Genomic DNA, 56790 nt, shown 5'->3' on the forward strand with positions numbered 1-56790 from the left:
CAACTGTTTTAACATCTAATCCGAAGAAAATGGCAATAACCGTCATTACGATGATCGCAACTAATGCTGACGGAACTGCACGTGTCAAACGCGGCAACGTATAAATGATAACTAACGTTGCAGCGACCATTACATACATCATCATTCCCGCATTTTCAAAGTGCGGTAGTTGAGCTAAAAAGATTAATATAGCTAATGCATTTACAAAGCCGACGATAACAGATTGTGGTAAAAACGTAATAAAACGACCTAGTTTAAAGAATCCCATTAAAAGTTGAATTATTCCGGTTAATATCGTTGCGGCAAATAAATACTCCACGCCATAATCTTTTACTAACGTTACCATTAATAATGCCATTGCCCCAGTAGCTGCCGAAATCATGGCAGGTCGTCCACCTGCAAAGGCAATGACAACAGCCATAGAAAACGATGCATATAAACCAACCATTGGATCAACCCCTGCAATAATCGCAAAGGCAATCGCCTCAGGAATAAGGGCTAAAGCAACTGTTATCCCCGCTAAAATATCGGGGCGTATATTTGAAAACCACTCTTCTTTTTTAAAAATGTTCATAGTCCACCTCTTTCTAAAATGATGTTCCCGGTCAGCATAACGGTATCCATCATATCAAAATAAATAAGAATCGCAAACTGAATGAAAACGTGTACATCTCTTTTTTTCTTAAAAAAACTTTCTCTATCTCACTTTTTCTATATCCATTCACATTTTGTTCAAAAAGAAAAAGTTCTTGTTTTATTAATAGTTTGATAACGTGACATTTCATCACTACGCCACGATTTTTCTTTCACTTTTTTAAGTTTTTCCATCACTTTCTTAGATTTTTTCATCACTTTTTCGAGTTTTTTCCACTTTAAGTCGCCTATCTAGTTATATTTTCACAAAAAAAAGGACCTCCCAATCGGAAGGCTCAACTATGATAATCATTTACTTGTTAAAGTACGACCATTCTTCGTTTCAATTGGATGATCCTCATACGTAATCCAATCACTCCAGCTTCCAACATACAATTTCATGTTTGAAAAACCAGCTTCCTTTAATGCGACAAAATTTGGACATGCTGTCACACCTGAACCACAATAGACAATAATCCGCTCTTTATTCGTAAGGGAAGAAAATTGTTGTGCTAACGCTCCTTTTGATCTAAACGTCCCGTTCTCCATATTTTCTTTCCAAAAGTGTGAGATCGCTCCTGGAATATGACCAGCTTTTGAATCAATCGGTTCTGACTCACCGATATATCGACTCCATTCACGTGAATCAATAATCGCTGTGCGACTATTTTGCATCGCTTCTCGAACATCATCGACCGTTGCTAATAGTTCGTGTTGTTCTTTTTTCACATACGTTGTTCGTTCATATGTTTTAACTTCATTTGTCGTCGGATATCCCGCTCTTTTCCATGCCTCATAGCCACCATTTAAAATAAAGACTTGTTCATGTCCAATATATTTCATCATCCACCAAAAACGAGAAGCAAATGCGCACGCATTGTCATCATATGCGACAACGATTGTTTCATTATCGATACCGAGCTTCTCAATTAATTGAACAAACTGATCGATATCCGGAAGAGGGTGTCTACCGCCATGCTCCTTTACTTCTCCCGATAAGTCGTTTTCTAAATCTACGTATTGAGCATGAGTAAGATGGTCTTTTTCAAACCGTTCTTTTCCAGCTTTTTTGTTCGCTAAATCAAATCGACAATCAATCATTCGAACGTTCTGTTTCTCCTCAATTAAACGATATAATTCTTTAGCACTCATTAAGTTACTCATAAATTTCCCCCATTTTAAAATGTTTAGTTCCCCTTTTCATCAAACAATACGAGATATTCACCATATCCTTCTTTTTCAAGGTCAGCTTTTCGGATAAAGCGTAAAGCAGCTGAATTAATACAATAGCGAATCCGTGAAGGACCAGGCCCATCGTGGAAGACATGGCCTAAATGAGAATTAGCCGTTTTCGAGCGAACTTCTGTACGAATCATTCCGTGAGACGTATCCAGTTCTTCAATCAGCTCACTTTCATGAATCGGTTTCGTAAAGCTTGGCCAGCCGCAACCTGCATCGTATTGATCATTCGAACAAAACAGCGGCTTTCCAGAGACGATATCCACATAAATCCCTTCTTCCGTATTGTTCCAATATTCATTTTTAAATGGCGGTTCTGTTCCATTTAATTGGGTTACTTCATATTGGATTGGCGTTAAACGTTTTTTCAGTTCGTCTTTTGAATGAGCTGACCAATGCTTTTGAATAAAAGCATCCCGCCCTGAACCTTGACGATACCTTTTATAGCGATACGGATTCTTTTTATAGTAGTCTTGGTGATCGTCTTCGGCACGATAAAAGGTTTTTGCTTGTAAGATTTTTGTGACAATGGGCTTTTGAAAGCGACCACTTTTTTCCAACTTTTCTTTCGAAGCTAGCGCTAGCTGTTTCTGTTTTTCATTATGATAAAAGATAGCCGTTTCGTAAGAGCTGCCTCTGTCATAAAACTGTCCACCTTCATCTGTTGGGTCTATTTGCTGCCAAAAGATGTCGAGTAGTTTTTCATAAGGAAAAATGCTTTCATCATATGTAATTTGGACGGCTTCCATATGACCGGTTTCGTTTGAACAAACTTCTTCATAGGTAGGGTTTTCTTTATTCCCTCCCGTATACCCTGATATGACAGATTTAATCCCTGGTAATGTGTCAAACGGCTGGACCATACACCAAAAGCAACCACCTGCGAATGTGGCAAGTTGAATCGTGGAGTCGTGTTTCAACAAATATCCCTCCTCTTCTATCCATTATTATAGAGCGATTTGAAAATAAAAGAAATGGAAAGCCTCCGAATTTCATTCTACATAAATGTTTCAATGCTTCCACATACTAACGAAAAAAGGAGGTAACTACATGTCCACACCTTACCTTTGTCCAAATTGCAAATCAAATCGCACCCGATTTAATATTATTGAACAAATTCCGAAAGCCGTTAAATTAGATCCGAAGAGCGGAGACGTTGTTGAACAATACGAACAAAACGCACTGGATCCATTTCACCTCCCCTATAAAGGACCACATTATAAAATTCAATGTGGAGCATGCGGTTTAATTGAGGATGAAATCTCATTTATTAAACACGCTCAATTAGGTAATGCTTAAAAAGGTTGAAAAGTGATTTTCAACCTTTTTAAGTTAACATAATGATATTACCGTTTATTTATTCACTATGTTGCGTCGTATTAAAAAACATCTTTGGATCATGGGATGTTTTTTCATTTTTCTTTTCACCATTCTCTTCTTCCGAGTTGCCCATTTGGTCATCCGACTCATAGCTGTATTTGTATTTATGACGTTTCTTCTTCATGTTCATCATCCCTCCTATTTATTAGCTTGTTCTTCGTAAAAATCTTTATTCTTAACACAGGTCATCCTTCATAAAATGTATCAAAATAATGATCAAAAGGAGGGAAACATGTCCTTTTTACGTATCTTGCACGCATCGCCTGATTCTCGCGCCTTTAATGTGTATATTAATGGTCAATTAGCAATATCCGGACTAACCTTTTTAAAAATGTCTTCTTATATTAAGATTCCAAAAGGACATGTACGTGTTGATTTCGTTAAAGTAGAGCAACGGAAAACAATTTGTTATACGAAATACTTTTTCGCAAATCGTTCTAAATCAAATACGATTGCCTGTTACGGCACTCATTCAAACCTTGACTTTATGCTTATAGGTCATGTACATACCTTAAATGAAGATCTAACCGAATGTAAATTCGTTCATTTATCACCTGATGCCCCACCATTTGATTTTCAGCTTGAATCAGTCGGAACCATTTTTTCGAATGTTCCTTATAAAAAACTAACTCCTTACAAAACGGTTCAAAGCCAAAAGTATGATGTCCATCTTACGATTGCTAAAACGAAAGATAAAGTGTGGTCTCAAAACAACTTGCTTCTCCGTGAAAATACGTCTTATACGTTTTTTGCTCTCGGGTTTGCAAATGGCACCCCCTCCCTTCACGTTTTAATTGCACAAGATTGAAATTGTAAAATCATTGTAAGAAATAGTAAAAATGTAAAGTTACGATAAAGTTTCTGTAAATTCAATTTTTTAAGACGTAAAATCTATTATAATGGCCTTGTACCAGCTGGTTAACATTTCAAAAATTGGGAGGTTCAATATGAGTAAAAAATCGCTTTTCATAAAAGTTGGCGCATCCTTGCTTGCTCTGTTTTTACTTACAGCTTGTAATAATGAAACAGATCCCGAACCCCAAGAAGATGTAAACACAGAAGAAAATAGTGAAGATACAACGGAAGAAGAATCTACTGAAGAATCTGAGTAATAAAAGATGAAAAGCCACTTAAACAAGTGGCTTTTCAAGTTATTCATTCTTTTCTTTTCGCTGATCTTTAAGATGGAGTAAATAGACTGTTAAGCTTAAAAAGAGCGCTGAATAGGCGACATTTAAATAAATTTTATCTAAATCCCACGCCAAGTCTCCACCTACATACACTTTATAGGCAATACTAGCGAAATACATCGCAGCGATAAATGTAACTGCACTAATACCGATAAAAATCTTATTCATTTAAAATCCCCCTTCATAAAAAGAAGTCCAAGGAGTCTACAATTGTCAGAACATACGTGTATTCATTTTCCCTCATTTTTTCTCTCTCGTCAAGGTTGTTCACGAAAAGGTCATAACCTCTTACCTTCCTTTATTAAAATCCGCTATAATGGTTACGGATGAAAGGAGATTCATGATTATGCTACCAAAAGAATTTACAAACAAAATGAACATGCTGCTAAAAGAAGAAGCGAACGAATTTTTCAAGTCATACGAACAACCGAAATCAAGCGCTTTGCGTTTGAATGTTCTTAAACTTTCAACTAAACAATTTGAAGACAATTCCCCTTTTCACACTTCAAAAATTCCTTTTTGCGATACAGGGTATTATTTTCATGCAGATAAAGATGAACCCGGTAAGCATCCGTATCATTTTACTGGAGCTTATTACATTCAAGAACCGAGCGCGATGTTGCCAGCAGAACTATTAAACCCAAATCCAACTGATCGCGTCCTCGATTTATGTGCAGCTCCCGGTGGAAAATCGACTCAATTAGCGGTGAAAATGAACAACAGTGGCGTGCTCGTTAGTAATGAAATACATCCAAAACGGGCGAAAATACTGGCTGAAAACATTGAGCGACTAGGCATTCGAAATACGGTTGTAACGAATGAAGCACCTGAACGGCTTGCTTCACATTTTCAACAGTATTTCGATAAAATTTTAGTCGATGCTCCTTGTTCTGGAGAAGGTATGTTTCGTAAAGATCCGGAAGCAACCAAATTTTGGAGCACTGAACATGTTGAAAAATGTGCGATTACCCAAAAAGAAATTTTACGAAATGCTTACAATATGTTAAAACCAGGTGGCGTGCTCGTTTATTCAACTTGTACTTTTTCACCGGAAGAAAATGAACAAGTAATGGAATGGTTTATTACAGAATTTCCTGATATGAAACTTCAAGCCATTCCGAAAGAATACGGCATGGCAGATGGCCGAATAAATTGGACCCTCCATAACACCGAAGCTGTTCAAAATAGCGTCCGATTATGGCCGCACTTATTAAAAGGCGAAGGTCATTTCGTTGCTAAGCTCATAAAGGCAAATGATGAAAGTGAACACAGTATTGTTAAACTTGAAAAAAACATCGTTAAAGAGCGTGATTTAAATGAATTCCGTTCTTTTGAAAAGCATTATTTAAAAAAGAAAATAACAGGAGATTTTATGATTCATAAAGACCACTTATTTTTATTGCCAGACAATTGTCCTCATTTCGGAAACTTAAAGGTGATACGTAAAGGCCTTCATATCGGTTATTATAAAAAGAAGCGGTTTGAGCCAAGTCACCACCTTGCCCATTATTTATCACAAGAGGATGTGAAACATACTTACAACATGAAATCACATGAAAAGGAGTGGAAGGCTTATTTGCGTGGAGAAACGATTCCAACAGGCGGCGACAGTGGTTGGACATTAGTATTAATCGATGGCATGCCAATCGGTTGGGGAAAAGAAACAAAAGGTACGTTAAAAAACTTTTACCCGAAAGGCTTGCGGATTTATTTCAAGTAAGAGGGCAGACTCCTATTGAATCTGCCCTTTTCCTTTACTCATACTCATATGGAATATATAGTTCCGCTGAAATTGTATCTTTCTCTAGATTAATATTTCCCGCTTTCACTTTGTAATCATTTTGCAATGATATATCGGTTAACTTGACGAATACTTGGGCTTTTTTTGCATCAATCGTTACTTCTTTCGGTAACTCATAATGTCTTTCAATATATTTTAGTACATAGGAAATCGGTAAAGCGAGCTTCCCAACTGACATTTCGTGTACAGTCAGGACGACATCTCCCTCATTTGTCACTCTAGGGATAAATGAGATCGTTAATTGTAGGTCGCGGCCAAAAGCTGGTAATGTGCCATAAAGCTTTACGTTTTCTTCAATCGAAATTTCGTAAGATAACGGTTGATTGTTCGCTTCTTTTATTAAATATTGATTGACAAGCTTTGTCACGGTCTCTTTATTTGTCTGTACATGAATGGTGGCGTACTCTTCTTCATTCACTTCTACTTTGTCAGGAACATCTTTCTTGACTGGAGAAAAAACGAGAAGAACTAAAAGAAGAATGATCGCAATATTTATCGTCAATAACGTAAAAAAACGAATCTTCCATTTTCTCATCCTACATCTTCCTATCTTGTAATATTGCTTCATAAACTTGTTCGGCTATATACGTATATCCTTGTCCGTTCGGATGGATTTGATCAGATAATAAACGACCCTGTTCGTCATGTTCAAATAGTTGTTGAACAGAAATAAAGGAGGCATTGTTATCTCGTAAAACGGTTTCTCTAGCTGCTTCATTCCACTGTTCGATAATAAAGTCAATTTCCGGAATATCAGGGAGAGTTAAATAAAAAGGGTTATAAAGCCCAATATAATATATATGCGCTTCACCGTTATAGGAACGTAGAACCGTCATGATTTCTTCTAAATGATTCGCGAACACTTGTTGTTCATTTTCAAACGGTTCATAAGAGAGAGCAAATATATTATTTCGGACAATTTTCATTAAATCATTCGCACCAATCGTTAAAAAAATCATATCTGCTTTTTTAATCTCTTCTTGCATCGTTTCTTTCTTTAATTTTTTTAATAAATTCGTTGTTTTATCCCCTTTTTTTCCAAAGTTTTCAATGTGAACTTCTTCTACCGACGTTTTATTTAGAAGCATCTCTTTTACACGTCCGAGATAGCCACTGCTTTCTTCTTCATCCCCTACTCCTTCAGTTAATGAATCACCGATTCCAACAATATGAAGCGATTGCTTTTGAAACGTTACGGGGATTGCCTCTTTTTCTTGTAAATTTGACTCTTTAAGTGCAGACTGTTGAACCTCTATAGAAGAGCAACCGATCAACATGATCAAAAATAAAGGATAAAATAACCACTTTTTCATATTTTTCACCTTCATGTCTTTATGGTGGTGATCGTTTATTCTATTATGTTGCAATAAAATTATTGTATGTTTACGAATATTCGTCAACCTTCTTTTTCTATTTTCCTCCCCGAGAAAATCGGTAAACATCTTCTTTCCTATTTTAATCGAAATTTCTCTATTTTGTTCCTATTATTTCTTTTCATAAAAAAAACGTTGCGCGAATGCAACGTTTTTATCCCACTTTTAACGAGCAGTAAGCCCTCACTGAATGAAGTTTCATTTTATTGAATTGTTTTTATATCTTGAATAATTTCGTCATATGGGGTGTTTTCAATGCCGCTATAATATTTTAAAACCATCCCTTCTTGATCGACTAAAAAGAAGGTTGTTCCATGGATAACTTGGTCATTATTTTTCGGTTTTTGGACGATCGTTTTAAAACTAGACATCGCAAAATCTTCAATTTCTTTTTGACTATAACCTGTTAAAAAATGCCAATTATCAAACGATAGGTCGTAATTACTTGCGAAATCTTTTAGCTTTTCTGGCGTATCGACTTCAGGATCGACACTAAATGAAACAAACTCCACATCAACTCCTGCTTCTTCCGCTTTTTTCTGAAGCTGAGTCATATGAGCGGTCATAGGCGGACAGACGGTTTCACAATTTGTAAAAATAAAGTCTGCGACCCACACCTTCCCTTTTAAATCCTCTAGGGAAAATGCGTTGCCGTCCTGATTCGTAAAGGTGAATGGTTCGACTTCATAATTTAAGGCACCTTCAATTTTAGACCCTCCACATGCAGTTAATAGAAAGATCGCACAAATAGATAAGATTATACCGATTTTTTTCATTCTCTACACCTTTCTTCTTCTGATTCAGTAAAAAGTTTAGCAAAAAATAACGGTTTATGAAAAGGTTTTTATTATTTGTCAATAAATATTCATTTAATGAGACGTATAAATAGATTCACATATATGGTAAAGTATGTTTGTGATAAAAAAATGAAGTATAGGTGATGAAATTGAAAAAACTTGTTATAACAGTCGTTTTCCTCGCTTTTAGTGTTTTAATGGGGTGTGGGCATAGTGAAAATTCGATTGGGCATGACCATACGACCATGCCTAATGGTGATGTTCGTGAAACAACAGCTTCAGTCAATGAATATCCATCGTTCTTATCGGAGCAAACAGAACAAATTCAAACGATTTATCAAGCAGCCGCTTTGCACGAAGATTTACTGCGATCGATGCCTTGTTATTGCGGCTGTGCTGAAACGGCTGGACATCGAGATAATTTTGAGTGCTTTGTCCATAAGATAAAGGAAAATGGTGAGGTTGTTTGGGATGATCACGGGACAAGATGTAAGGTTTGCTTAGAAATAGCCGCGAATTCTATTCTACAATACGAAAAAGGTGCAAGTAAAAAAGAAATACGCGAACAAATTGATGAGCGTTATCAAGAAGGCTACGCAGATCCAACCCCAACACCTATGCCACAAGCTTAATTTTCTTTATGTGTAGTCGAGATGCCATATAAAAGCAGTCCCTTTTGAAAAGAGACTGCTTTTATTACGCATTGTTCCGTAATATAGTATGTTTGTATATTGCTTCATAATCACGCCATTTTAATACACGTTTTAAGTACTCTTTGAATGAATAGATGCGCTTCGGCTCTTCTTCTTTCGTTATGGAAAGCAAAAAATTTTGCAACCGAATATTTAACATGAAACGGTAAGAGCTATTTTCCTCCAATACTGGAATTTCAATAATTTTAACCTTCTGTCCACTTTTCGTTTTGAACTCTAGGCTTTTGACTAACAAATTATCAATCCTCTTTTTTCACCCGTTTCTTATATTATAACCGATGCCACAAGTAAAGTATGTAGAATTTTGTCACAACAAACTATTTATTTTCGTCAATTATATGACAATTGAATGGTAATCGTTTTTATCTGTTGTTCCACTCTCTTCACGAACGTATTTTCTACTAGTGAGGCCGGACTCAAAACTGCGATTTAAATCGCTTTAATACATTGCTCTGAATTATTTTTCGGTGAGTTGACGATCGGTGAAACTTCATATGCTTTCATTTCACAAGCAGGATACGCTTGGATTAGTGGTAATATGTCTGACCAGTTTGTTATCGCTGGATTTAACCAATTCTCACCTATTCCTTTATTTAAGATGGCTGGCATTCGATTATGAATAGGAGCTACGAGTTCATTGGCTGCTGTTGTTACAATCGTACATGTGACGAGCACCTCCCCATTCTTTTCGTATTTGTCCCATAGTCCCGCAAAAGCAAACGGCTCTTCGCTTTTTAATAAAAATCGAACAGGCTTTTTCGTTTCCTTCTCCTTTTTCCATTCAAAGAAGCTGTCTGCTAAAATTAGACATCGTCTTCTATTCAAATGTTTAAAGCTAGGCTTTTCTTGCAACGACTCTCCGCGTGCATTAATAAGTTGAAAAGAAGGCTCTTTTGCCCAAAACGGGATGAGTCCCCATTTAATATAGCCTGCACGATTTTTTCCTTTATGATTGACGACGGCTAACACTTGTTGTGATGGAGCGATATTATAGCTTTTCTTAAAATTTTCCTCATCAAATTCATCAATGTCAAAATATTGGGCGATTTCTAGTGCATCAACCGTTAAGGTGAATCTGCCACACAAATTAACGAGCCCCTTTCTAAATGAGTAAATGAAACAAGTTGCTATCTTTATTTACTTCAGTAAACGGAAATCCTTTCTTTTTCATTCGTTCAATGAGACCTTCATAATCTTGACGATCTTTTAGCTCAACACCTACGAGAGCTGGCCCACTATCTTTATTATTTTTTTTCGTATATTCAAAGCGAGAAATATCGTCTGTTGGACCTAACACTTCATCTAAAAATTCTCGAAGTGCACCTGCTCTTTGTGGGAAATTCACAATAAAATAATGCTGTAATCCTTCATAAACGAGTGAGCGCTCCTTTATTTCTTGCATGCGGCCAATATCATTATTTCCGCCACTTAAAATACAGACAACGGTCTTTCCTTTAATTTGATCTTTATAAAAGTCTAATGCTGCGATTGGCAATGCTCCAGCTGGTTCAGCTACGATCGCATTTTCATTGTACAAATTTAAAATCGTTGTGCAAATTTTCCCTTCAGGTACGAGTACGACATCATCAATTAATTGCTGAGTAATCGAAAAGGTGAGCTCTCCGACACGTTGAACCGCTGCTCCATCGACGAACTTTTCAATCTCTTGTAATGTAATGACTTCATTCGCTTCTAGCGATTTTGCCATGGAAGGCGCCCCTTTAGGTTCAACACCGATCAGTAACGTATTAGGGGAAACACTTTTAAAATAAGTTCCCACTCCAGATATGAGTCCACCGCCGCCAACACTTGCAAACAAATAATCAATCGGTTCTTCGCAATCGTTTAAAATTTCAATCGCTGCTGTACCTTGCCCGCTAATAATTTCTTTGTCATCAAATGGATGAACAAACGTTCTCTTTTCTTCTTTCGAGCACTCCATCGCCTTATTGTAAGCATCATCAAACGTATCCCCATATAAAATGACTTCGACCAGATCTTTTCCATGTCTTTTCACTTGAGATACTTTTTGGTTTGGTGTTGTTGTTGGCATAAAAACTTTTCCATGAATGTTTAACGCTTTACATGAATAGGCAAATCCTTGTGCATGGTTTCCAGCACTTGCACATACGACCCCGTTTTTCGTTTCTTCTTTGGACAATTGTTTCATTTTATTGTAAGCGCCGCGAATTTTAAAAGAACGAACAATTTGTAAATCTTCGCGTTTTATATAAACATTACACTCATATTTATCAGATAAAGGCTGATTTCTTTCAAGTGGAGTGTGTAGGACGACATCTTTCACGGCTTGATGAGCTTTTAAAATATCTTCTACTTGGACATTTACATCTTCTTTTGTAACTTGACTCATTGTACATCCCTACCTTAATCGTTTCTTTTAATTTGTAAATTATAACATGAATTATCTAAAAATAAAGAGTATACAGATATTTTTTAAGAAAAAATTAAAATTTTAACGAATTTTCACTTCATGATGATAGGAATGGCCTTACCTAGGTTAGTGTGACACGATTAACTTGTTCTTCTAAGATCCTCATATTTTCCAAAACACGTTTAGAAGTTTCACATAAAGCATCTATAGCTTTTGCTTTGTGATCAGATAATTGATGAACGATATCTTGAAAAAGGAGATCCATTTCTTCGAGTATAGATATTGCTGCTAAATTATACAGATGAACATTATAATAACTTGTTTCGTTGAATAATGCGGTATGCACATACGGCTTAAATTCTTTCAACAATAAAGGATAATATGCAATTAGGTTACCTACTCCTTTTCGCACACCTTCAATTGTAGCAGCTATTTCATCAATAGGTTCTAAAGCTCCATTGATCGCTTTCTTAATTTTGTCATCAAAATCAGTAAATAGGCTCATGAGTTGCCCTGGAAAGGTTCCCTTTAATAAGATATTGGTCGTTCCCTTAACGGTTAGCGATAAGGTCTCCAGTGTGTTTTCAATGGAAAACAGCATCATCTGAAGTCCCCCGAATAATGGAAGTATCAATTCATAGGTCTTAGCAGAAAACACTCCATAGCCAACCTCTAGCATAATCTCTTTTAATCGCATTTTCTCCATCATATATGGAGATTCATTTAATGCTGTCATATCCAGTTGCTGTATATATTCTGTACCATCTAATAAAAGAGTATTGTTTTCAATAGCTTGTGCTAACCCTTCATCTCGATTTTGGAAAGCTTCTGAAACTTCATACACCCGTTTCTGAAAGTCTGATAGTTGATGCAAGATTTTCGATTTATTAATTTTAATGATTTCATAATGAGCCAATAATTCTCCGACAACAGCGTCTATAAACTGATCTCTACCGCCTTTAAACAAATCTGGAATCAACGCCTTCATTATGTAATCAAATGAATAAGTTACCTCATCAATTTTGTCTATTAACGAGTATAATAGATATCTTGCCTCTACAATAATGCTTTCAACACTTATATTTTTGTTGATTACGTGTTCGACGAGTTCTGCAGGAGGGGAATTCAAAATGATATTTAGCGATTGGCACTTGAGTTCTACTGTATTAAGTATAGATATAAGACCTTCGATTTTTAATTTTAATGTATTTCCAGCAAAAGCTGCTCCTTTTAGAAATGGGTCTCCAACAGCGTCTTCAAACAATTGTTGGAAAATGAATCGAAGTTTGTTTATTCGTTCATTTATTTTATTTCCTTCATCTTCCACAATTTCAATAGAATTTCCTAAATAGTCATCAAAAAGATTTATTCGTTTAATAACACGTTCCCCTAATGCTTTGGAAAGGAGTAGCAAGTTTTCTTTATTGATTTCAATTCTTTCCGAACCTCTTTCATAAAGTGGCTCCCCAGTCCAAATGCTTGTAACGATATGTTCATCCGCATCTATATAGATTTCCCCAAATCCTGGCTTCCCCTTTTTGCCAATTGTATAAAATTGGATTCCATCTTCATTTCGTAAATAACCTGTATGGTTTGTAACAAACTTTAAAAACTCAGGGATTCCATTATTGATTTTATATTGTTTTCCCGGGATGCGATGTCCGAGCCCCAATGCTGTTTCCGTTAAAGTTAGGACATCATATTGACTGAAATAGTTGGTGATATTTGAGTAGTTTTTCGATGTATCGACCATACCTGAAGGAAGAATTGCCGGGTTTAAGGTGACAGCCTTGACTTCAGGATTCTCAACCGCTACAGCATTAGTCAATCCTCCCCCAAGCGAATTTCCACAAATGGAAGAAACACCTCCTACAGCTTTATACTTCTCATTCATTTTATCGAAGTAATCTCGTGCAGCTTTCATTTGTTCGGGGGTCAACTTACTTAATAGCTGCACATCCGTGATAATATCCTGTATACCGTTTTCCGCTCCAGCATCTGTGCCGACAAAAATGATAGTGATTTCGTCAGTTTTAGTATTTACAACGGTTAGAGCATCTAGGCCTGTTGGATGATTATAAATTGTATCAATAACCTTATATTCTTTACCATTGACTTGCATATTATCTTCAATTTGTGGATAGAAATACGCTTGATTACCTGCAAGTTCAACCAAATCTTGATCATTATTTATATCTTCTGTTTTCTGTAGTATTTCTGTCTTTTCCATAGACTTTCACTCCTACTACTCTTTAACAATGTAATTGGGATATGTTTTTTTTAATGAATTATCTTTAACACCATTATTAGTTAGCTTATCTATATTATTATCATTAATAATTACACTATATGAACCTTTTGGAATTCCATCCATTTTTTTGATATCTTCACATATTTGTTTAAATAGCTCTTCGCTTGGAGCAGCATTTCTTTCTTTCATAAATAACTGAATCGTTATATTAAAATTTTTAGGTAAGAATTGGTTTTGGTCGAAAACCTTTAATAACTCTTCCATGCTTGTGTTTGAGTTTTTAAGGTACATATCAAAAACTGGAACAATTGCTTTATCATGAATCGATGTAGTTATGTAATAATAAGGGGTCATATAGCCTGTTCCGCCAACGTTCTCTAGAGACTTAACTGTTCTTCCAATTACATCACCTTTATTTGATAAGTCATTTAAATATTGATTTAATTTTTCAAACTCATCTTCAAAAATCATGGCATATAAACCACCTTTAATTGCATCCTCAACCTGTCCTTCTTGAGAAAACACTTTATTCAAATATACTTTTTCTTCATGAACATCTATCGGTACAACAGCAAACGTATAAAAATGCGGTTCACCGATTGATTCTACGAATACAGTAGCTCCATCAGCAGCACCTACGATATTATGTACTTTTACTTCCGTTTTATAGTTATCTAGAAAAAATTTCTTAACTGCCTTATCAATTTCATTACGATTGGCTTCAGCGATTTTATCAGTCTTCTCTCCACCTTGAAGTGTGTATTCTTCCCCTGTGTAGTCCTGTACACTAATATAGTTGGATTCTTCGGTATGTTTCTCTTCTAGTGTTTCATCTTTTTGATTTTCTTTTGAGCTGTTCATATTTACACATCCTCCCAACAGTACTGACATTCCGATGCTTAATAGAATCATTTTTTTCTTGTGTTTCATATAATTTCATTCCTCCCTCAATAATATAGGTTCAGGAGAGCAAGGCTTAAAAAAAGTAAATAACAAGGAAATATTTCTACTTATATCCATGTCATTATTATTAAATAAAGAATCTTTGTGAACATTTTCATTAATATAAGTATACGCAATAGAGAAAATGAGGAAATAGTCCAAGATTCCATTGATGTGTTTATCATTGGTTTCTAGAGAAAAATAACCATCCTCTAACTTCTTAAAAAACTCAACCTTACTTATCACAATGTTCTGCGATAAAACTTTTTTCTTTCTTTAAATAAGGGGCTGTCTAAAAAAGTCCATATTAGGATTAAAACACTCCAATATTAAGACCTAAAGAATGCTGTAAAATCAACATTCTTTAGGTCTACCTTTTTAGATTTCGGAGTGTAAATACTACTTTTCGAACAATCTCTTATTTCCGTTCATATACAAGAAAGCGATGCGGATAAATATTTTTTTCATCCATCGTTCCTTCTTTTTCAGAAAGGAGATTCCATTCACTTTTATTAAAATGAGGAAAATATGTATCCCCGTCAAATGTTTCATCTATTTCAGTAATATATAAGCGATCTGCTTTGTCAAATAAGCGATTGAAAATAACGGCACCACCGATCACGAACAGTTCTTCGTCACGATGCTCTTTTGCAAAGTGTAAAAAATTTTCGATCGAATGAAAAACTTTGCACCCTTCTGCTTCATATTCTGGATTTGTCGAGAGGACGATATTTTCCCTGCCAGGTAAAGGACGACCAATGGACTCGTATGTTTTTCTACCCATCACAATTTTATGTCCCATTGTCACTTCCTTAAAATATTTTAAATCAGCCGGCAAGTGCCATGGTAAGTCATTGTCTTTTCCGATTAAACGGTTTCGATCCATCGCTACTAAAAATGAAAGCATTCCTTTATCCTCCCTTTCTTAAACCGCAACAGGTGCTTTAATCGTTGGGTGCGGATCATAACCTTCGATTTTAATGTGTTCCATTTCAAAATCAAAGACAGATTTCACATCCGAATTTAACTTTATTGTCGGGAATGGTTTCGGTTCCCTTTCAAGCTGTGTATGAACTTGTTCTAGATGATTGACATAAATATGTGCATCCCCTAATGTGTGGACAAATTCGCCTACTTCTAACCCACATTCATGAGCAATTAAATGGGTAAGAAGAGCATAGCTTGCGATATTAAATGGAATTCCTAAAAAGATGTCACCGCTGCGCTGATAAAGCTGACAGCTTAATTTGCCATCGAGAACATAAAATTGAAACATCGTATGACATGGCGGTAGTGCCATCGATGGAACAAATTCTGGAGACCACGATGAAACAATCAATCTTCGAGAATTAGGATTAACTTTTATTTGTTCAATGACATCCTTTAATTGATCGATTGTCTCCCCTTGTGTCGTTTCCCAAGCTCTCCACTGTTTACCGTACACCGGCCCAAGCTCTCCATATTGTTGCGCAAATTCATCATCTAATAAAATCCGCTCTTTAAACTTGTCCATTTCTTCTTCGTACACTTTGTTAAATTCTGCATCTTGCTGACTTCTTATCCCGAAATTTTCCATATCAGGGCCTTCATATTCATCACTTTCGACCCAGTTTTTAAACGCCCATTCATTCCAAATGTTGTTATTATGCTCTAGCAAATACCGAATATTTGTATCACCTTTAATAAACCATAATAATTCACTAGCAATGAGGCGAAAAGGTATTCGCTTTGTCGTTAGTAATGGAAACCCTTTACTTAAATCAAACCTCATTTGATAACCAAATGCCGAGATCGTTCCTGTACCCGTTCGGTCACTTTTCTTTACACCGTTTTCTAAAACGTGTTTACATAAATCTAAATAAGCATATTCTGGATGTTTCAATCGTAACCACTCCCATTCGAAAACCTACTTTAAAATTAGAAAGCAATAAATTGCTAACGTAATTTTTATAAACAAAAAGAGATGTTCAAAACACCCCTTAACTATTCTACCACTAATTTAAAATTGGACGAAAAATATTTTTCATTGTTACCTTTCTTTCGTTGACAGTATTTTTATGAGATCTTTTTCTCCCCCCATTTTTGTCACACCTTTGGGAAATGCGGATAGTTGAAGTCGGCTATTTCGCCGATTTCAACAACTCTAACCTCTGAACAAAGTCGCGTTAGCGATTTTGTTCTTTAAGCATGTTTTCAAAAAACTCATAGGTTAGCGGAGCATTGTTTCTTAATCGCGCTTTCGTCTCTTCATTCAAATAATAAAGGGCAAAACATTCAGCGAAGTATTCCTCTGGAAAACGATGAAAATACGTTTCATTTGGAAACAAAGACTTAGCTTCAACTTTCCACACTGATTTAAAAACCGGATCATAACGAACAGACTGAAACACGTATTTATCAAGTGAATGGGCAAATTCATGTAGCTCTAACGCAACCGAGCCATGACCGCTGCCGAATTCACTATGACCTATTTTAGCAAAAACGATTTCACCACCGCCAATACCTGGAACGAAATCCCACCTCGGGTCAGCTTTTGAATATCCTCGTGGAAGTTTCCCTCTTAAAAGAAGCAATTCTGATTGTTCTGTCAATTTACCAGTGAAAAGTTTGATTTTTAAATTTTTTTGGGTGGCACGCTCTAAAACAGAAGGATGAATATGACTAATATGTTCAATCATTTTTAACGCTTCATCTTCATTAAAATCTCCATACGGTAAATAGACTAATTGGTTAATAGGAGCGGTCAAAAATGGAGAATGTTTAGTAAAGTGATATTCGTTAAGTGCTAATCCGACAGGAGATGTATTTACGTTCACGAAAATGAGGAAAAGTGCTCCTAGATTCATAAAAAATAATCCAAGCTTTTTCATGATGTCACCCCAATGATGTCCCGTTTCTTCTATTTTATCATACTCTTTATCTATTAAAATCATCATTTTATCCCACTCGTAACGGGCAGTAAGACCGCCACGCTCTGTGGGTCACAAGGGACTTTAGGTCATCCCGTAGGACTAACATTCAGGGGGGATGAAAAAACTACTGAATGAAGTTTCACTTTATATTGCCTTTCATCCCTCAGTGGCTAAACGAAAGTGAATCAAGGCACCTGGAGCTTGACAGCGAAGTCGCTAAAAACATATAAATTCTAAATTCCCCAAAAAAAGAAGTACGCTTTTCGCGTACTTAAGAGGTTGCTAATTCAGGTAATTGATCCATTTGATCACGGTGATGGTGGGCAATTCGGCTTGCAGCAGCTGCAGCGATGGCCGCAACAATATCATCTAAAAACGTGTTCACTTGTCCATTTGACTTTGAATCTAATTGCTTAATAATGCCAAATTTCTCTTTATCTAAATAACCAAAGTTTGTAAAACCAATCGATCCATATACGTTAATGATCGACAATGGAACAATTTCATCAATACCATATAATGGCTCATCTGTTTCAACTAGGTGTTGCAACGGCTCTGGAAGCAACTTTTGTTCAGCTAATTGGTCAATCGCAATGCCTGTTAAAATCGCATGGACGATTTCACGTTTACTTAACACACTTTCGATATGATAAATACATTCTTCTATTGTTAAATCATGTATGTATTTTTTTTGTAGCTGAAGCACAATTTCGGCGATGTCTGTAATCGTCACTCCTCTTTCTTCTAACATTTGCTTTGAAACTTCTACCATGTGTTGCAAGCTATATTTTTTCATCTTGTTCACTCCATTTCTTAATGCGTCATCCAGTTCGGAGGGGTGTTATGATTCCAAAAAATTGTACCAAGCTCATAATGTGCTTCAAATTGGTCGTGATACGTATGGTAATGAAAATTAAACCAATATCCTTCTTGAGGGGGATGATCAATGCGGACATGGAATCTTAATAAGTCTTGTCCACTTTTTTCATCATAAATGTGAAAAATCTTTTCACTTTTCCCTCCAGTTGGTTTTTCGGAAATGACAACTTTTTCGAATTGTTCCTGTTCTTTTTCTAAAAAAGCAGTTAACACTTCTTCCATTTTCGGAAGAATAATTGTTGAAAATTCATCTTCAATGACTGGCCCGATTCTCCCACCAAACTTCGCAAACGACTGTTCCTTCGCTTTATAAACCATTTCTTGGATGGCATCAGCTGCCCTCTGGTCTTCAAAAGATTCTGAAACAAGTGGTTTGTCACTACTTATAGAAGCCGATTGTGGTTCGACTGATTGATTTTCATCAGCCGTTAATGCGGCGGGAGGTGTAACGAGACCGAACGTTGCAATTGTAAATAATACAACGAGCGATTTCCTTACCCACTTTTTCATAGCTTTATCCTCTCTCTTTCTATTTGCTTACTATTCTATCATACAAATATGAAGGATATATGAATATTTGCTTAAAAATGGATACTTTTCTTTACAACTATTTAAAAATAGAATGAAAAAGGGTAAAATAAGGGAGGCTACTATACATAAAGGGGGTTACAAAATGTTCGAAACATTATTTGTTGTAGCAAGTTTTGTGACACTAGCCTATTTAATTGTCATGGAAGTTACTGATTAAGAAAAAACTCATGGAAACCCATGAGTTTTTTCATTTGATTATACTTTCTTCTGTTTTTTACGTGACGAATCCCGACTTGCTCCCATTTCTCGATTCGTTGTCCCTTGACCTTCCACTTGAGAGGACGATAAGCCGATTGTGGATGGATCTTTTTTACGCTTAGCCACCATTCACCACCTCCACACTTAGCTTTCCACATAGTGTCAATCTTACTCACCTAATTCAATGACACCGAAATGAAATGTAGCTGTTTTTCGATGAATTTGTTTAAAATGGAGGGTTGAAAATCTTTCGCTTCGGAAATGATCTTTTAACACAACTCGGCTCCGTGCCACACGTTTCGCTTCTTCGATTACTTCTGTTGACAATCGACCGTATGAAGCGATATCGCGCAATGGATCAATTCCATTAGCTGCTTCGATTGTTTCTTCAAACATCGGATCAAAGTATACGACGTCAAAAGATTTACTTGGCATCGACTGTAAATAAGCATAATGGTCGCCTTGAATGATTGATATTTTCCGCATCGCTTCATTGACTTCATCCACCTGTGTTTCCCATCTTTGTAGGCCTTTTTGTACGAGATACGAAATAATAGAACTTTTCTCAATCCCAATAACCTTTCCATTTCTTCCAACGACAAAGCTCGCTGTAATACTATCTGATGCTAACCCGACCGTACAATCTAATAGCGACATTCCAGCACTTAGTGCAGCCGCTTCTATAAAGGGATCTTTCTCACCTTTCATCAGTCTTTTTACCCGAAACATTGCTGAATTAGGATGAAAGAAAAACGGTTGAGAAGCATGGATCGGGTAATATTCAAGGCGGTCTTTTCCTACTACTAACACATCTTTCTTCCATTCGTGTTGAATAGCATTAATGGAACGTTTATGGCGAGGAATAAATGTTGCTTTTAAATCATGGGCAATTTGCTCTGCAAACATGACCATTTGGTCGTTTGTTCTTCCAGCTGTCGTGACGATCATCCTTAAACTCCTTCAACGTTAAAAAAGGATGTACGAATACATCCTTTTAACAATGCTTTTCAAATGCTTGTTGTAATTGGTTTATAATGCCTTCCATTGTGTTTCCTTCAATTTCGTGACGAGGGATAAAGTGCACGACTTCCTTCCCTTTCAATAAGGCCATGGAAGGTGAAGAAGGTTCGATCCCTTCGAAGTATTCTCTCATTTTCGCTGTTGCATCACGCTCTTGACCAGCGAAAACCGTAACTAAGTGATCAGGTGTTTTATCACTTATCAACAGAGCTTGTGTCACGGACGGACGAGCAAGACCGGCTGCACAGCCACATACAGAATTGACGACAACAAGCGTCGTTCCTTCTACATGTTCCATAAAGCTTTCAACATCTTCAGGTGTTAACAATTCCTTAAATCCAGCATTCGTTAATTCCGTTCTCATCGGTTGAACGAGCTGACGCATATATTCTTCATATGCCATAGACATGTAAAATCACTCCTATAACTCGGGTTACTAGTAAAAGAATACACGAATTTACTATTTGTTGCAATGAATCAATTTGCTTCTGAACTTCTGTTATCTGCTTGCAAACAGAACCATCATTCTTTCAAACATGACTGTTAGGATCACTTTGTTAAAAATTGTTCAATTACATTTTTCATGTCACGAGGGTTTGTTTGTGGTGAAAATCGCTTTATTTCTTTTCCATCTCGATCGACAAGAAATTTTGTAAAGTTCCATTTTATCGCTTTTGTTCTGAAAGCACCTGGCGCACGTTCCGTTAAAAAACGGAATAGTGGATGCGCATGCTCCCCATTTACATCACATTTAGCAAACACGTCAAACGTGACCCCGTAATTTAATTGACAAAAGCTTTCGATTTCATCATTCGAACCAGGCTCTTGATTTAAAAATTGATTACAAGGAAAAGCTAATATGTCAAATCCTTGCTTATTATATTGTTCATACAATGCTTGCAAATCTTTATATTGTGGAGTAAATCCGCATTTACTAGCCGTATTGACGATTAAGAGCACATTCCCTTTGTATTGACGTAAGCTTATTTCCTGTCCATTTGCCTTTCTTACGGAAATATCAAATAAATCCATAACATTCCTCCAATATTCTATTCATCCCGACCATAACACGACCATTCGTTCGACTCCATAAAGTGAAGCTTCATTCAGTGGGTTTTTTTCATTCCCCACTGAATGTTAGTCCTTACGGGATGACTTAAAGGCCTTTCTGACCCACAGAACATGGCGCTCTTTCTGCCCATTAAGAGTGCTTTAAAATATCCATTCATGAGTAAAGGCTGGAAAAATCCAGCCTTCACTTATGATGATTCCATTACGTTTAACGATTGTTTCGTTAACGAATAAAGGTTTGATAATTTTTCAATGTCGTCTTCTGTCAAGCCGTTATAAAGAGAAATCGTATACTTGGTTAAATAATGACGTTTCTCATGTAAAGGATGGAACGAAACTTTTACATCTACATCTGCTTCTAATTTCCAAATCGCTTGTAACTTGTCTACAGTTGTTTTGATGTGAAATAAATGAGAAGTTTCCGTCTCAAGTTCGACTGTAACTTGACATACTGGCTCGTCACTCATTTCTAAAATTTCACGACATAACTCTTTACTCGTCATGAATAACGTCATCGTTGCTTGACTATTTGTCGCCTTCTTCTTTTTAAACGTAAGCTTAAACATACGATTCATAACGGCTAAATTCACGAAATCTTCGCGATTTACGACTTCCATTTCACCGTATAGGTCCTCGTCGTAAATCGTTCCCTCTAGCACGGTTTTTAAATTGTCAAATGCTGTTGGATCAAACATCGGCTCACCTTAAAATAACCCATGTACTTGTCCGTGTTCATCCACATCCATATTTAATGCAGCAGGCTGTTTCGGTAATCCTGGCATCGTTAATATATTTCCTGTTAATGCGACGATGAAACCGGCGCCAACAGACGGCTTAAATTCTCGAATAGTTATTGTAAAGTCTTCAGGACGGCCAAGCTGTTTCGGATCATCTGTTAAAGAATATTGCGTTTTCGCCATGCAAACGAGGAGCTGATCCCAACCGTATTTTTTAAATTGTACTAACTGAGCCTTCGCTTTAGAGGTAAACTCGACATCCTTCGCACCGTATACAAACTTAGCAATTTTTAAAATTTTGTCTTCAATCGAATCATTTATTTCGTAAAGGGGCGCAAACTGGTTGTTTTCTTTTTCCATTTGTTCTAACACTTTTTTCGCCAGTTCAAGGCCACCCTCTCCACCTTTTTCCCAAACTTCCGTCATCGCAACAGGATGGTGATGCTCATCGCACCACTTTTGAATGGCTTGTAATTCCGCATCCGTATCGGTAATAAATTTATTTAAGGCAACGACATAAGGTAAACCGAATGCTTTAATTGTTTCAATATGTTTCGCAAGGTTTTGTAAACCTTTTTTCGCAGCATCAGTATTTTCCTCTTTAAGATGATCTTTTTCTACTCCGCCATGCATTTTTAACGCTCGCACAGTTGCGACAATGACAACCGCTTCAGGTTTAATTTCAGCCGTACGCGCTTTAATATTTAAAAATTTCTCAGCACCTAAATCAGCGCCAAAACCGGATTCTGTCACAACATAATCGCCTAACTTCGCCGCCATTTTCGTTGCGATAACACTGTTACACCCATGAGCAATATTTGCAAATGGACCACCGTGAATAATCGCTGGCGTATGTTCAATCGTCTGGACTAAATTCGGTTTTACGGCATCTTTTAAAAGTAAAGTAAGTGCACCTTCCACTCCTAAATCTTCGACCGTAACTGGCTCCCCATTAACATTATAAGCAACGACAATTTTGGCAAGACGTTTCTTTAAATCTTCGAAGCTTGTCGCTAAGCAAAGGACAGCCATTATTTCTGAAGCTACAGTAATGTCAAAGCCGTCCTCTCTTGGCACTCCATTTGCCGGTCCACCAAGACCGACGACAATGTTTCTGAGCGCACGGTCATTCATATCGAGTACGCGCTTCCAAACGATGCGACGCTGATCGATATTTAACGTATTTCCTTGATGAATATGGTTATCGATAAAGGCGCTTAAAGCATTATTCGCGGTCGTAATGGCATGAATGTCTCCTGTAAAGTGTAAATTTATATCTTCCATCGGTAACACTTGTGAATATCCTCCACCAGCTGCACCCCCTTTAATCCCCATCGTTGGTCCTAAAGAGGGCTCTCTTAACGCAATAACAACCTTTTTATTTAATTTATGTAAAGCTTGACCTAAACCAACTGTTACCGTTGATTTTCCTTCTCCTGCAGGTGTTGGGTTAATGGATGTCACTAAAATGACTTTTCCATCTTTTTTCGTTTCAAGACGATCAAATAGTTGATGAGAAAGTTTTGCTTTATATTTTCCGTATAGTTCAAGCTCTTCTTCCTTTACACCTAATTGTGTAGCAATTTCAGAAATTGGCTTTAACGTTGCTTCTCGGGCAATTTCAATATCTGATTTTACTTTCGTTTTCATTTTCATCGCAAAAACCCTCTTTCTTTTTGGTGTCACTTTGTTACAATCATAATAATCTTAACAAATCTTAAATTGAAATATCATCATAAACTTTCTATAATTAAAAATATTTATTGACGAAACGTGCAAAGGATCACATATTTAGATTGAAATCTTAGGAGGTACGATCATGCCTATTAATATTCCTTCCCATTTACCAGCAAAAGAAGTTTTGCAAAAAGAAAATATTTTTGTCATGGATGAAAACCGAGCGTATAAGCAAGATATTCGTCCATTAAATATTGTCATCTTAAATCTTATGCCAGAAAAGGAAAAAACCGAAACACAACTTTTACGTTTACTCGGAAACTCACCCCTACAAGTGAATATAACCTTTTTAAGGCCCAAAACACATACGCCAAAAACGACTCAAAAACAGCATCTTGACGACTTTTATACGACATTTGACTATATTTGTCATCGTAAATTCGATGGGATGATTGTAACGGGAGCTCCTGTCGAGACACTACCTTTTAAAGAGGTCAATTATTGGGTCGAATTAACAGAAATTTTTGAATGGTCAAAAGAAAACGTCACATCTACGTTGCATATTTGCTGGGGTGCTCAAGCAGGCTTATACTATCATTATGGAATCGAGAAATATATTTTACCAGAAAAATGTTTCGGCATATTCGAGCATAAAATTACAGATTCGTCTGTTAAATTATTACGCGGTTTTGATGAGGTGTATTTAGTTCCGCAATCACGACATACAGATATTGATACAAACGCTGTCTTAAAAACAACTGAACTTGAAATATTATCAACATCAGATGAAGCAGGTATTTGCTTACTCGCTTCAAAAGACGGGAAATTTATCTTTTTAACCGGTCACCCAGAATACGATGTAACGGTGTTACGGGATGAATACAAACGAGATTTAGCAAAAGGATTAAATATTCAAATCCCGAAAAACTATTTCCCAAACGATGACCCTTCTCTTAAGCCTTTACATCGTTGGCGCTCACATGCTAACCTACTATTTGTAAACTGGTTAAACTACTATGTTTACCAAGAAACACCTTATATTTGGGAATAGAATAAGACTTCATTCAGTGTTTTTTTCACTGAATGGTAGTCCTTACGAAATGGTCTAAAGGCCCTTGTGACCCACGGGAATTTTCGCACTTCGTCCATGTTCTTTATGTTCGGATCTTTACGGGCAGTTGCCCCCACACTTACCTTCTTTGCTTTACGATAGAACTTTGAGGTGGGGGACTTATTGCCCGTTAAGAGTGGGATAAATGTGAAATTTTTGGATTGTTTTGCTATGATAAAGATAGAAAAAAAGATGTTACATTTCTTAAAAATTATTAATAATCTATTTACATGATGAAAAAAATGTAATTTCCCCTTTAAAATAGCTTTATAGTATCATAATATTTATATGGTACATTAAAAGTATGTTCAAAGAAAAAATAGGTTGTCGTGTTGTTGAGGTGATTGTAACATTGAAGAGCAATCCGAAAATTTTAATTCTGACTGCTAAGTATGGAAATGGCCATATTCAAGTAGCCAAAACGCTTGAGCAGAGGTGCAAGCAGTTAGGAATGAATGTTGTTCTTTCAGACTTATACCAGGAGTCACATCCTGTCATTACTGAAGTTACGAAATATTTATATTTAAAGAGTTTTTCAGTTGGTAAGCAATTTTACCGCCTTTTTTATTACGGTGTCGACAAAATGTACGATAAACGAGTGTTGAATGTGTATTACAAAATGGGAAATAAACGTCTTCATGAAATCATAACAAATGAAAATCCAGACATTATTATCAACACATTTCCTATGATCGTTGTACCAGAATATCGACGTCGTACAGGCAAAGTGATTCCTACTTTCAATGTGCTAACGGATTTTTGCCTACATAAAATTTGGGTGCATCCCGACATCGATAAATACTATGTCGCAAGCCATGAAGTGAAAGAAAAGCTGATTGATTTAGGCACACACCCTATGGATATTATGGTTACAGGAATACCTATTCGAGAGCCGTTTGAAAAAGAAATAGACACTGCTCCTTTGTTCGATAAATTTGGACTTCATCCAAATAAAAAAACATTATTAATTATGGCAGGAGCACATGGTGTGTTAAAAAACGTAAAAGATTTATGTGAATCCTTTCTTCACCATGAAGAATTACAAACAGTCGTTGTATGTGGAAAGAATCAGGCATTACATGAGCAGCTTGCTCCTATTGCGAACGAACATCCACATAAATTAAAAGCATTAGGATATGTAGAAAATATTGATGAGCTTTTTCGAATTTCGTCGTGTATGATTACAAAACCAGGGGGAATTACCTTAAGCGAAGCCGCAGCGATAGGTGTCCCGCTCATTTTATATAAGCCTGTACCTGGGCAAGAAAAAGAAAATGCCGAGTACTTTGAGCGAAATGGTGCAGCAAAAATTGTAACGAAAATCGATCAAATTGGCGATGTTGTCAATCAACTACTTCAAAATCCTGAATTAATTGCTGAGATGAAACAAAACATTCAAAAGCTTCATCACGGAAATGCTGTAGATACGATATTAACCGATATACTGCAACAATCTGAGCAAATAAAAGAAAAAGCTCATTACGTATTAAATTCCGCTAATTTTTAATCAATAAAGGGATGATCTAATGTAGGGAAGTGGAATAACCTGCTGTTCGAATGAGGCAGGTTATTCCCTTTTCGTTTCGTTACATTTTTTGTAGCATAAATACCCACATAAATGATAGCGCTTGATTTAATTGCAACGGCAAGTTCTTCATCATTTCTTCCGTGACGCCTCTTTTCATCACTCCTTCATGATCGATGATCTTCCAACCATTTTCTTCTGATAGTGACATAAATTCCCACGGCATCATCGTATTCATAATCGCTTGTCGACCGTAAAGCCTGTCGTAACTATTTTTCCGCGGGTGCGCTGTTGGCCCTAAAATGGCGGCACATAAATAGCCCCCTTCTTTTACCACTCTTTTAAGTTCATTTAACGCGTTTAAAGGATGCTCTGTCCATTCGATGCCATTTATGACCATCACGGCATCAAATTGTCCGTCTTCAAACGGCATATGAATCATATCCCCCCGGATGAAATGGACATTCGATTCCTTATCGCTCTTTTTGGCTAAATCAATCATTTTCTCAGATATATCGGTCGCCGTAACGTTATATCCGTTCTTTGCAAGTTTTAAGGAACCATATCCGTCACCACAAGCAACATCAAGAACGGCACTTCCATTTTCAACATATTTTTGAAAAAACGGAACAATCGTTTTTCGACTGCCGCTTTCCCACATTTGTTCACTTGACGCATTCCAATCATCTGCATAATAATCCCATTTCGTTGCTGCTTTTTCATGCCAATTCGACTTGTTCATTTTTACATCCCCTTTACATTTCATTCTAACTATTATCATGAAGCAACTGTTTTTGTATGTAAATATCCCATTTGAAACAAAATAACGATTGGAGGTGAGAATGTGACGAAAAAATATAATAAAGGAAGTGTAAATCAAAATCGCCCGGACCAGCCAATGGAGGACTTCGATACATCTGGTGATAATAGTAAAGGAAATAAACGAAATAAAGATGAGAGAAGCAAAACAAATTAGTTAAAAATTTCAATCAAGTTTGACATTAACTTGACTTTCCATCTTTTTATAGTGTATATTTAAAGCATCATTTAGCACTTTATCCTTGTTAAATGGTGAAAATTTTTTGAGCACGGATCGTGCATGTATTAGGAGGAAAATGTAATATGCAACAAAATGGTAAAGTAAAATGGTTTAACAATGAAAAAGGGTTTGGATTTATTGAAGTAGAAGGCGGAGACGATGTATTCGTACACTTCACAGCCATTCAAGGTGACGGTTTCAAATCTTTAGAAGAAGGCCAAGAAGTTTCTTTCGAAATCGTGGAAGGAAATCGTGGACCTCAAGCTGCAAACGTTGTAAAACTGTAATTTAACAGGTCATGTGATTTTATATATAAAAAAGAGGCTTATGAAAGCCTCTTTTTTTGTTCGGTTAAGGATGCTTTTTGTGAAAGCATTAAATATTCAATAGCCTTTAAATTTTCCATCATATTTTTCTCAACGCGATACACTTCTTTATGATTAAATACGCCGTGATTTTTTGCCATAAAGGCGAGCTGTTTTAAATCTTTCTGCATTTCTTGAAACGTTTGTTGAATCGCCACATCAAACACAACTTGTTCTTTCATATCATTTCTCCCTTCCCCATCGTTCATCATTCTACTAAATAAGATTCAACCTTTTCCTATCTTTTCCTGCATGTAGTTTTAAATTATTCATTCATGTCTTGGAGTCTTTATTGAACGATTCGTAATGTTTAATGAACAAAGCGAATATTTTCTATTTGCATAGTTTTGACGAACTTTCTCATGCTAAGAAAAGGAGGTGTTAAAGATGGACAAGCGCGATGACTCTGGATTAATTAGCGGTTTTAATGAACGAAAACAACTCGAACTAGCCGTTCAAGCTGCCGAAAAAATGGTCGGATCTGCAACGATGAGCATGGATCCGGAAGCGATTCAAACGGCTGAACGTTCCATTTCTGATGCACGAAAAATGTTTCAACAATGTAACAATGAATACGATCAATCCTTTTTATCGGAGCAAAACGAGAAGCTTAAGCACTGTGAACATCAATTACAAAAGGCAAAAGAGCCAGATACAATCGTATAATTGACATTACGGATGCGTGCTGGACATACAGTTCTCATCCTGTTTATTTTCGATTTAATAGTAAAATCCACTGAACAATTTACTCAGTGGATTTTTCACGTTAGTTTATCGCCTATTTTTTTTATCTTTTGCCCAACTGTACATTGTTGAATGCAGAATGAATGGGCACGTGCCTTTCCATATTCTTTGCGAAAATGCTTCTTTAAAAAGCAATCGACACAATACGTATCCATTAACTCCGTTAATTGTTCCAACACTTGTTTTTTATCCTTCATTTTGAAACCCCAATTCTCGCTATAGTCTTTTCGTACTATCGATGGCTGTTCCTTCAATGGCTTGTTTTGCTAGCTGATCAGCCTCTTTATTTTGCTTTCGATCAATTGGTTTAAAAATCGGCTTAATTTTTTGTTTTTGCAACAAACGTTCTATTTTGTCTAACCAATATTCAAGTTGCGCGTCATAACATGGCCATTCTCCAGCTAATTGGTTTAAGACGACGAGAGAATCTCCAGAGAACGTAACGGACTGACCTTTTATCCCTATTTCTTCTAAAAGTAAGACGACATGGTATAGGGCAACGTATTCCACTTCATTATTTGACGTTAATCCTCCAATTAATAAGTTTCGCCTTAGGCGATATTTGTCACGTCCTTGATTGTAATAGATCACCATTCCAACCCCTGATTCCTTCGTCTCTTTTTGATAACTGCCATCAAAGTAACAATGGAATTGTGAAGGCTCTTCATCGAGTTTTTTGGCTAATTTTTTCAATTGTTTTACGGTCCATTGTTCGTTCTGTTCATCTATTGCGACAATTTCCTTGACACGCCCTGTTTTTTCGAAGTCCTCTATCAATAATAAAGCATGATCAACGGATAGCCATTCGGATTGAAGGAAGATCGTAGCCCCTTTTAAAGTGCGATATTCCCATTTTATATATACTTGCATCATTTTCAGCTCCTGTTTCTACCTTAGATTATGCTATAATACTAGTCGTTCACCTTATGATTTAACAAAGGAGTCTTTAAAATGATCAACGAATTGCTTTGGATCGGTTTCGCATTTTTCAATTTTATCATTGTTTTGTTTTTTTACAAGCTGTTTAAAAAAGAAGGGTTGTTTGTTTGGATTGGCTTTTCAACCGTTGTCGCCAACTTACAAGTTGTCAAAACGGTTGAGTTGTTCGGTTTAACAGCTACGTTAGGCAATATCATGTATGGTACAGCTTTTTTCGTCACCGACATCATTAATGAAAAATATGGGAAAGAAGAAGCGAAAAAAGCCGTTTGGCTTGGATTTTCTACACTTATATCTTTAACCATTATTATGCAAGTTGTGCTTATCTTTATCCCCCATGAGTTTGATATCGCGCACGATTCTTTGCAAACAATTTTCGGATTACTTCCTCGGATTGCGCTAGGAAGCCTTGTCGCCTATTTAGTTAGTCAATATGTTGATGTGCATTTATACGCAATGTTAAAAACTAAATTTCCAAGTGACCGCGCTCTTTGGATTCGAAATAATGGCAGTACGATGATTAGTCAACTTCTTGATACACTTGTCTTTACTTCTATCGCCTTTTTAGGTCAATATCCATTGGCCGTTTGGGTGCAAATATTTATTACAACATATGTAATCAAATTCATTGTCGCCATCATTGATACACCATTCGCTTATATCGCGAAAAAAATGCATGCAAATAAGGAGTGATCTATGTTGATCGAAGTTTATATAGATGGAGCGAGTGCCGGTGATCCAGGTTTATCTGGAGCCGGTATTTATATAAAAGGAAACGGCGTAAACTACAAGGAGCGTATTCCGCTTGGCATGATGAATAATCATGAAGCTGAATTTTATGCGCTCATCCATGCCCTTACCCTTTGTGCAAATGAGAAATTTTCCATCCTATCGATACGAACAGATTCTCAAGCAATTGAACAAGCAATCGAGAAAAGATTTGCTAAAAAAGAACCTTATCAGAGCCTTTTAGAAAATGCGTTAACATTAATGGAGCAGTTTGAATTCTGTTTTGTAAAGTGGATTCCTGCTAAGGAAAATGCCGTAGCAGATAAACTGGCTAGAGAAGCGATTCACTTAAATGATGTAGGGGGAGAAAAAAGTGAAAAGTCAAAAAACAGCTGATCTTTTATTGTTGAGTGTTGCGTTTATGTGGGGGTCAACATTTGTCATCGTTCAAAATGCTATACAAGTTTTACCACCAAACCTTTTTAATGGTGTACGATTTTTCATCGCCGCCATATTGTTAACATTGTGGGCATACCGAAAAAGAACCTTTTCGATACATAAATCTACATGGATTCACGGATTGTTTCTTGGAATGTTTTTATTTTTTGGATATGCACTTCAAACATTAGGGTTATTATATACAAGTTCTTCTAAAGCTGGATTTATTACAGGACTTAGTGTGTTAATCGTGCCGATCTTATCGGTCTTTTTATTAAAAACAAAAATGACGATCTTTTCAATGATTGGAGTTCTCATTGGACTCACCGGATTGTTTTTACTAACAGCTGGCGATTTCTCTTCCTTTACCATTGGTGATATTCTCGTTCTGTTATGCGCATTTGCTTTTGCGTTTCATATTATTTTTACAGATAAATATTCGCGCAAGCATCGTGCATTACCTTTAACAATTATTCAACTTGTCACTGTATCCCTTTTCAGCTTTTTCGCGTTTGGGCTCTTTGAAGTAAACAAATATACCGTTTCGCTTGCGATGTTTACACATTTTGATGTTGTCCTTGCTTTAATTATTACATCGTTGTTTGCAACTGCTTATGCATTTATCATTCAAACAACATTTCAACCTTATACAACAGCAACGAGGGTTGCGCTTATCTTTGCAATGGAGCCTGTCTTTGCTGCCTTAACAGCATTTATTCTAATTGGCGAACGATTAACATGGATGAGTACAATGGGATGTGTTCTTATTTTCATCGCCATGATTGTTTCAGAATTACGCGATGTTCCAAAAATAAATCCTCAATCGTCAAAAAATCACTCTGTTTAACGCGCAGAGTGATTTTATCTTAATAAGGCCATTCTTTTCGCAAATGAAAGAGCTTCCTGTCTCCCTTTAATTCCTTCTTGCTGAAATGTTTCTAATAAGGCAATAAAAAACGCACCATCGAATGATTTTTGCACTTTTAATGTTATTTCGATCGCTGCAATAAGCAGTTTATCATTTGCATTCGTGTAGCCTTTCCCGAATTGAATAAATCCTAGAAAATCTTCCCCAAATCGAAAGCCTTTGCTATACAAAAAAGATAAATAGTTGTTTAATTCACTAGACATATGTGTCACCCTGCCCTTATGTACTAATGTTGACAATATCTAGATTATTCTACGAGTAATTCATTAAAAGTTAGACAAACTAACTGCAAGGAGGTGTGATAATGACAAAAGAAAATAAGCGAAATCGCGGACAAAGAGCACCTGGTGTAAATCCTCAAGGATACGACCGTCCAGATGATACACCAAGCCCACAAAGCGAATTGGAAAACCGTGCAAAAAAATCAAATACAAAAATATAAGCAACTATTCGCCTACATAGGTTGGAATCCACATGATATGAGGTCAGCTTTTTTAGCTGACCTCATGCAAAAATTGAATGTTTTTCGTCGCAATTTTTCTTACATCGAATTTTTGTAACGTTCGTTCCAATTGCTCCGAAGTCAGCTTAAACGTTTTTTCAATCGTAATTTGCAGCGGTACATCTTTATAAATTTCCGCTAATTTTCGTGAGATTTTTAAATCATCCATGCTCTCTACCATCTTTTTATATTGTGACGGTGTTAATTGATCTACATTTTGTAATAATTGCTCGATCGATTGATACTGGCGGATTAATTTATAGGCCGTTTTTTCTCCAATTCCTTTCACACCCGGATAATTATCGCTTGAATCCCCCATCAATGCCTTCACATCTATGAGCTGCTTTGGTGTTATCTCATACTCTTTTAAAAATTGTTCTAACGTATATACAATATAGTTACCAATTCCTTTTTGCAAAATGGCAACGTGAACATTTTGGTCAACAAGCTGTAATAAATCTCGATCTCCCGTTACTACTATCATGTCGTAATCGTGTTTGTAGCGTTCAGCAATCGTTCCGATACAATCATCCGCTTCAAAATTTTCTACACCAATATTCGTTATATTTAATTCGTTCATAACTTCTTTTGCAAGATCAAACTGTGGAATTAACTCTGCAGGTGGCTCACTTCGGTTCGCTTTATACGCATTGTACATTTCGTTTCGAAATGTTTTCGCTCCCATATCCCAACAACAAATAACGTGTTGAGGCGCAAATTTGTCTATCACCGTTAAAACATGCCTTACAAGGCCGTTAACGCCATTTGTCGGAATGCCGTTTCTGTTCTCCATAAAACGTCCGTGTATAGCCGTAGCAAAGTAAGAACGAAATAACAACGCCATGCCATCAATTAATAACATTTTATGCTTCATATTCCCTTCACATCCTAACTAAGAAATCAGCACTTTACAAGCATACCATAATCAATTCATTTCTGTGAGAGGGAATTTTTAAATCAAACTTTTTCCAATCGATCAGAAAAGCATATGCGCCTTGCTCAGCCTCAGACAAAAATATATTTCGCCCAAAAAGGCGCTTTTTCCTTTAAGGCGTCACATTTTAGAATCGAGGGGCTAAGTAGCTTTCCTTGGACAGCGAAGACTCCATTAACCACTTGTCTAATCACATAAAAAAGTGACCTTAAAAACGGTCACTTTTCGTTATCTTCATTTGACATTTTTTCTACTTCCATTGCAGCGTATGATACAAATGGTTTATTAAAGTCGTTTTTCTTTTTAACATTATTATTGCGCTGTGCATTGGCATTGCCGTGCTTAGTGCGTCCCATCAAAACTCCCCTTTCTTCGCGGTACACGATTAGTGTTTACAGTTGATGGGGCTTTTCATACTGGAAGTTTTCGGTGTCGTTCTCTCTTAAAAAGATTGATTGTATTTCTTTGCGACGAATTCTTTGACCATGTCTATCGTGACACGTTTTCTCGTAGGAACAATTCCTTTTTTCGCGAGTGCATTCATTTCATCGGTTACTGCATTGATTTTTTCAACAGAAAAAGGTTCATTATTTAAGCATCGTTGAATGGCTTCTTCAATCAATGCTTCACGAGTCGCTTCAAGCTGTACAAATGTTTTAACGATTTGGTGCTGACGATTGGAATGTTTAGAAATTTCTTTATGTACTTCCGTCATGATCGATCTCCTCTCTTTCTCATTAATTCTACCACTTCTCGTTTTGGAGTCCAGCAAGAAAATGAATAATTCGGCTTTGTTTCATAACCGAGCCTTTGACAATGATATGTGACTCCTTTATCTTTCTTTTCTACGAAAAAATGAATGCACGAAGCACAAACTTGATACTTTATTTTTGCCAACAACCTCTCCCCTTTAAAAAACGGATAGCTTATTCGTTATCGAGTACCCAATTCACTACAAACTCATGATAGGAAGAGCTCGATTGTTGATGTTCATTTAACATCAACGGACACATCGATAGTTGATCGAAATGAAGACGACATGTTTTGATCATTTGCTCCAAGGTTTCCCCTGTGATCCCGCGATTCCGTTTCGCTTCAAAAATGACGGCTTCATATGTCTCCTTTATTTGATCATCTGTTATGTATAAAAGGAGTTTCGACAATTGGACAGGTGGGATTTTTTGTTCATGGATCATATATTGTATCGCCAGTAATGATCGGATCGCATGAAGGAGCATTTTAAATTTCCCTTCGCGAACTTGCTCAATATTTTTCGTAAACATTCTTTCATAATGTTTACGCAATGTGCTTAAATCATAGCTTTCTTTACAACGATCAAAAAATTTTTGTGAAAAACGCTTTTGATCCAAATAAATGATAGGGGACTGAAGCCACTCAATGAGCGAAGGATTCGACTTTTTCGCTAATTGAGCGGCTTTTTTAATATCCCAACCGTGACACTCCATTTGACCATGATTATACTGAATACTTTCTTTAATTGGATTGATGCCAATATAAGATGCAATCGGGTATTGAAAAATAAACCGGATATCGTAATCACTCGTTTTCGTTTCGTAACCGTAAGCTCTGCTTCCGAGTTCACATGCATATAGGATCGAAATGCCGTTTTGTTGTTCAAGTTGTCTTAAACATTGAATGATTGTTTCTTTCATTCAACAACCTCTTTTTCCATCGTTTTTAAAATGGTTTCCAATTGGTCCACATCTCTTGGTGCATTTAACGTTGTAATTCTTGATTGAACATACGCTTCCACATCACTTTGCACTACTTGTAAAATCTTTTGCCATTGTTTTTGAAATGCTTTTTCATAATAAGGATAAGAAAGATTCTCACCTTTTTTCACCATCGTTTCCATAATGAAAGGAAGTTGCTGTTCAAAATATAAATAAAGCTTTTGCTTTTCATTATGTTCAAAAAAAGCTTTTGCATTTTTAAAATATTTATGTCCTTTTTCCATATTGTCAGGAATGATGGAACGAAGCTGTAAGTTTAATACAGGTGTGTCGGTTTGTAGCTTCTCCATTTGTGAATACGGGATCGATGGAATAACCTCTTCTATATGAGTGATTAATTGAGAAAAAGCTCTTTCCATCAAACCATTTACATATTTTTCAATCCGTAACGATGTTGCGTTAAACTCTTGAACATATGCTGTGTTCAATGTTGTAATAAATTCATCGAAACAATTAGTTAAAATTTGTTTCGTATTTTGGTTCTTTTCTACAAATTTACTCGGTTCATACGCTTGTTTAAATAAATCTGACATGCGATAAAGTAGACGTTGTTTTACATAATGATTCAATTCTTGTAGTTCTTGTTTCATCTGAATCATGACGTCATCTTGATTTGAAGTTTTCATCATTTGTTCAACTGAATGTTTCGCCTTCTGTAATGCCTCTATTTTTTGCTGGCGCTCTGATTCACCGAGTTTCGATAAGGTGATCAATTCCTTTAATTGATTGATCGTTACTTGTAATTCATGAGAAGCACTTTGAACCATCATCTCCATTAAATCGTGTTCAATAAAATGAGCGAACGCTTGCTCGAAAGGCTCAAACTCATTTTTCACATGTGTCAGTTCTTTTTTATTTAATGTAGCGAGACTCGAGACGTTAAATAACTTCGGATTCCGGATGGAATGCTTCAATAACATTTGCTTAACATATTGTTTAACGGTATTTGCTTCTTCCTCATCTTCGGCTAAGTCGATGGCATTAATAATAAAAAACATTTTATCTAACGTAAAGGTATCTTTTACTAAACCGAGTTGATGAAGAAATTGTTGATCCCCTTTTGAAAATGGATGGTTAAAATACGTTAAAAAGATAATGGCATCTGCATCTTTTATATATTGAAACGCTAAGTCTGTATGCCTTTGATGTAATGAACTCGCACCTGGTGTATCAACGAGCGTAATTCCTTTCCGCGTTAGCTCACAGTCATAGTAAATGGTAACTTCTTGAATGACACAAGATTTTTCTTCATTGGCAACGTATTGTTCAATTTTTTCAACGAATGTGATTTTTTCTTTTGACTGTTGTGCTTGTAAAAATTGAATACCCTTTTCATAAATATCAAGCCTTTTTCCAACTGAATCCGCTATGTTTTGTTGTAACTCGTTTCTAACTTTCGTTAATTGACTTAATTCTGTTACATGTAAATGATGAGGGTTTAGCAAATCATTTAGTTCCTCCAGCAAATCTTGTTCTGATTTAAACAGAATTTGCACATCGCCATGGGAAAACTCCGAAGTGATGCCTGTTAATTTATTAATGACTGCTGTCGTTGGATTTGGTGATGAAGGAAAAATACGCTCTCCAATTAACGCATTAGCAAAGCTAGATTTTCCCGCACTAAAAGCACCAAACATGGCAATGGTAAATGATCGATTTTCAATCGTATTCGCTCTTATCTTTAATCGGTCTTTTAAATACGTTAATTCTTCCAAGCCTTCAAGTAGCTGGACTGCTTTATGCAGTTTGTTCACGATCGTAGCAGATGTTTGTACACCGCTATTCATCGATGAGATGTCTTCCTCTTGTTCAATCATCTGCTGTTCCATCTCATTTTCTGTTAATATAGCTGGGTATTCATTTTCTTTTAATAAACGAAGACGTTCTTGCATTTTCTCCTTTAACCAGCTTTGCACCGAGAATTCTTCATATATCACACCGTTTTTTAGTGCTGCTAACATATTGGATTGCCATTTTTCTATTTGCTCTTTCTCTTCGATCCACTTGCTTTTTACTACTAATTGTTCGGTTAATGATTCTTTTTTCAAAATGAAGGACATTTTCTTATCATTTTGATGGCTCTCTTTTGTTTGGATGAGCTCATTCAAAATGTCAAACGCTTGCATTTTTACATTTCTTTTTACATAGTCCGATACATCTTTTGCAAATTGTAAGACGTATTGGTCATTTAATTGGGCCCCTTGCTTCACTATACTTTGAAGCTCACCAAGCGTAATCTCATAGCTTAATGCTAAAATGCCTTCAAGTAACGAACCATTTGTTAGCTCATACGTTTCGTATATCGCCTTCGAAAAGTTTCGTAAATGCCAAATGATTTCGGTCTCAATTTGCTTGTTTAATTCTTCAAGTAATGCCTCGTATGCTTCTTTTTTTGCGGCCTCTGTTTTTTTCTTTGAAAACAATAAACCGACTTTAAATTGCGGGTCTAGTGTAGTTAGAAATTGCTTCGCTTTTTCCCTTACCGTAAATGGAGTGATGTTGGCGTTTTTTAACAAGCTGTCGAGTTCGTGCTCATAATCGCTTTCAATAGCCTTTTTCTGTTTATTAAGTGTTTCGATTTCTTCATCTATTTTTTCAAGCGATTCTTTTAAATCATCAAGCGTAGCTTCAACCTTTTGGAACTGTTCATAAGAAACTTGTTCTTTCTCTAAAAATCGTTCTACTGTATCATGGGCAATTTCTTTTATTAATTGAACAGATGATTGGACGATGTTTTGCTCAATAAGCTCTTGTCTCTTTTTCTCAAACTGTTCAATTTTTTTCATGAAACGATGTAATTCATTATTTGGGTGATTTAAAGCTTTTAATGTTGTGTAAAAAATATCGTCTCTTTCTACTCCGACTTCAACCATTGTATCTTCGATTCGTTCTTTAAATTGTGAAAAAGGTAGCTCCTCTTCGTTATGTTTATCAATTTGATTGACGATAACGAGAAGCTCTTTGTTCATCTCTTTTAACTTTTTGATAAATGAAATATTTAATTCCGATTGTACATGGTGATAGTCTGTAACGTAAACAATAATATCTCCCATATGAAGAGCAGACTCTGTACTTTTTCGGTGGTCGTCATCAGTTGAGTCAATACCAGGCGAATCCATGAAGACAAGGTTGTTGTCTAATTCAAAGGAGTCATGTTCGATATACACTTTATGTAACACATCGCCCCTTTTACAAAGTGTTTGAATAAAGGAATTCTCCGCTCCTCCCTTCCATTCATACATCGTTCCGTCATAATCTGTAGCCCTGACAACTGATGGTCCTTTTGCTAGCATGACAATGTTAGAACTTGTTGGTAACGGGCTTGATGGCAAAACCTTTCCATGGACAAGATGGTTTAACAATGTCGACTTTCCAGCAGAGAAATGACCGGTAAACGTAATATGTAAACGTTGATCTCGCGTCTTCTCCATTAACTCAAGCCATTTTGGAGCATATGATTCTCTTACTTCTACCGGTGTATGCTCGTACAAATGAAAAATCGTATCAACAAAGTGCTTTTGTTTAATTTGTTCCATGTGGCATCCCCTTTTGTTCCAATACAGAATTAATTATGTTGATTTTATCATATTATGTTCACATTCTGTTCACTATTGTTAAAAAAATGTGGATTTGAAACAAAGTTTAACCGTTTATAAAAAAGTTTGACCGTTTTGAAAAAAGATTAACTGTTTATAAAAAAGTTGCACTGTTTTACCCCTTTGGATATTACTGTCTAAAGTGTTTAGGGGTGTTTTTTATGTCTAAAAGAAGACGAACATCTAAAGTTGAAAAATGGATTAAAAAAGGTCGCGGGACAGGGATCGGTGCAGACTATAAGCCATGGTTAAAGTGTACCAGCAAAATTAAGTTCTTCCGTAGCAAAAAGAACTGTATTCTTGGTTAAATAAAACATTCCCTAACACGAGCGAAAATCGAAATCACCATCCGAGGTTATCCCTTTATGTATTTTTATGTAACATCAAGCATAATCAACACATTTGAAAAGTTATTTCAAGTAAGATACATTAGGTTATATTTCATGGTATAATTGTAAAAAATTAAAAGGAGATTATGATATGTCTTGGAAAGAATATAAATATTTGCATATATACGCCCAACATTCTCATCATCATGAATCTTTTATCGTAGGAAATAGAGGAGCATTAATTGAACTTAGAACATTAATAGATAACGCTCTGACTAACAATACATCTATGGGTAATTTCTTTCCTTCCGACGACGAAGGATACCAGTTGTATGTGGGGGTAGTAGAAGATGAAGATATGTTTATGGCATTAGAGATGCCTTACACCGAACAATTCGGAGAACGTAATCACCATAATTACTTCATAAACTTAAAACAAGATCCTAAAGCACCTTACTCGCCAGTTATACTGTTTCCAGATGAAGGCAAAAAAGAAGAGTTATAAAATAACTCTTCTTTTTATTTTTAATATAATGTGGTAGCTGCACCCGGCTTATGCTTTGCTGGGACAAGGGAACGTAATGAATAATGATGTTTCATTTTAGCGGGAGTATCTCCAATATGGTAATGCCAGTACCAGTCCTGTGAACCTGGTTTCAATGGTATAGTACCGTTGTCAATTCTAAACACCATTTGTTTCGTTGGCTTGTGCTGAATTTTAAGTAAAGATGTGACTTTACCTTTACTGTTCGTAGAGTTCCAAATCAATTTGTAATTTTTCCCTACGGATTTCAATTTATTTTTAAGATACTTAGATGCAATTTTTGTACCTTGTTTCACAATAGTTTTTAAAGCGACTCTAGCTGTTGATGCTACAATAGGGACCAGGATTGGTGCAATTCTAGGTTGAATTACGCTTTGATTAAGTTCTGCTTCATATTGAGCATACTCTTCTTCATAATTCTTTTCTAGTTCCAAAAATTCTCGACTATTGAATATCTCATTGTATACTTGATCAACCTCTTCTTCACTCATATTCTGATAGTCTTCTTCAGTATATTTAAATTGTTCGAGATAGTTATCAATCTCATCTTCCAATTCTTGTAACCCAACCGGCAACTCTTCTTCATACAGTACTTCACCTAAAATAGATGCCTCTCCATAGCCAGTATCGATTTCTGTTCCATCAAAGTTGCCTGCACCTGTTACATTAGGTAATAGAGCAGATGATAAAAGCAAGAAACATAGAAAAACTGAAACAAACTTTAACTTTTTAAACATACGCCACCATCCTATATATTACAAACCCTGTTATATATTAACATAATCGAAGTTTGAAATCTATTTTTTTGTATATTCTATTAAAATTAAAGTTGACTCCCTCTCGATAATACGGGGGAGAACTAGCAATTGAACAACCTAAAATTTTTAAAAATGGTAAACGAAGCAATTCTGTAGCTTCTTAACCTTTTCCTATTCAACATTAATTAATTGTCAAATGAAACATGTTTCCCATTCGTTTTAACAAACTAGATACACTCCTAGCTTTAAATTCATAAAGAATGATCAATTTTGGTTATAAAGTTACATCTTGTGTGTTTGAAATAAAGTCGTACCGTTTATAAAAAAGATGTGATGTTTTGAATAAAGTCGCAATAAAATATGTCGTTCTAAAGCATAAAAACCCTAATTCCATCAGTTTTGAACGCTATTTTGATCGAACCTTTTTATAAAAATTGCCGTTGAACAATAGTAGCAAGTCCTCATTTTGATCAATCTTTATTCAAAATGAAGTTTTTGCATTTGATGCCAAATAAGGAATACTGACGCCTTTTTATTTAGTTTTTATTCCAAACTAACAAAAAATGTACAAAATGAAGCAAAAAGAACGTCGATTATGATCGATTGGAAACAAAAAAAGTAGCGCCCATTTAATGGATGGGATCGCTACTTTTCTACGTGAGGATTCTACTGATCTTATTTCTATGTAAAGAGGAATGCAAACGGTGTGTACGTAAAATCATGAATTTTGACTTGCTTCAACTTTCTTTAAAACATAACCAATCATGACGCTGTACGCAATAACTGTACCGCCGATAAAAGCCATTGTCATGATTCTTCACCAACCTTTTGTTGAGAATGATTTTCATCTTTACTTAAATTTTACCATTAACGAGAATCATTTTCAATACTACTTTACATTTTTTTAGAAAAAAATCGCGAAGTTGCGTGAAAAACATTTGAATAGTTCGTCTCGACCTTTAATGCACGTTCTTCTTCACGAATTCGGATAAATAAAATGACTCCGTTTAACAGTGTAAATATGATGGCTGTCCAGATTGCTTGAAATAACAGCGGGATGAGCGCGATTTCCATAACAACGGCCACATAGTTAGGGTGTCGAATAAATTGATAAGGTCCTTTCACTTTCACTTTTGCGTTCCGTAAAACAATAATTTTCGTATTCCAAAACGGGCCGAGTGTGAAAATACTCCAGTATCGGATAAATTGTGCGAAAAGGAGAATTGGGATCAACACATACCAATACGGTGAAATACTTTTGTTAAAATATGTGACTTCAATGATGAAAGACAACAGGAATAAAATGTGGATGAGAACAATAAACGGATAATGAGCTTTGCCAAATTCCTGTGCACCTTTTTTTTTCATAACACGTTCATTAATAGACGCTATTTGTAGCTCAATGAGTCGCTGAATGACAAGTAAACTTACAACGATAGCAAAAATCATTTATTTATGCCCCCATCTTACGAGTAGTTGTTCCGAACAAAATCCTGGCCCCATTGCTGCGATTAAGCCATACTCTCCTTTTTGGCCAATATTTTCTGTTAAATACTTTTCAATGACATAAAGGACGGTAGCCGATGACATATTCCCGAACAATTTGAGTACTTCACGTGACAGAAGCAATTGTTTAGGCTGTAATTGTAAGGAACGTTCATACGCTCGCAACACTTTTTTCCCTCCTGGATGGGCGACAAAATGATCAATATGCTTTAATTGAAGGGAATGCTTTTGAAGAAATTGTTCTACATTCGGCCGTAGCCACTTTTCGATTATTGAAGGAATGTCTCTCGAAAAAATGACGTAAAAGCCCTTTTCACGAATATCCCATCCCATCACATCTTCAGAATGCGGCATTAAATTGGATTGTGTTGCAAAAATTTTCATAAACGATTGTAAATGTGAAAAATCTGCATAGGACGATTGATCGCCGACAACAAGCGCACAAGCGACACCATCTGCAAAAAGTGACGTCCCGATTAAGTTGCTTTTGGATAGATCATCGTGTTGAAATGTTAAACTGCATAACTCTACCGATAAGACGAGCACTTTTGCATCAGGATAGGCTTGACAATATTCGAAAGCTCTTGATAGACCAACTGCACCACCCGCACAACCTAAACCCCAAATTGGAACGCGTTTAGTCGTTTCTTTAAATGGAAGTTGGTTCAAAATTTTCACATCAATAGTTGGGGTGGACATTCCCGTAGATGAAATAAAAAAAATAGCATCTATTTCTGCATAGTCAACACTTCTTTTTAACAAATCCTTTCGCGATAAGCAACGATGAATCGCCTCGATACTTAATTGAACAGCATGTTTGATATAGACATTATTTTTTTCTGAAAACGAATGAGCTTCTTTATACCATTCTAGACTTTCAACAAAATGACGTTTCTTTATATCGCCATTTTGAAACACGGTTAATAGTCGCTCAATATTTGAAAAGGAGGACGAAAACATCTCTTTAGCAAATTGAACAGCTTCACTTTGACTTAATATATTTTCAGGTGGTTTCGTTCCAACAGATAAAATGATTGGCATGCTCAAAACCTCGTTTCAACTCAAATTAATGAACGTCTTTATGCAAACGACAAAGTTACTCTTATTAATCGATAGCATAATCCATTTTTAGTATATTATGTAAATATCATGAAACAAAAAAGCCTAACCGCATTGGGATAGGCTCGACGTTTTGAAGAGTTATGTTGTTGTGCACATCTTTATTGTACAAGAAAAGGGCTACTTTCTCATTAGGTAAATAACGGAAACGACTCACCAATGGCTCGTTGATGAATTGGCAAATTCATTGAAAAATAGCACCTATTGAAAAAACATTCGCAAAGGAAAAGGGCAGCTATTAAAAGCTGCCCTTCATAGTTATTAAGCTTTATTCATTTCAATTAATAAATCAGCTGTTTGAATCGCGTCTCCGCTTTTTACATAAATATCGCGAATCGTTCCGCTGTATGGGGCTTGAACAGTCGTTTCCATTTTCATCGATTCAGTAATCATAAGGTGATCACCTTTATTGACTTTCTCACCTTTTTCGACAAGCACTTTAATAACGGTTCCTGGCATGGACGCGCCGATATGCTCATCATTTTGCGGATCAACTTTTACCTTAGTCGCAACAGTTGATTTAATGCTCTCATCTTTAATTAACACTTCACGACGTTGGCCATTTAATTCAAAATATACGACGCGTGTGCCGTCAGCTTGTGGCTCTCCAATGGAGACAAGCTTTACAATTAATGTTTTTCCTTTTTCAATTTCAACTTCAATTTCTTCACCAAGTCTCATACCGTATAAGAACGTTGGGGTATCAAGCGTTGAAATGTCTCCAAATTGTTCATATGTTTTCGTGTAATCTGTAAACACTTTTGGATACAATGCATAGGCGATTGCTTCAAAGCTTGTAATCGGGCGATTCAACTTTTGGAAGAGCTCTTCTTTAATGGCTTCAAAGTTAACAGGCTCTAGTCGTTCTCCCGGTCTTTCTGTAATTGCCTCTCGTCCCTTTAAAATAATGCGTTGTAGGTCTTTCGGAAACCCTCCATGTGGTTGTCCAAGATACCCTGAGAATAATTCTACAACCGAGTCTGGGAAATCTAACGACTCACCACGCTCATAAATATCTTCTTCCGTTAAATTGTTTTGAACCATAAATAATGCCATGTCTCCGACAACTTTCGAAGAAGGTGTCACTTTTACGATATCACCAAATAATAGATTTACGCGACGGTACATGTCCTTTACTTCTTCCCAACGATCGCCAAGCCCAACCGCTTTTGCCTGTTGTTGAAGGTTACTATATTGTCCGCCTGGCATTTCATGCATATAAATTTCTGAATGCGGTGACTTCATGCCACTTTCAAAATCTTGATAATAAGCACGAACAGACTCCCAATATTGGGAAAGCTTTTCAAGTGATTGAATATTTAAGTTTGGTTGACGCTCATGTCCAGAAAGAGCATGATATAGTGAGTTCGCACTTGGCTGTGACGTTAATCCGGCCATGGAGCTTACTGCCGTATCGACAATGTCTACCCCTGCCTCGATTGCTTTTGCATACAAGAAAATACCATTTCCGCTCGTGTCGTGCGTGTGAAGGTGGATTGGTATATTTACCGTCTCTTTTAACGCTGAAATTAAATCATAGGCTGCTTGCGGTTTTAATAAACCAGCCATATCTTTAATTCCTAAAATATGTGCACCTGACGCTTCAAGCTCTTTCGCTAATTGTGTATAGTAATTTAAATCATATTTACGACGAGTCGGATCTAAAATGTCTCCTGTATAACACATCGTTGCTTCTGCAATCTTACCTGAATCACGAACAGATTCAATTGCAAGCTGCATGCCTTTTACCCAGTTTAAGCTGTCAAAAATACGGAAAACATCAATCCCCGCATGTGCCGACTTTTCAACAAATTCCTTAATGACATTATCTGGATAGTTTTTATAACCAACGGCATTCGAAGCACGTAACAGCATTTGTAGTAAAAGGTTCGGAACTTTGTTTCGAATTGTGAGTAGACGATCCCATGGGTCTTCTTTTAAGAAACGGTACGCGACATCAAACGTTGCCCCTCCCCACATTTCGAGAGAAAATAACTCCGGCAACATGCGGGCTGTTGGTTCAGCAATTTGTTTTAAGTCATTTGTACGTACTCGTGTAGCAAGTAAGGATTGGTGAGCATCTCTAAACGTTGTATCTGTTAATAACACTTGATCTTGTTCTTTAACCCACTGGGCCAGTCCCTCTGCACCACGCTCATCTAAAATTTGTTTCGTTCCAGGCTGAATGGGATCTGTCAGCTTTACTTTCGGCACGACTGGTTTTTCAAAAACAGGCTTTTTCTTTTTCTCGATCCCTGGGAATCCATTCACCGTCACATTTCCGATATACGAAAGCAATTTCGTTCCGCGGTCTTTTCTCACCGGAAATACGAAAAGCTCAGGGGAAGAATCGATAAAAGATGTGTCGTATTCACCAGAAATAAATTTTTCATGTTTCACAACATTTTCTAAAAACGGAATGTTTGTTTTAATTCCACGAATACGGAATTCGCGTAAGTTACGAATCATTTTCGCTGCTGCTTGTTCAAATGTTAACGCCCATGTCGAAACTTTAACAAGTAACGAATCATAATAAGGTGTGATGACCGCACCTTGGAAACTATTCCCTGTATCTAAACGAACGCCAAAGCCGCCACCAGATCGGTACGCCATAATTTTTCCTGTATCAGGCATAAAATTATTTAACGGATCCTCTGTCGTCACACGAGATTGAATTGCATATCCGTGTGTACGAATTTCTTCTTGCATTGGAATACCAACTTTATCACTATGAATAGCATGTCCTTCCGCTACTAAAATTTGCGTTTGAACAATGTCTACACCCGTAATCATTTCAGTAATTGTATGTTCAACTTGAACACGTGGGTTTACTTCAATGAAGTAAAATTCTTCACCGGAAACGAGAAATTCAACGGTTCCTGCGTTCACATATTTGACATTCTCCATTAATTGGACAGCGGCTTCACAAATGCGTTGACGTAACGAATCAGATAAGGACACACTTGGTGCCACTTCAACAACTTTTTGATGACGGCGTTGAACCGAGCAATCGCGTTCGTATAAATGAACGATGTTCCCTTCATGGTCTCCAATAATTTGGACTTCAATATGTTTTGGGTTTTCAATTAATTTTTCCACATAAACTTCATCACTACCAAAAGCTGCTTTCGCCTCTGATTTAGCACGCTCATACGATTCTTTTAAACCCGCTTCACTGCGGACAATACGCATGCCGCGTCCGCCTCCGCCTAAGGCAGCTTTAATAATAAACGGATACCCGTATTCTTCACCGAAACGAACGGCCTCATCTAAGCTTGAAATAGGACCATTGCTCCCAGGAATAACAGGAATGCCCGCTAATTCAGCTTGGTGTCTCGCTTTAACTTTATCACCGAACATATCTAAATGCTTCGATTTCGGTCCGATAAAAATAATTCCTTCTTCTTCACATCGTTTTGCGAAATGAATATTTTCAGAAAGGAATCCGTATCCAGGATGGATCGCGTCAACTCCATTGTTTTTCGCAATTTCGATAATACCTTCTATATCTAAATACGCATCAATCGGCTTTTTCCCTTCGCCAACGATATACGCCTCATCTGCTTTATAGCGATGATACGATCCGGAGTCTTCTTTTGAGTAAATGGCCACTGTGCGAATGTTTAATTCGTTACAGGCACGAAACACACGAATGGCAATTTCTCCACGGTTTGCGACTAACACTTTTTCAATTTTTTTCTGCGACATATAAATCCCCCTTACGCTTCATAACTTCATTTAGTGAAAGAAATGATATAACATATTTTATTAAAAGTATAACACTAACGCAATTAATGTGACATACTTTTTTTAAATTGTATAACCTTTATTTGACGAAAGAGAAGGGTGAACATTGGCTTTTTTCTCTTTTTTCTCACGAAAATTAATAAACATAGACACATTTACTAAAATGCCCATCGATAATAAAAGTAATAACAACGAAGAGCCTCCGTAGCTAATAAAAGGCAGTGTAACCCCTGTAATCGGAATCAATCCGGTTAAACCTCCGAGATTAATGAACGTTTGAATGGCAATCATGCTCGATATTCCGATGGCGATAAGGGTTCCAAAGGCATCTTCACATTTCCTTGCGATAGCGAACCCTTTAAATACAATGAACGCTAATAAAATTAGAACGAAGGAAACACCCAATATCCCTAATTCTTCTGCGATGACAGCCATTATAAAATCGGTATGCGCCTCTGGTAAATAGCCATACTTTTGAACACTTTCCCCTAATCCTAAACCACTCAAACCGCCAGAACCAATAGCAATATACGAATTCACCAATTGGTATCCGGATTTTTGTTCATTTGCAAAAGGCTCAGTAAACCCATCAAAACGGGATAAACGAGCTGAGTTAAAAATGGAATCAGCCTTCCAAATAATAAGCGGGCTTAATAACACGACAATAAAGACGGCAAGTATAATGAGTTTAAGCATGTTTTTCATACTCATTCCGGAACAAATAATCATTGTACTCGCAATCATAGCAATGATAAAAGCTGTTCCGACATCCGGTTGGAGAATAACAAGTACGCAAATTAAAACAGTAAAAACGACTGGTGGCAAAGTACCTTTTCCAAATTCATTTATATAAGATTGTTTTTTTTCGTATACTGCCGCTAAGTATAGGATGACGCTTAGTTTTACAAATTCCCCAGGCTGCATAGCTCGTCCAAATAATTTAAACCAGCTTTGCGCTCCCCCTGCAACATGTCCAAATACAAATAGTAGTGCTAATACGCCTAACGATCCGAAAAATAATATTCGTAAAAACTTACCGTTTAAATAAGCACGATAAGGAAAAAACATTGTAAACAAAAATGCGATCGTACCGATTAAAATAGCGTATAGCTGTCTTTTAAAGAAAAAATCGGTCGGTTTATTATAATAAGCAGCAGCGTTAATCATACTTGAACTATAAATCATTATTAATCCAAATCCGCACAATAAAAAGATGGCAAGAATGAGCGAATAATCGTAGGATTTCATCACTTTTTTTATCATCTATCATCTTCCTTATCTCTATGTAGTTCGTGATGACTTTATTGTACTATTATTTCGCATTTAAATGGGTATCACCTTTTAGATTCTAATGAAAATCGTTCAGATGTCACCATAATTCGATCATTTATAGGTACGTTTAATAGTAGATTTCTTATCATTATAATCGGATTTTAGTATTCATACAATGCTATTTATAAAAATGTAAAGAATTTTAAGAAAATATGTATGGCAAGAAAAGCGCAGGGCGCTTGATCGGCACGACAAAAAGGCGCTTTTTGCCTTGATGGCGTCACGTTTTTACCCCGAGGGGAAAATCGGCTTTCGCTGGACAACGAAAACTTCATCAACCCTTGTGATTTTTTTAACATGATTGAAGTTCTTATTTTACAAAAAAACTCAAACCACCCGATATGGTTTGAGTTCTTCCTTATTTTTTCATAAATGCCTCATGCAATGCTGACAGTTCTTGTTCAAGCGTATCCAATAACGATTTACCTTCCGCTCCGTCTATTAGACCTAATCGTACAGCAAAATCAATTTCCCTCGATAACCCGAACATTTGTGTATCTAAAACCTCTTCATAAAGAGGACATTGCGGCATCGTTAAGTTGTCCATTTGGACTTTAATAAGTTTCATTATTTTATCAGCATCTGCTTTAAGAAGTGCTAACGCTTTTTCACGGTGGTCAATCGCAGTCTCAGACGCCAAATTAATCCCTCCGATCTGGTGCGCGATGATCTATTCTATTAATTAATATTAATGGGAATAGTAGAAAAATGCAAGAAATCCTTCACAATTGATGAAGCTCTTTTTCGAATCATTATTTTTTCGTTTCTTTATCATCATCATGTATATGTCCTATTTTATTAAAAAATGCTTAATGAATAAGTAGAAGAGATCAATTCCAGCAAATAAATACCTGCAATACTGTTACCGCGCCCATCTAATGAAGGACCGAAAACACCTATCCCGTATCGATTTGGGACAACCCCTAGTATGGCTCCTGAAACCCCACTTTTCGCCGGGATTCCGACTTTAATCGCAAATTCACCAGAAGCATTATACATCCCGCATGTCACCATGAAAGTTTTACAAAGTCTTGCAATATCTTTCGGAATGACTTGTTGACCTGTTTCAGGATGAACACCATTTAAAGCAAATACACTCCCGATTTTAGCTAAATCTACACAATTCATTTCAATCGCGCATTGTTTCGTATAAACGTCCATTAATGCTTCAACATCGTCCTCAATGATCCGATGCTCCTTTAAAAAATAGCACATCGATCTGTTTAACCAAGATGTCTCAAACTCAGATTGTGCCACCTTTTCACAATATGTAACATGGTCATTATTCGTTAATAATTGAATAAAGGTGATTAATCGCTCTAATTTTTCTTTGCTATCTTTTCCTTTAATCATATTCGTGACGGCTAATGCCCCAGCATTAATCATCGGGTTAAGTGGTTTTGACGGTTTAACGGTTTCAAGCTTTGCAATTGAATGAAACGGATCTCCTGTCGGCTCCATCCCCACTCGATTAAACACATATTCTTCCCCATGATCCATTAGGACAAGAGCTAATGATAAAACTTTTGAAACACTTTGTAATGTGAAGGTTGTTTGCACGTCTCCCGCTTTTACACATTCGCCTTCGATTGAAAAAATAGCAACAGATAAATCATCTTGATTGGCATCCGCTAGCGCTGGTATGTAATTCGCCACCTTTCCAAAGCTTGTTTTCTTTTTGGCTTCTATTACGTATTGAAGAAGCTCTTGATTCGTCTTACACAGCATATCGTTACCCCCTATTATTGGTTCTTTTCATGAATCATCGAATATTTTTTCCGTTTCATCTATTCCAAATATGAATTAGTATAGCTTAATAGATGTGACAAAATTCAGGAAAGCACTTATACTTGTAGACAGTACCATTTACAATGTTAATTTTTGTTTGGAGGGTAAGAACATGAAAGGGATTATTCCAGTAAAAGGGAAGGTCAAATATACGATTACACTAGACCCTGGCGTTTGGATTTTTGATGATCGGAGAATCGATTTAGATACATATTTTGACCTACATGAACAATCAGAAGATGAGGAATTAGCGTATATTGAAAATACGGCTAAACATTGGGAACGTGAAATACGTGAAGGAGCTGTATTTCCCCCTACGTTAAAAACAGAACGAAAATTTGAGAAGGAAAAAATACTCACTGGTTCATTTGGGATGAATTTAGCACCCTTTCTACAAAATGCAAGCCCAACAGAAGACGCATCAAAAGTCATTTTTCAAACAACGAGTGGAAATGTAGAAGTTCCAATGGAAAAAGCAAAACAAGCGATCCTTGCATTTAGCCTTAATGGTAAGCCATTAAAAGAAGACGGGCCTGTTCACGTTTATTATCAAGATGGATCAAACCGAAAAGATCCGATTAAAAACGTAGAAGCCATCGTCGTTGAATAGTGTTAATACAAAAAAAGCTGTCTATACGAACATTTTTGATCGTTAGACAGCTTTTTTGACATTATAATAAATCTGCCGCAAGTTGTGCTAGTCCAGAACGCTCTCCTTTAATGAGCTTCACATGCCCTGCAATGGCCTGTTCTTTAAATTTTTCGACTACATATGTTAAGCCGTTATTGTATTCATCTAAATAAGGATGGTCAATTTGGGCAGGATCTCCCATTAAGACAATTTTACTTCGTTCCCCTACCCTTGTTAAAATTGTTTTCACTTCATGTTTCGTTAAATTTTGCGCTTCATCAATTATAATGAACTGATCTGGTATACTTCTGCCGCGAATATATGTTAATGCTTCCACTTCGATGGAGCCCATTCCGGCTAAAATGGCATCTAATTCTCCCGGTTTTTTTGTATTAAATAAAAACTCTAAATTATCAAATATCGGTTGCATCCACGGCCTTAATTTTTCTTGCTTTTCTCCTGGCAAAAAGCCGATATCTTTCCCGACAGGTACGATTGGTCGGGCAACAAGGAGCTTTTTATACTCTCCTAAATCTTCTGTTTGCATGAGACCGGCCGCTAATGCTAACAATGTTTTTCCTGTACCAGCTTTTCCAATTAACGTGATGAGTGATAAGTCTCTTCGCATTAATAATTCAAAGGCCATCGTTTGTTGGACATTTCTTGGCTTAATTCCCCAAATGTGGTCGTAGTCAAATACGAGACGCTTTACGCACTTTCCTGTTTTATCGACAATGCCAATGGCCGATGCTGAACCGCCTAAAGCATCTTTCATCACGATAAACTGATTTGGATAAAATGGATGATTCGTAATTTCCGATAACACGAGCTCATTCTTTTCATAAAAGCGGCTTAAATTCTCACCGCTTATGTAAAGGTCTAAAAAGCCAGTGTAAATGTGATCCACTTCAACGACCCGATCGCTCAAAAAGTCTTCCGACACTAATCCAATAGCGTCTGCTTTTACGCGAACGAGCGCGTCTTTACTAACGATAATAACGGTTTTTCCGTTTTCTTTCGCTTCTTCCTCTAGGGATAAGTTTTTCGCTACTGCTAATATTCGATTATCATTCGTTTTTTCAACAAAAATGTCTTGTAGTTGATGGAATGATCGATGATTCAATTCAATTCGAAGCGTGCCACCATTTGGTAATGGGATTTTTTCATGAAGCCGACCTAGTTCACGCATTCGATCAATGATTTTTGATACTTGACGTGCATTGCGCCCAATTTCATCCATATACCGTTTTTTTGAATCGACTTCTTCTAAAACAACGGCTGGAATCACAACTTCATTATTTTGAAAGGAATAGATAGCATTGGGATCTTGTAACAATACATTTGTATCTAACACGTAGACCTTACCCAATCTTTCGCCTCCTGCTCCGAATAAATTTGGCAGTGCATCCAAATGCTTTAAAGCTTGGAAAAGTCCATTATTGCTAAAATATATGTATTTGTGCATAAAGATAGAAGGTTTATTGAACAATATTTATAAAACCGCTTCTAAGGAAGGAGTGTCATTATGCGATTTTTAATCATAGCTACGATCATTTGTATCACCTCCCTTCACGGATGCTCTGCAAACGAGAATGCTCGTGGTGATGTTCCAGATGAATATAAAACAAAGGTCATTACAGTAAAAGACTCTGTTCAAGAAAAGGTGGATCGGAAAACGGGACAACAAATTGCTCGACATTTAGTTGATTTAGCAAAACGGAATAAAGAAGTTGAAAGTGCAACAGCCGTTGTATTAGGTCAATATGCTGTAGTCGGCATTGATGTCGCAGGAACGCTCGATCGTTCAAAAGTCGAATCGGTTAAATATTCCGTAGCTGAAACGTTAAAAAAAGATCCTTACGGTGCGAATGCTGTTGTGATTGCCGATCCGGATACGAATGAACGAATTAAGAGCATGGCTGCCAGTATTCAAGATGGCAGACCGATCGGCGGCATTTTAGATGAATTAGCGGCCATTGTCGGACGAGTCATGCCAGATATACCGAGCGATATAATCGACAATCAAGAAAAACAGCCAACAAATCAAAATAATGATCAATTACAAAATGATCAAGAACAACAACTGGAAAAGGAACAGCAGGATCAATCAAACGATCAAATGAAAGAGTAGAACATAAAAAGCTTAGTCCGCATATGTGCGTACTAAGCTTTTTTCATCGCTTCTAATACTTGTTTGTCAAGGCGAGCAGCCGCTTTTTCATCGTATGTTTTTTCATACGAAGGCGCAACAGAAATTTTCGAGCCATAGAACATGACATCTCGAACTTCAGAAATCGATAACTCAAGTAAAGCAAGCTTTAACGGAACGTCGTCGAGCTTTTCAACTTTTACATGCGCGTGACCGACAATGGAGTATGTAGATTCATTTGCCCATAATGTAATAACTGTTGCCGGGTGTTTTTGAATATTCTCAACAATACGTGAACGATTGTCCACAGCAAAATAAACACGCTCACGATCTGGCGCATAAACCCAAGAAATAGCCGAAACATTCGGTGCCCCTGTTTCATGATCAATCGTTGCAACCGTTACATATCGTTCTTGTTGTAGACTTTCAAATAAAGGTTCAATTAACGTTGTTTCCACTTTATTTGCCATGATTCCACCTCCTACAACTTCCTTACTTCCATCATACATGTATTATATGAATTTTTTCAATAAAAAAATTATTTAGTGTATAAGAAAGAAACATGGTATACTTCGATTGAAAGCCCTTTAAGAAAGGTTTGAATGAAGATGAGAGTAAAATGTGTGCTTTGTGATAAAATAAATACCATTCATGATGAAACATTACTAGCGAAAAGATTGCGAAATCGTCCGATCCATACATATATGTGTGAAAAATGTCATGAACGAATTGCAACAAGAACAAATAAACGAATTGAATCGGGAAACTTTAAGTTGTATCGTGATAAAAAAACGGAAGAACATTGGTCGTGAATTAAAACAGGTAACTCAAAGCCCTTCAGCAAAGACTGAAGGGCTTTATCATTTTTCCTAATATTTTTCTGGTTCTGATTCGATTTGTGTAATGAGCATTTCCGCAAGTTCTGTTGGAAAGCGGTATGATTGCTTTTCATGTCCTTTCATGAAATTTACAACATACATATCATCATCTTTTTTGATTACGTCAATATTTGAAACAGAATGGTCTTCTAAAAGAATGGACGTAAAAAGTTGATACGTTTCTTCTGCAGCTTTGTCATGAGGTCGTCTTTCCAATACAAGCTTAATCGTCAACCAATTGAATATCGTATCTTGTAACGATCTCATGATTTCGCCTCAGCTTCCTCCTTTTTAGCACGGTATAATCGAACTTTGTAAATAATTAGAATTAATGCCGCTACAACAAGCCCTTCGGCAACAGGGAGAAAAATTCCTAAAAAGGAAAGTACAGTACATCCTAATGCTAAAAAGATATAAATAACCGCAGATTTTAATAGAGGCAGTTTTTTAGCAAATCCTAGTTTATACACGACGATAGATAAAACGAATATCGTCAAATAAAGCATCCACATTCCGAATTCAGGCTGTTCATCGACTCGATAAAGACTTGCAAAAAAGGATAACCTTTGTTGAACGTCCGGCATTTCTTCACCCCCAGTTCATCTTTTACGCTTTTTCTGCTAACTTTTTCTTTTTCGCCATTTTTTCGCGCTCATTTTTGTCTAATATTTTCTTTCGTAAACGAATCGATTGCGGCGTTACTTCACAATACTCATCTTCGTTTAAGTATTCTAACGCTTCTTCTAATGACATAATACGTGGCTTTTTCATCCCGACTGTTTGTTCTTTCGTTGCTGAGCGAATGTTCGTTTGTTGTTTTACTTTACAAATATTCACGACAAGGTCGTTTTCACGTGTATGCTCACCAACGATCATTCCAGCGTACACTTCCGTTCCCGGTTCTACAAAAATTGTACCACGGTCTTCTACCCCTTGAATACCATAAGAAGAAGCTTTACCATTTTCCATTGAAATTAAAACACCTTGACGTCTGCCACCTACTTGACCTTTTTGCATCGGTTGGTAGCTATCAAATGTATGGTTTAAAATTCCATAACCACGTGTAATCGACATAAATTCAGTCGAGTAGCCGATTAAACCTCGAGATGGCACCGTGAAGATTAGGCGAACTTGGCCGTTTCCGTTATTGATCATATCGACCATTTCCCCTTTTCTAGCACCAAGTGACTCCATTACAGCCCCCGTATATTCTTCCGGTACATCAATTTGGACACGTTCGACAGGCTCAGAGCGAATCCCATCAACTTCTTTTACGATCACTTCTGGTTTTGACACTTGCAGTTCAAAGCCTTCTCGTCGCATATTTTCGATTAAAATGGATAAATGAAGTTCCCCGCGACCAGAAACAACCCAAGCATCGGGTGATTCCGTCGGATCAACGCGCAAGCTAACATCTGTTTGCAATTGCTGCTCAAGCCGCTCTTCAATTTTCCTTGCTGTTACATATTTTCCTTCACGCCCCGCAAATGGACTATTATTAACTAAAAACGTCATTTGAAGTGTCGGCTCATCAATGCGTAATACAGGCAGTGGATCAGGATGATCAACCGGACAAACCGTTTCCCCTACATTGATATCTTCCATACCTGAAACCGCAATAAGGTCACCCGCTTTCGCTTCTTCGATTTCAACACGTTTTAAACCTTGGAAACCGAACATTTTCGTCACGCGGAAGTTTTTCACAGATCCATCTAACTTCATTAACGACACTTGCTCGCCAACTTTCATCGTACCCCGGAAGACGCGACCAATTCCGATACGGCCAACATAATCGTTATAATCAAGAAGCGCAACTTGGAATTGTAACGGCTCTTCACTATTGTCAATTGGAGAAGGAATATGCTCAACGATCGCATCAAATAACGATTGCATATTTTCTTCTTGACTTTCTGGGTTTGGATCTGCACTTGCCGTTCCATTTAATGCAGACGCATAGATGACTGGAAACTCAAGCTGGTCATCATTTGCATCAAGCTCAATAAATAACTCTAACACTTCATCAATGACTTCAGCTGGTCGAGCAAAGTCACGGTCGATTTTGTTCACGACAACAATAGGTGTTAAGTTTTGTTCTAACGCTTTTTTCAAAACGAAGCGAGTTTGCGGCATGCACCCTTCGTAGGCATCGACAACTAAAAGAACACCATCAACCATCTTCATAATACGTTCGACTTCTCCACCAAAGTCTGCATGCCCTGGTGTATCAAGGATGTTAATTCTCGTGTCTTTATATTGAATCGCTGTATTTTTAGCTAAAATCGTAATCCCACGTTCACGCTCTAAATCGTTTGAATCCATCGCGCGTTCCGCTACTTGTTCATTTTCACGAAACGTTCCCGATTGATGTAATAACTGATCAACTAAAGTTGTTTTCCCATGGTCAACGTGAGCGATAATCGCAATATTTCGTAAGTCGTTTCTTCGTTTCACAATGTCATCTCCTAAAATTTAAAATAAACCTAAGATATTATATCATATCGTTATGGAAAAGAAGAATATTTTCCGTTAAACTAAAGGAAATCATACATAAGGAGATGTTCCATATGTCAAATGGAAAAGGTTTTTTTCTACTGCTCGCTACATTAGGGGCACTATTTATCGTTTTTATCGGTTTTTCCATCGGAGCAAAAAGTATCGTCGGCCTCATTTTTTCTGTCATCGGAGTCGTTGCTATATTTGGAGTCGGATTTTCTTATAAGAAAAAGCTGCGTGAAAAAGGACTACTTTAAAGGGACTATCCGAAAAATAGTATTTACGTCCCGAAATCTAAAAAGATAGACCCAAAGAATGTTGATTTTTCAGCATTCTCTGGGTCTTCATTTTGGACTATTTTATCCAAATATGGACTTTTTAGAATGTTTTTTAAGGTTTATATTTCCCCTCAATATATTCTTTCATGACGGTTTGATGAATAACCGGATTGGCTACAAACACACTAGACTCTTTTAGAAAATCAATCGGTTTCCCATCTAATGTTGTTGTAATCCCGCCTACTTCTTCTACGATGACAATACCTGCTGCAATATCCCAAGGTGACAATCGCATCGTAATATACCCGTCTAGTCTACCTGTCGCGATATAGGCAAATTCCAATGCAGCTGAGCCGAACGATCTCGTTCCACGAACTCTTCGAACGAGCGGTGATAAAATGGAGGGGTCAATACGGTTGTTTTCTATTACCCACGTGGGATTCAGTGCTAAAATTGCTTGTTCAAGTGTAATATTTGTTGGTAGCTTTGGAATGGGTGTGTCATTGAGATATGCCCCCTTTCCTTTCATTGCATGGTACAGCTCGTCATGAACAACATCATAAATAAGGCCAATTTTCCCTATCCCATTTTCATAAATTCCAACGGATATACAAAAATTTCGTTGCTGGTGAACAAAGTTCATCGTCCCGTCAATCGGATCAATAATCCAAACAATCCCTTCCAATGCTTGAATATCGTGCCCTGCTCCTTCTTCACCTAAAATTTTATGATGAGGGTATGTATGTCGAATGTTCTCACAAAAAAATTTCTCAACGTCTCGATCCATATTTGTCACTAAATCATTAGGATTAGACTTCGTATGTATAGACAATTTTTC

At 36.7% G+C, this 56790-nt stretch carries 67 protein-coding genes and 1 pseudogene (2 of these 68 running past the window's edge); 20 read left to right on the forward strand and 48 right to left on the reverse strand.

Going from position 1 to position 56790, the window contains the following annotated elements:
- The 3 genes from MLD65_RS05020 to msrA form a co-directional block, all read right to left on the reverse strand.
- Window positions 1-574: the 5' end (the start) of a SulP family inorganic anion transporter gene (locus MLD65_RS05020; RefSeq protein WP_243290785.1), read on the reverse strand. The gene continues 875 nt to the left of window position 1, outside the view; only the first 574 of its 1449 coding nucleotides appear in the window; its start codon is at window positions 572-574; the stop codon falls past the left edge of the window.
- 368 nt (window positions 575-942) lie between these two features.
- Window positions 943-1797, reverse strand: a complete 855-nt coding sequence (locus tag MLD65_RS05025; protein ID WP_243290786.1) for a sulfurtransferase — start codon at window positions 1795-1797, stop codon at window positions 943-945.
- A gap of 23 nt (window positions 1798-1820) precedes the next feature.
- Window positions 1821-2792: a peptide-methionine (S)-S-oxide reductase MsrA gene (gene msrA / locus MLD65_RS05030; RefSeq protein WP_279325969.1), complete on the reverse strand. Its 972-nt coding sequence runs from the start codon at window positions 2790-2792 to the stop codon at window positions 1821-1823.
- Window positions 2793-2922: 130 nt separating this feature from the next.
- Here msrA and MLD65_RS05035 point away from each other — a divergent pair, with 130 nt between their 5' ends.
- Window positions 2923-3171 carry a DNA alkylation repair protein gene (locus MLD65_RS05035; protein WP_243290787.1) on the forward strand — a complete coding sequence of 83 codons (249 nt, stop codon included), beginning with the start codon at window positions 2923-2925 and terminating at the stop codon, window positions 3169-3171.
- A 58-nt stretch (window positions 3172-3229) separates the two neighbouring features.
- Here the strand turns inward: MLD65_RS05035 and MLD65_RS05040 are convergent, their stop codons facing one another.
- Window positions 3230-3376 carry a hypothetical protein gene (locus tag MLD65_RS05040; protein WP_243290788.1) on the reverse strand — a complete coding sequence of 49 codons (147 nt, stop codon included), beginning with the start codon at window positions 3374-3376 and terminating at the stop codon, window positions 3230-3232.
- Between the two features lie 108 nt (window positions 3377-3484).
- Here MLD65_RS05040 and MLD65_RS05045 point away from each other — a divergent pair, with 108 nt between their 5' ends.
- Together MLD65_RS05045 and MLD65_RS05050 are read left to right on the forward strand one after the other, a co-directional pair.
- Window positions 3485-4060, forward strand: coding sequence for a DUF4397 domain-containing protein (locus MLD65_RS05045; RefSeq protein ID WP_243290789.1), 576 nt, complete (start codon window positions 3485-3487; stop codon window positions 4058-4060).
- A 139-nt stretch (window positions 4061-4199) separates the two neighbouring features.
- On the forward strand, window positions 4200-4364 hold the full coding sequence (locus MLD65_RS05050; protein ID WP_243290790.1) for a hypothetical protein: 165 nt from the start codon (window positions 4200-4202) through the stop codon (window positions 4362-4364).
- Window positions 4365-4403: 39 nt separating this feature from the next.
- On the opposite strand, the gene ypmT is transcribed toward MLD65_RS05050, so the two are convergent.
- Window positions 4404-4610, reverse strand: a complete 207-nt coding sequence (ypmT, locus tag MLD65_RS05055; RefSeq protein WP_243290791.1) for a protein YpmT — start codon at window positions 4608-4610, stop codon at window positions 4404-4406.
- A gap of 178 nt (window positions 4611-4788) precedes the next feature.
- Between ypmT and MLD65_RS05060 the strand changes: the two genes are divergently transcribed.
- The gene (locus MLD65_RS05060; RefSeq protein ID WP_347709267.1) at window positions 4789-6162 is read left to right on the forward strand and encodes an RsmF rRNA methyltransferase first C-terminal domain-containing protein; all 1374 of its coding nucleotides are present in this window, start codon (window positions 4789-4791) and stop codon (window positions 6160-6162) included.
- Between the two features lie 34 nt (window positions 6163-6196).
- Here MLD65_RS05060 and MLD65_RS05065 read toward each other — a convergent pair whose 3' ends face one another.
- The 3 genes from MLD65_RS05065 to MLD65_RS05075 all read right to left on the reverse strand — a co-directional run bounded on the left by MLD65_RS05065 (window position 6197) and on the right by MLD65_RS05075 (window position 8392).
- On the reverse strand, window positions 6197-6778 hold the full coding sequence (locus MLD65_RS05065; RefSeq protein WP_243290793.1) for a YpmS family protein: 582 nt from the start codon (window positions 6776-6778) through the stop codon (window positions 6197-6199).
- 1 nt (window position 6779) lies between these two features.
- On the reverse strand, window positions 6780-7556 hold the full coding sequence (locus tag MLD65_RS05070; RefSeq protein ID WP_243290794.1) for an SGNH/GDSL hydrolase family protein: 777 nt from the start codon (window positions 7554-7556) through the stop codon (window positions 6780-6782).
- Between the two features lie 263 nt (window positions 7557-7819).
- Window positions 7820-8392, reverse strand: coding sequence for an SCO family protein (locus MLD65_RS05075; protein ID WP_243290795.1), 573 nt, complete (start codon window positions 8390-8392; stop codon window positions 7820-7822).
- 164 nt (window positions 8393-8556) lie between these two features.
- On the opposite strand from MLD65_RS05075, the gene MLD65_RS05080 reads away from it, so the two are divergent.
- Window positions 8557-9045, forward strand: coding sequence for a PCYCGC motif-containing (lipo)protein (locus MLD65_RS05080; protein WP_243290796.1), 489 nt, complete (start codon window positions 8557-8559; stop codon window positions 9043-9045).
- 64 nt (window positions 9046-9109) lie between these two features.
- Here MLD65_RS05080 and MLD65_RS05085 read toward each other — a convergent pair whose 3' ends face one another.
- The 16 genes from MLD65_RS05085 to MLD65_RS05160 all read right to left on the reverse strand — a co-directional run bounded on the left by MLD65_RS05085 (window position 9110) and on the right by MLD65_RS05160 (window position 23775).
- Window positions 9110-9361, reverse strand: coding sequence for a DUF2535 family protein (locus tag MLD65_RS05085; RefSeq protein ID WP_243290797.1), 252 nt, complete (start codon window positions 9359-9361; stop codon window positions 9110-9112).
- Window positions 9362-9555: 194 nt separating this feature from the next.
- Window positions 9556-10212, reverse strand: coding sequence for an SOS response-associated peptidase (locus MLD65_RS05090; RefSeq protein ID WP_243290798.1), 657 nt, complete (start codon window positions 10210-10212; stop codon window positions 9556-9558).
- 16 nt (window positions 10213-10228) lie between these two features.
- Window positions 10229-11497, reverse strand: coding sequence for a threonine ammonia-lyase IlvA (ilvA, locus tag MLD65_RS05095; protein WP_243290799.1), 1269 nt, complete (start codon window positions 11495-11497; stop codon window positions 10229-10231).
- 142 nt (window positions 11498-11639) lie between these two features.
- Window positions 11640-13748, reverse strand: coding sequence for an SA1320 family protein (locus MLD65_RS05100; RefSeq protein WP_243290800.1), 2109 nt, complete (start codon window positions 13746-13748; stop codon window positions 11640-11642).
- 15 nt (window positions 13749-13763) lie between these two features.
- Window positions 13764-14699 carry a DUF1672 family protein gene (locus MLD65_RS05105; protein WP_243290801.1) on the reverse strand — a complete coding sequence of 312 codons (936 nt, stop codon included), beginning with the start codon at window positions 14697-14699 and terminating at the stop codon, window positions 13764-13766.
- 430 nt (window positions 14700-15129) lie between these two features.
- Window positions 15130-15618: a dihydrofolate reductase gene (locus MLD65_RS05110; protein ID WP_243290802.1), complete on the reverse strand. Its 489-nt coding sequence runs from the start codon at window positions 15616-15618 to the stop codon at window positions 15130-15132.
- A gap of 18 nt (window positions 15619-15636) precedes the next feature.
- Window positions 15637-16593: a thymidylate synthase gene (locus MLD65_RS05115; protein WP_243290803.1), complete on the reverse strand. Its 957-nt coding sequence runs from the start codon at window positions 16591-16593 to the stop codon at window positions 15637-15639.
- Window positions 16594-16876: 283 nt separating this feature from the next.
- Complete coding sequence (locus tag MLD65_RS05120; protein WP_243290804.1) at window positions 16877-17647, reverse strand: anthrax toxin lethal factor-related metalloendopeptidase; 771 nt, start codon at window positions 17645-17647, stop codon at window positions 16877-16879.
- 247 nt (window positions 17648-17894) lie between these two features.
- Window positions 17895-18419 (reverse strand): phosphatidylglycerophosphatase A family protein, encoded by a 525-nt coding sequence (locus MLD65_RS05125; RefSeq protein WP_243290805.1) that lies wholly within the window; start codon window positions 18417-18419, stop codon window positions 17895-17897.
- Between the two features lie 17 nt (window positions 18420-18436).
- Entirely contained in the window at window positions 18437-19012 is a 576-nt protein-coding gene (locus tag MLD65_RS05130; protein WP_243290806.1) for a YpjP family protein, read from the reverse strand.
- Window positions 19013-19288: 276 nt separating this feature from the next.
- Window positions 19289-19417, reverse strand: coding sequence for a YuzL family protein (locus MLD65_RS05135; protein ID WP_243290892.1), 129 nt, complete (start codon window positions 19415-19417; stop codon window positions 19289-19291).
- 42 nt (window positions 19418-19459) lie between these two features.
- A complete protein-coding gene (locus MLD65_RS05140) occupies window positions 19460-20239 on the reverse strand; it encodes a class I SAM-dependent methyltransferase (protein WP_243290807.1) in 780 nt (259 codons plus the stop codon).
- Window positions 20240-20285: 46 nt separating this feature from the next.
- Window positions 20286-20720 carry a BrxA/BrxB family bacilliredoxin gene (locus MLD65_RS05145; protein WP_243290808.1) on the reverse strand — a complete coding sequence of 145 codons (435 nt, stop codon included), beginning with the start codon at window positions 20718-20720 and terminating at the stop codon, window positions 20286-20288.
- 140 nt (window positions 20721-20860) lie between these two features.
- Window positions 20861-21343, reverse strand: coding sequence for a glutathione peroxidase (locus MLD65_RS05150; protein WP_243290809.1), 483 nt, complete (start codon window positions 21341-21343; stop codon window positions 20861-20863).
- 227 nt (window positions 21344-21570) lie between these two features.
- On the reverse strand, window positions 21571-22077 hold the full coding sequence (locus MLD65_RS05155; RefSeq protein WP_243290810.1) for a hypothetical protein: 507 nt from the start codon (window positions 22075-22077) through the stop codon (window positions 21571-21573).
- Between the two features lie 9 nt (window positions 22078-22086).
- Window positions 22087-23775, reverse strand: a complete 1689-nt coding sequence (locus tag MLD65_RS05160) for a formate--tetrahydrofolate ligase (protein WP_243290811.1) — start codon at window positions 23773-23775, stop codon at window positions 22087-22089.
- Window positions 23776-23938: 163 nt separating this feature from the next.
- Here MLD65_RS05160 and metA point away from each other — a divergent pair, with 163 nt between their 5' ends.
- Complete coding sequence (gene metA, locus MLD65_RS05165) at window positions 23939-24847, forward strand: homoserine O-acetyltransferase MetA (RefSeq protein ID WP_243290812.1); 909 nt, start codon at window positions 23939-23941, stop codon at window positions 24845-24847.
- 412 nt (window positions 24848-25259) lie between these two features.
- Window positions 25260-26414: a diglucosyl diacylglycerol synthase gene (locus MLD65_RS05170; protein ID WP_243290813.1), complete on the forward strand. Its 1155-nt coding sequence runs from the start codon at window positions 25260-25262 to the stop codon at window positions 26412-26414.
- Window positions 26415-26493: 79 nt separating this feature from the next.
- Here the strand turns inward: MLD65_RS05170 and MLD65_RS05175 are convergent, their stop codons facing one another.
- On the reverse strand, window positions 26494-27174 hold the full coding sequence (locus tag MLD65_RS05175) for a class I SAM-dependent methyltransferase (protein WP_243290814.1): 681 nt from the start codon (window positions 27172-27174) through the stop codon (window positions 26494-26496).
- Between the two features lie 102 nt (window positions 27175-27276).
- Here MLD65_RS05175 and MLD65_RS18065 point away from each other — a divergent pair, with 102 nt between their 5' ends.
- Both MLD65_RS18065 and cspD read left to right on the forward strand, forming a co-directional pair.
- Window positions 27277-27408: a hypothetical protein gene (locus MLD65_RS18065; protein WP_347709268.1), complete on the forward strand. Its 132-nt coding sequence runs from the start codon at window positions 27277-27279 to the stop codon at window positions 27406-27408.
- A 146-nt stretch (window positions 27409-27554) separates the two neighbouring features.
- Window positions 27555-27758, forward strand: a complete 204-nt coding sequence (gene cspD / locus MLD65_RS05180; RefSeq protein WP_243290815.1) for a cold-shock protein CspD — start codon at window positions 27555-27557, stop codon at window positions 27756-27758.
- 38 nt (window positions 27759-27796) lie between these two features.
- On the opposite strand, the gene MLD65_RS05185 is transcribed toward cspD, so the two are convergent.
- Window positions 27797-28018 carry a hypothetical protein gene (locus MLD65_RS05185; protein ID WP_243290816.1) on the reverse strand — a complete coding sequence of 74 codons (222 nt, stop codon included), beginning with the start codon at window positions 28016-28018 and terminating at the stop codon, window positions 27797-27799.
- A 205-nt stretch (window positions 28019-28223) separates the two neighbouring features.
- On the opposite strand from MLD65_RS05185, the gene MLD65_RS05190 reads away from it, so the two are divergent.
- Window positions 28224-28502: a DUF2564 family protein gene (locus MLD65_RS05190; protein ID WP_243290817.1), complete on the forward strand. Its 279-nt coding sequence runs from the start codon at window positions 28224-28226 to the stop codon at window positions 28500-28502.
- Between the two features lie 95 nt (window positions 28503-28597).
- Here the strand turns inward: MLD65_RS05190 and MLD65_RS05195 are convergent, their stop codons facing one another.
- Window positions 28598-28777: a zinc-finger domain-containing protein gene (locus tag MLD65_RS05195; RefSeq protein WP_243290818.1), complete on the reverse strand. Its 180-nt coding sequence runs from the start codon at window positions 28775-28777 to the stop codon at window positions 28598-28600.
- 19 nt (window positions 28778-28796) lie between these two features.
- Window positions 28797-29450, reverse strand: coding sequence for a reverse transcriptase-like protein (locus MLD65_RS05200; RefSeq protein ID WP_243290893.1), 654 nt, complete (start codon window positions 29448-29450; stop codon window positions 28797-28799).
- A gap of 81 nt (window positions 29451-29531) precedes the next feature.
- Between MLD65_RS05200 and MLD65_RS05205 the strand changes: the two genes are divergently transcribed.
- The 3 genes from MLD65_RS05205 to MLD65_RS05215 are packed head-to-tail and all read left to right on the forward strand — an operon-like array spanning window position 29532 to window position 31533.
- Window positions 29532-30212, forward strand: a complete 681-nt coding sequence (locus MLD65_RS05205) for a queuosine precursor transporter (protein WP_243290819.1) — start codon at window positions 29532-29534, stop codon at window positions 30210-30212.
- Between the two features lie 6 nt (window positions 30213-30218).
- Complete coding sequence (locus MLD65_RS05210; protein WP_243290894.1) at window positions 30219-30644, forward strand: reverse transcriptase-like protein; 426 nt, start codon at window positions 30219-30221, stop codon at window positions 30642-30644.
- Window positions 30622-31533 carry a DMT family transporter gene (locus tag MLD65_RS05215; protein ID WP_243290820.1) on the forward strand — a complete coding sequence of 304 codons (912 nt, stop codon included), beginning with the start codon at window positions 30622-30624 and terminating at the stop codon, window positions 31531-31533. The genes MLD65_RS05210 and MLD65_RS05215 overlap by 23 nt, the downstream gene beginning before the upstream one ends.
- A 14-nt stretch (window positions 31534-31547) precedes the next feature.
- On the opposite strand, the gene MLD65_RS05220 is transcribed toward MLD65_RS05215, so the two are convergent.
- Window positions 31548-31817, reverse strand: a complete 270-nt coding sequence (locus MLD65_RS05220) for a DUF6123 family protein (RefSeq protein WP_243290821.1) — start codon at window positions 31815-31817, stop codon at window positions 31548-31550.
- Window positions 31818-31918: 101 nt separating this feature from the next.
- On the opposite strand from MLD65_RS05220, the gene sspL reads away from it, so the two are divergent.
- On the forward strand, window positions 31919-32056 hold the full coding sequence (sspL, locus tag MLD65_RS05225; RefSeq protein ID WP_243290822.1) for a small, acid-soluble spore protein L: 138 nt from the start codon (window positions 31919-31921) through the stop codon (window positions 32054-32056).
- A gap of 52 nt (window positions 32057-32108) precedes the next feature.
- Here sspL and MLD65_RS05230 read toward each other — a convergent pair whose 3' ends face one another.
- The 6 genes from MLD65_RS05230 to MLD65_RS05255 form a co-directional block, all read right to left on the reverse strand.
- Window positions 32109-32990 (reverse strand): 5'-3' exonuclease, encoded by an 882-nt coding sequence (locus MLD65_RS05230; RefSeq protein ID WP_243290823.1) that lies wholly within the window; start codon window positions 32988-32990, stop codon window positions 32109-32111.
- 278 nt (window positions 32991-33268) lie between these two features.
- Window positions 33269-33406: a hypothetical protein gene (locus tag MLD65_RS05235; RefSeq protein WP_243290824.1), complete on the reverse strand. Its 138-nt coding sequence runs from the start codon at window positions 33404-33406 to the stop codon at window positions 33269-33271.
- Between the two features lie 86 nt (window positions 33407-33492).
- Window positions 33493-33765 (reverse strand): DUF2533 family protein, encoded by a 273-nt coding sequence (locus MLD65_RS05240; protein WP_243290825.1) that lies wholly within the window; start codon window positions 33763-33765, stop codon window positions 33493-33495.
- Window positions 33762-33947, reverse strand: a complete 186-nt coding sequence (locus MLD65_RS05245; RefSeq protein WP_243290826.1) for a hypothetical protein — start codon at window positions 33945-33947, stop codon at window positions 33762-33764. Before MLD65_RS05245 ends, MLD65_RS05240 begins: the two co-directional genes overlap by 4 nt.
- A 29-nt stretch (window positions 33948-33976) precedes the next feature.
- On the reverse strand, window positions 33977-34723 hold the full coding sequence (locus tag MLD65_RS05250; protein WP_243290827.1) for a nucleotidyltransferase domain-containing protein: 747 nt from the start codon (window positions 34721-34723) through the stop codon (window positions 33977-33979).
- Window positions 34720-38340, reverse strand: a complete 3621-nt coding sequence (locus MLD65_RS05255; protein ID WP_243290828.1) for a dynamin family protein — start codon at window positions 38338-38340, stop codon at window positions 34720-34722. The genes MLD65_RS05250 and MLD65_RS05255 overlap by 4 nt, the downstream gene beginning before the upstream one ends.
- Before the next feature lie 221 nt (window positions 38341-38561).
- Here MLD65_RS05255 and MLD65_RS18225 point away from each other — a divergent pair.
- A pseudogene (locus MLD65_RS18225) lies at window positions 38562-38654 on the forward strand (PDDEXK family nuclease); the annotation flags it as partial.
- A 226-nt stretch (window positions 38655-38880) separates the two neighbouring features.
- Entirely contained in the window at window positions 38881-39234 is a 354-nt protein-coding gene (locus MLD65_RS05265; RefSeq protein WP_243290830.1) for a hypothetical protein, read from the forward strand.
- 20 nt (window positions 39235-39254) lie between these two features.
- Here MLD65_RS05265 and MLD65_RS05270 read toward each other — a convergent pair whose 3' ends face one another.
- The 7 genes from MLD65_RS05270 to glsA form a co-directional block, all read right to left on the reverse strand.
- Entirely contained in the window at window positions 39255-40010 is a 756-nt protein-coding gene (locus tag MLD65_RS05270) for a hypothetical protein (protein WP_243290831.1), read from the reverse strand.
- A 915-nt stretch (window positions 40011-40925) separates the two neighbouring features.
- A complete protein-coding gene (locus tag MLD65_RS05275) occupies window positions 40926-41480 on the reverse strand; it encodes an isoprenylcysteine carboxyl methyltransferase family protein (RefSeq protein WP_243290832.1) in 555 nt (184 codons plus the stop codon).
- Window positions 41481-42578: a type III polyketide synthase gene (locus MLD65_RS05280; RefSeq protein WP_243290833.1), complete on the reverse strand. Its 1098-nt coding sequence runs from the start codon at window positions 42576-42578 to the stop codon at window positions 41481-41483.
- Window positions 42579-42917: 339 nt separating this feature from the next.
- The gene (pyc, locus tag MLD65_RS05285) at window positions 42918-46364 is read right to left on the reverse strand and encodes a pyruvate carboxylase (protein ID WP_243290834.1); all 3447 of its coding nucleotides are present in this window, start codon (window positions 46362-46364) and stop codon (window positions 42918-42920) included.
- Window positions 46365-46466: 102 nt separating this feature from the next.
- Window positions 46467-47666 carry an FtsW/RodA/SpoVE family cell cycle protein gene (locus MLD65_RS05290; RefSeq protein ID WP_243290835.1) on the reverse strand — a complete coding sequence of 400 codons (1200 nt, stop codon included), beginning with the start codon at window positions 47664-47666 and terminating at the stop codon, window positions 46467-46469.
- A 427-nt stretch (window positions 47667-48093) separates the two neighbouring features.
- Window positions 48094-48375, reverse strand: a complete 282-nt coding sequence (locus MLD65_RS05295; protein WP_243290836.1) for an Fpa/YlaN family protein — start codon at window positions 48373-48375, stop codon at window positions 48094-48096.
- A 158-nt stretch (window positions 48376-48533) separates the two neighbouring features.
- A complete protein-coding gene (glsA, locus tag MLD65_RS05300; RefSeq protein WP_243290837.1) occupies window positions 48534-49463 on the reverse strand; it encodes a glutaminase A in 930 nt (309 codons plus the stop codon).
- Between the two features lie 172 nt (window positions 49464-49635).
- On the opposite strand from glsA, the gene MLD65_RS05305 reads away from it, so the two are divergent.
- Window positions 49636-50133 (forward strand): peptidyl-prolyl cis-trans isomerase, encoded by a 498-nt coding sequence (locus MLD65_RS05305; protein WP_243290838.1) that lies wholly within the window; start codon window positions 49636-49638, stop codon window positions 50131-50133.
- A 61-nt stretch (window positions 50134-50194) separates the two neighbouring features.
- On the opposite strand, the gene MLD65_RS05310 is transcribed toward MLD65_RS05305, so the two are convergent.
- Window positions 50195-51523 (reverse strand): PhoH family protein, encoded by a 1329-nt coding sequence (locus MLD65_RS05310; RefSeq protein ID WP_243290839.1) that lies wholly within the window; start codon window positions 51521-51523, stop codon window positions 50195-50197.
- Between the two features lie 156 nt (window positions 51524-51679).
- Between MLD65_RS05310 and MLD65_RS05315 the strand changes: the two genes are divergently transcribed.
- Window positions 51680-52285: a YhcN/YlaJ family sporulation lipoprotein gene (locus MLD65_RS05315; protein WP_243290840.1), complete on the forward strand. Its 606-nt coding sequence runs from the start codon at window positions 51680-51682 to the stop codon at window positions 52283-52285.
- A gap of 32 nt (window positions 52286-52317) precedes the next feature.
- Here the strand turns inward: MLD65_RS05315 and MLD65_RS05320 are convergent, their stop codons facing one another.
- Window positions 52318-52773 carry a pyridoxamine 5'-phosphate oxidase family protein gene (locus MLD65_RS05320; RefSeq protein ID WP_243290841.1) on the reverse strand — a complete coding sequence of 152 codons (456 nt, stop codon included), beginning with the start codon at window positions 52771-52773 and terminating at the stop codon, window positions 52318-52320.
- Window positions 52774-52911: 138 nt separating this feature from the next.
- Between MLD65_RS05320 and MLD65_RS05325 the strand changes: the two genes are divergently transcribed.
- Window positions 52912-53115, forward strand: coding sequence for a YlaI family protein (locus MLD65_RS05325; protein ID WP_243290842.1), 204 nt, complete (start codon window positions 52912-52914; stop codon window positions 53113-53115).
- A gap of 57 nt (window positions 53116-53172) precedes the next feature.
- Here MLD65_RS05325 and MLD65_RS05330 read toward each other — a convergent pair whose 3' ends face one another.
- From MLD65_RS05330 to typA, 3 genes are read right to left on the reverse strand one after another with little or no spacing between them, the layout of a single operon-like run.
- Complete coding sequence (locus MLD65_RS05330; RefSeq protein ID WP_243290843.1) at window positions 53173-53448, reverse strand: hypothetical protein; 276 nt, start codon at window positions 53446-53448, stop codon at window positions 53173-53175.
- Window positions 53445-53765 carry a YlaH-like family protein gene (locus MLD65_RS05335; protein WP_243290844.1) on the reverse strand — a complete coding sequence of 107 codons (321 nt, stop codon included), beginning with the start codon at window positions 53763-53765 and terminating at the stop codon, window positions 53445-53447. Before MLD65_RS05335 ends, MLD65_RS05330 begins: the two co-directional genes overlap by 4 nt.
- Window positions 53766-53787: 22 nt before the next feature.
- Entirely contained in the window at window positions 53788-55632 is a 1845-nt protein-coding gene (gene typA / locus MLD65_RS05340; RefSeq protein ID WP_243290845.1) for a translational GTPase TypA, read from the reverse strand.
- Window positions 55633-55745: 113 nt separating this feature from the next.
- Between typA and MLD65_RS05345 the strand changes: the two genes are divergently transcribed.
- Window positions 55746-55931, forward strand: a complete 186-nt coding sequence (locus MLD65_RS05345; RefSeq protein ID WP_243290846.1) for a DUF5325 family protein — start codon at window positions 55746-55748, stop codon at window positions 55929-55931.
- Between the two features lie 133 nt (window positions 55932-56064).
- Here MLD65_RS05345 and MLD65_RS05350 read toward each other — a convergent pair whose 3' ends face one another.
- Window positions 56065-56790, reverse strand: partial view of an inositol monophosphatase family protein gene (locus tag MLD65_RS05350; RefSeq protein WP_243290847.1) — the 3' portion only. The gene runs 81 nt beyond the window's last position; 726 of the gene's 807 nt are visible here — the last part of the coding sequence; the start codon falls outside the window, past its right edge — the gene reads right to left on this strand; its stop codon occupies window positions 56065-56067.

Origin of the sequence: Bacillus sp. FJAT-47783 (assembly GCF_022808615.1) — a bacterium.
Taxonomy (GTDB): domain Bacteria; phylum Bacillota; class Bacilli; order Bacillales; family Aeribacillaceae; genus Bacillus_BZ.

Excerpts from the sequence above, each read along its gene's own strand:
- MLD65_RS05025 (WP_243290786.1), bottom strand. The coding sequence starts at position 1,797 with ATGAGTAACTTAATGAGTGCTAAAGAATTATATCGTTTAATTGAGGAG.
- MLD65_RS05035 (WP_243290787.1), top strand. The coding sequence starts at position 2,923 with ATGTCCACACCTTACCTTTGTCCAAATTGCAAATCAAATCGCACCCGA.
- MLD65_RS05040 (WP_243290788.1), bottom strand. The coding sequence starts at position 3,376 with ATGAAGAAGAAACGTCATAAATACAAATACAGCTATGAGTCGGATGAC.
- MLD65_RS05045 (WP_243290789.1), top strand. The coding sequence starts at position 3,485 with ATGTCCTTTTTACGTATCTTGCACGCATCGCCTGATTCTCGCGCCTTT.
- MLD65_RS05050 (WP_243290790.1), top strand. The coding sequence starts at position 4,200 with ATGAGTAAAAAATCGCTTTTCATAAAAGTTGGCGCATCCTTGCTTGCT.
- ypmT (WP_243290791.1), bottom strand. The coding sequence starts at position 4,610 with ATGAATAAGATTTTTATCGGTATTAGTGCAGTTACATTTATCGCTGCG.
- MLD65_RS05060 (WP_347709267.1), top strand. The coding sequence starts at position 4,789 with ATGCTACCAAAAGAATTTACAAACAAAATGAACATGCTGCTAAAAGAA.
- MLD65_RS05065 (WP_243290793.1), bottom strand. The coding sequence starts at position 6,778 with ATGAGAAAATGGAAGATTCGTTTTTTTACGTTATTGACGATAAATATT.
- MLD65_RS05070 (WP_243290794.1), bottom strand. The coding sequence starts at position 7,556 with ATGAAAAAGTGGTTATTTTATCCTTTATTTTTGATCATGTTGATCGGT.
- MLD65_RS05075 (WP_243290795.1), bottom strand. The coding sequence starts at position 8,392 with ATGAAAAAAATCGGTATAATCTTATCTATTTGTGCGATCTTTCTATTA.
- MLD65_RS05080 (WP_243290796.1), top strand. The coding sequence starts at position 8,557 with ATGAAATTGAAAAAACTTGTTATAACAGTCGTTTTCCTCGCTTTTAGT.
- ilvA (WP_243290799.1), bottom strand. The coding sequence starts at position 11,497 with ATGAGTCAAGTTACAAAAGAAGATGTAAATGTCCAAGTAGAAGATATT.
- MLD65_RS05100 (WP_243290800.1), bottom strand. The coding sequence starts at position 13,748 with ATGGAAAAGACAGAAATACTACAGAAAACAGAAGATATAAATAATGAT.
- MLD65_RS05105 (WP_243290801.1), bottom strand. The coding sequence starts at position 14,699 with ATGAAACACAAGAAAAAAATGATTCTATTAAGCATCGGAATGTCAGTA.
- MLD65_RS05110 (WP_243290802.1), bottom strand. The coding sequence starts at position 15,618 with ATGCTTTCATTTTTAGTAGCGATGGATCGAAACCGTTTAATCGGAAAA.
- MLD65_RS05120 (WP_243290804.1), bottom strand. The coding sequence starts at position 17,647 with ATGATGATTTTAATAGATAAAGAGTATGATAAAATAGAAGAAACGGGA.
- MLD65_RS05125 (WP_243290805.1), bottom strand. The coding sequence starts at position 18,419 with ATGAAAAAATATAGCTTGCAACACATGGTAGAAGTTTCAAAGCAAATG.
- MLD65_RS05130 (WP_243290806.1), bottom strand. The coding sequence starts at position 19,012 with ATGAAAAAGTGGGTAAGGAAATCGCTCGTTGTATTATTTACAATTGCA.
- MLD65_RS05140 (WP_243290807.1), bottom strand. The coding sequence starts at position 20,239 with ATGATCGTCACGACAGCTGGAAGAACAAACGACCAAATGGTCATGTTT.
- MLD65_RS05145 (WP_243290808.1), bottom strand. The coding sequence starts at position 20,720 with ATGTCTATGGCATATGAAGAATATATGCGTCAGCTCGTTCAACCGATG.
- MLD65_RS05150 (WP_243290809.1), bottom strand. The coding sequence starts at position 21,343 with ATGGATTTATTTGATATTTCCGTAAGAAAGGCAAATGGACAGGAAATA.
- MLD65_RS05155 (WP_243290810.1), bottom strand. The coding sequence starts at position 22,077 with ATGTTTGATCCAACAGCATTTGACAATTTAAAAACCGTGCTAGAGGGA.
- MLD65_RS05160 (WP_243290811.1), bottom strand. The coding sequence starts at position 23,775 with ATGAAAATGAAAACGAAAGTAAAATCAGATATTGAAATTGCCCGAGAA.
- metA (WP_243290812.1), top strand. The coding sequence starts at position 23,939 with ATGCCTATTAATATTCCTTCCCATTTACCAGCAAAAGAAGTTTTGCAA.
- MLD65_RS05175 (WP_243290814.1), bottom strand. The coding sequence starts at position 27,174 with ATGAACAAGTCGAATTGGCATGAAAAAGCAGCAACGAAATGGGATTAT.
- cspD (WP_243290815.1), top strand. The coding sequence starts at position 27,555 with ATGCAACAAAATGGTAAAGTAAAATGGTTTAACAATGAAAAAGGGTTT.
- MLD65_RS05185 (WP_243290816.1), bottom strand. The coding sequence starts at position 28,018 with ATGAAAGAACAAGTTGTGTTTGATGTGGCGATTCAACAAACGTTTCAA.
- MLD65_RS05190 (WP_243290817.1), top strand. The coding sequence starts at position 28,224 with ATGGACAAGCGCGATGACTCTGGATTAATTAGCGGTTTTAATGAACGA.
- MLD65_RS05195 (WP_243290818.1), bottom strand. The coding sequence starts at position 28,777 with ATGAAGGATAAAAAACAAGTGTTGGAACAATTAACGGAGTTAATGGAT.
- MLD65_RS05200 (WP_243290893.1), bottom strand. The coding sequence starts at position 29,450 with ATGCAAGTATATATAAAATGGGAATATCGCACTTTAAAAGGGGCTACG.
- MLD65_RS05205 (WP_243290819.1), top strand. The coding sequence starts at position 29,532 with ATGATCAACGAATTGCTTTGGATCGGTTTCGCATTTTTCAATTTTATC.
- MLD65_RS05220 (WP_243290821.1), bottom strand. The coding sequence starts at position 31,817 with ATGTCTAGTGAATTAAACAACTATTTATCTTTTTTGTATAGCAAAGGC.
- sspL (WP_243290822.1), top strand. The coding sequence starts at position 31,919 with ATGACAAAAGAAAATAAGCGAAATCGCGGACAAAGAGCACCTGGTGTA.
- MLD65_RS05230 (WP_243290823.1), bottom strand. The coding sequence starts at position 32,990 with ATGAAGCATAAAATGTTATTAATTGATGGCATGGCGTTGTTATTTCGT.
- MLD65_RS05235 (WP_243290824.1), bottom strand. The coding sequence starts at position 33,406 with ATGGGACGCACTAAGCACGGCAATGCCAATGCACAGCGCAATAATAAT.
- MLD65_RS05240 (WP_243290825.1), bottom strand. The coding sequence starts at position 33,765 with ATGACGGAAGTACATAAAGAAATTTCTAAACATTCCAATCGTCAGCAC.
- MLD65_RS05250 (WP_243290827.1), bottom strand. The coding sequence starts at position 34,723 with ATGAAAGAAACAATCATTCAATGTTTAAGACAACTTGAACAACAAAAC.
- MLD65_RS05255 (WP_243290828.1), bottom strand. The coding sequence starts at position 38,340 with ATGGAACAAATTAAACAAAAGCACTTTGTTGATACGATTTTTCATTTG.
- MLD65_RS05265 (WP_243290830.1), top strand. The coding sequence starts at position 38,881 with ATGTCTTGGAAAGAATATAAATATTTGCATATATACGCCCAACATTCT.
- MLD65_RS05270 (WP_243290831.1), bottom strand. The coding sequence starts at position 40,010 with ATGTTTAAAAAGTTAAAGTTTGTTTCAGTTTTTCTATGTTTCTTGCTT.
- MLD65_RS05275 (WP_243290832.1), bottom strand. The coding sequence starts at position 41,480 with ATGATTTTTGCTATCGTTGTAAGTTTACTTGTCATTCAGCGACTCATT.
- MLD65_RS05280 (WP_243290833.1), bottom strand. The coding sequence starts at position 42,578 with ATGCCAATCATTTTATCTGTTGGAACGAAACCACCTGAAAATATATTA.
- pyc (WP_243290834.1), bottom strand. The coding sequence starts at position 46,364 with ATGTCGCAGAAAAAAATTGAAAAAGTGTTAGTCGCAAACCGTGGAGAA.
- MLD65_RS05290 (WP_243290835.1), bottom strand. The coding sequence starts at position 47,666 with ATGATAAAAAAAGTGATGAAATCCTACGATTATTCGCTCATTCTTGCC.
- glsA (WP_243290837.1), bottom strand. The coding sequence starts at position 49,463 with ATGCTGTGTAAGACGAATCAAGAGCTTCTTCAATACGTAATAGAAGCC.
- MLD65_RS05305 (WP_243290838.1), top strand. The coding sequence starts at position 49,636 with ATGAAAGGGATTATTCCAGTAAAAGGGAAGGTCAAATATACGATTACA.
- MLD65_RS05315 (WP_243290840.1), top strand. The coding sequence starts at position 51,680 with ATGCGATTTTTAATCATAGCTACGATCATTTGTATCACCTCCCTTCAC.
- MLD65_RS05320 (WP_243290841.1), bottom strand. The coding sequence starts at position 52,773 with ATGGCAAATAAAGTGGAAACAACGTTAATTGAACCTTTATTTGAAAGT.
- MLD65_RS05325 (WP_243290842.1), top strand. The coding sequence starts at position 52,912 with ATGAGAGTAAAATGTGTGCTTTGTGATAAAATAAATACCATTCATGAT.
- MLD65_RS05330 (WP_243290843.1), bottom strand. The coding sequence starts at position 53,448 with ATGAGATCGTTACAAGATACGATATTCAATTGGTTGACGATTAAGCTT.
- MLD65_RS05335 (WP_243290844.1), bottom strand. The coding sequence starts at position 53,765 with ATGCCGGACGTTCAACAAAGGTTATCCTTTTTTGCAAGTCTTTATCGA.
- MLD65_RS05345 (WP_243290846.1), top strand. The coding sequence starts at position 55,746 with ATGTCAAATGGAAAAGGTTTTTTTCTACTGCTCGCTACATTAGGGGCA.